This is a genomic window from Nocardia acidivorans NBRC 108247 (assembly GCF_001625085.1).
In the GTDB taxonomy this organism is placed as follows: Bacteria; Actinomycetota; Actinomycetes; order Mycobacteriales; family Mycobacteriaceae; genus Nocardia; species Nocardia acidivorans.
In genome coordinates this window covers 115,344-171,945 of record NZ_BDAW01000011.1, presented here as the reverse complement: position 1 = coordinate 171,945, position 56,602 = coordinate 115,344, and the positions used below count along the sequence as shown (strand labels likewise).

The following is a 56,602-nucleotide window of genomic DNA, read 5'->3' as shown; positions in this document are numbered from 1 at the left end:
GAGCACGGTCGCCACCGCCACGGCCACCAGCACCGTCACCATGGCGGGCAGCAACCGCCGCAGGGTCCGGCGCAGCACCGCCACCACCCCCACCGCACCGGCGGAGTCATTGCGCCGCAACAGCAATCCGGTGAAGAAGAACCCCGACAGCACCAGGAAGACGTCGACCCCGCCGGACACTCGCCGGAACCAGATGTGGAACACCACCACCAGCGCGATGGCCAGACCGCGCAGCCCGTCCAGGTCGTGCCGATAGTGCGGGGAGGAAGCGGCGGAGATGATGGCCCATATCTTTCTGCTCATGCGATCCGGGGTGCACCGATCGGTTGCCCCGGCATAACCTGCGCTAAAGATGCCGGAAGGAAACCGCCCGGAGCAAGTCGGAGACCGGTCGACCGAACAGGTACCGTCGCACGAAAAGGAGAAATCATGATCGCAGTCATCGCCGAGATCACCGTCAAGCCCGGCACCGGATCCGACTTCGAGGCCGTAGTCGCCGACCTGGTCACCGAGATCAAGGCCAACGAACCCGGCAACCTCACCTACCAGCTGGTCCGCTCCCAAACCGACCCCGACCACTACCGCTTCTTCGAACTCTATGCCGACCAGGCCGCCCTCGAGGCCCACGGCAAATCCGACCACTTCCGCGCCGCCGGCAAACTGATGGCCCCCCTCCTCGCCGCCGCCCCGAAGATCGAATACTTCACCGCCGTCTGACGCCGCACCGGACACCCGGTTGACCTCACCCCTCGTATCGTCAGTCCTCCTGTCCTGATCCTGTCGAGAACCGCCGTGGACCGCAGTTCGCGGCGGTCATCGGGATGCTGATTGAACCGCACCAGGCACGGCAGCAGTGCTGGGTCGATACCGGCCGTGCGCTTCCCCACGCTTCGGGCCAGGGAAGTTCGGGGATTTCGATATCACTCGGTGATCTGAACACCACGGTTCCTTTCGGCACCGATGCCTGATTCGTCATGCTCGGACCGAAGTGGGCGGCACACAGGGTCACCCGATGGCACTGCTGGCCTGATCTCGTCGGTGGTCACGCGAAATCCGCTGTCGGCAAAGGAGATAAGGCTGTCACGCAGCATCTAGGATCGAACCGGCATCAGGGGAAGTCCAGCGCGAGATGACAGACGGGGGTCTGCTGTGCGAAAGCGGATGGATGTCGATTCGGTGGCGGTAGCGGAGGCTGATCAGTGGATGGCTTACGCGCGCGGTGCTGCGCGAGCGTATCTGATGGGACATCCGCCGCCGCTGATCGCGGTGCACGGGCTGATCCTGGACTCCGACGAAGCTGCTTTAGTGCAGGCGGTCTCGTTCTATTCGCGGTGGCTTCCCGGCGACGGCCGATACGTCCAGCGGTCGACGTTTGCGGTCGGTGGACCGCTGTTCGTGGCTGGTTCGCTGGCGGCGACGGCGATCGGCAACAGTCGCCGCGCCCAAGCCGCGAGGTACGAGGCCGCACCTCGCTGGCGTCAACACCAATCCTCCCCAATTCTGCTGACCAACAAGAGAGTTCGCTGTTGCGCCGCACTGTCGGGGTGGTTGTCCTTCGACTACGGCGCGGTGACCGAGTTCTATCCAGACCTCGATCGATGGGCGGTGGTATTCAGCTTCGGTGACCGCTGCGCACCGCTACGGCTGGAGGGTCCGGCAGTGCCGGCGATCGTGCTGTGGACGGCGATCGGAATCCTGGGACCGCGGTGGCGCAACGACCCCCGGTTGGCCCCGATATTGCCGCCACCGGCTTCGGGCGGTGCGTGATCGATCACCATCGCGGTGAATTCCCCTCCGCGCCAATCAGATTGATGCGCACGGACCCTACACCATTACCGGTCCCGACCCTCGCAGTGGCGCCGCCGCACGACCATTGATGACCGGAACCGATCTCACCGCTCGCGACCTCGCCGACCAGCTTCGCCACCCTGACGAACTACTCGGCACCACACCGATCCCCGCCGATCCCAGCGCCCACTCCTGGCTCGACGAATTGCGCTACGACGCCTACCGCGACACCCTGATCGAACACGACAACCCGTGGGCCGTAGGCCGCCGATTCGAACACTATCTGCGAGCCGACGACCTCTACACCGGCATCATCGACTACGGAGACCGAATCGGAGCCCCGCACTCCGAGCAACAACTCGACGCCATCCGCGACGAGGTACGACGGCAGGAAACTCAATGGCGGACCGAGCCCCGCCCCAGCACCTGGCTCGACGCCGCCGTCCAGGTTGCTCATCGACGCCTCGACGACCTCCAGAACGAGGGGATTGCGCTCATCTACGCAACCCCCGGAACGCCGAATCGACTGGCCGAAGCCGGATTCCGCGACAAAACCCGGTACATCCAGCACGCGCACACCGGCGAGGATGGCCGCACGACCGTGTACGACACCCCAGCCGAGCTCTACTCGTCCTACGACGAACTACTAAGCGCGGCGGCGGGAGCAGCGCCGATACTTTCTTCGGTACCGGAAGGAATTACGGAGCAGCTGCAAGCATTTGAACGCGACCACAGCATCCTCCATCGTGACCTCTCGACAATTACAGGTCTCAAGGAAGCGCTCCGCACCGGATCGCCGTACACGATTCGGTCACATCACCATCCGGGCGATAGCACCGCACACATCACGCGGGGATGGAATGCCCCAACCCGCGACGCGGACGGCATCACACTGACGCACACCCGTCAGCGAAGAACCCAGTCCAGCGGCACCTAAGAAGCCCGCACGAAGCAGGCGGGTCCAATCCCCGAAATCCACCGGCCGCCAAAATCGCCGACACCTCTGACCCTCTGAGAGGAGGACCGATGAGCAGCCCGAACCCGCAGCCGAACGCAAGCGAGACGATCCGCGTCATCCGGTCATTGGTCGAAGCCCAAGACCTCCGCGCCGCAAAGCCCTCGCAACGCCCGGACTGAGGCCACGAAGCGTTCGATTCGATGATCTTCGCGGTCTTTGGATTTCATGGGCTCACGAGTTCGACCAGCCCGTGAGCAGGGACGACATGGAAATGATGTGCACGTGCTCAATTCGGCTGCGGTCGAATATCCACCACGTCCGCCCAGCTATCTACCAATGCTCAGCCAAGGGTGCTCGAGTACAGCCTTCCATGCCTCCGACAACGGCAAGGGCTGCCCCGATCGCCCGGGCAAGACTTTCACGCCATACTCCGCGAGCCGTGTGAGGGCGTCTCGGATTGGGGGGAACGACAACTGAGCTTCGGTCGAGTAAGGCACTGCCACTACAGGTTTACGGTTGCCGATTGCTTCCACCAAGATTCCGAGCGGCAGCGTGTCCGAGATGCCCGCCGCCAACTTCGCGGCCGAGTTGCACGTCATCGGCGCAACGATGAGCGCGTCGGCTGGGGGTAAGAGGTCGGGCGTCCCGGGCTGCTTGTAGTTGGTCCGCACCGGCCAACCCGTCTTTGTCGCCAGAGCGGCGTCGTCGATGAATGCGCTCCCCGACGGGGAGGCGATCACGCACACGTCCCATCCATCCGCCTGCGCGATGTCGACCAGGTCCGTGATCTCCGATGCCCTGGATGAGCCGGTAACGATCGCGTACAAGACAGGCACACCCTGTTGATTCATGTGACTAGCATGAGTTATCGACCAGAAGGGGACACGCCGAGATGGCAATCTCGCCGATTCCTGGTACCGACGCCACCCGGTATATCGGGAGCCGGGTTGCCGCGATTCGCAGGCGGCGCGGGATGACTCAGCAGGTTCTGGCGGACCTGACGGGGATCTCGCGCAGCGTCCTGGCGAAGTACGAGACAGGTCGGCGCCCCGTAGATTCTCGGCAGGAATTGCACGCCCTGGCAAAGGCGCTACAGTGCGATGTCCGTGACCTCACCGAACATGAGCAGGACCGGTTCGATCCCCGAGCGTCCGAGTTCCACTCCGCAGTGCCGGAAATCGAGGTGGCTCTGTGGACATCAGGCAATACAACAGCTGTCGGGCCGACACGTAGCCTGGAGGAGCTCGCCGCCGCAGCTGATGTCGCGCGGGACCTTCGAATCAATTGCCAGTACGGTCGGGTTGCTCCGATGCTGGCGCCGCTGATCTCCGACTGCTACAAGCAAATCCGCGAAACCTCAGGTCATCAGCAAGAAATAGCGTGGGATATCTTGTCATCGGTGACCGACACGGTGGCGAAAGCGTTGCGCGCGTGGGGATATCCAGCACTGTCCTGGACGGCCGCGGATCAGTCCGAGGTCGCTGCGGCCCATGTCGGCGGAACTGCCGCAGCCGCTGCCGCCACGTTCGACCGCTCCCAGATTCTGCTGTCGCGGCCCGGGGCTCTGCCGACGGCGCTCGAGATCGCCGAAAAGGCGGCAGAAAAGTACGCACCAACGGCTCGGACAGTGGGCGAGATGGAAACGCTGGGGATGTTGCATCTGCAAGCGGGTCTCGTAACGGCAAGCTTGGGAGGCGATCCCGCCGCGCACCTGGATGAGGCGGACGAATTCGCCCGGCGTCTAGGCGGAGCGCAGACCGGTTGGTCGATCCTGAGGAATCCGACCTTCGGCGGTAATAACGTTGCGCTGTGGCGAATGTCGTCGGCGATGGAGAAGCGCGATTCCGGTGCTGTGATCGGGCTCGCCCCGCGGGTAAATCCGGAGCTGATCCCCGCGTTGGGCCGCAGGGCACAGTATTTCGTCGAGGTCGGTCGCGCGAACGCGATGGAAAAGCGCTGGGATGCATCGATCGTGGCCCTGCTGCGTGCTGAACACATTGCACCGCAGCATGTTCGGGGGATGAGCAACGTCCGCGAACTTGTCGGCCACATGATGCGCAGCGCGCGCCGAGACCTGGCGAAAGGCGATCTCGGCCGACTGGCGCAGCGCATAGGTGTTGTCCCCAATTAGTCCGCTTCAAACGCGGTGCGGCCCATGGCAATCCGGGTGACATTTGTCGGGATTGGCCGGTTTGACTGATGTCATGTCTCGGTGTGTTGTCTGGCCGGACCGGGGCGTGTTCCGCTGGGGAACAAAACAAGCGCGACATCGGCGACGCTCAATAGGCATCCGGCGTCGACCGTACGGAACCGACCTCACACCGTACGGATCAGGTGGTTTCCATTGCTCGGGTTACCTGATCCTGCGAGGCGGTCGACGCCGGGTGCTTCCACAAGGGAGGCCCGAAATGTCGTTGGTTCTCATCTCATTGGCCATTGCCGCCGTGCTTTCAGGCTGCGTCGCTCAGCTACTCCAGCCTGCTTGGGATCCGCAGGAGACTCGGCTCACCGTGGCCGATATCCAAGTGCGCTTGAAGCGGGAGCGCGCGACCTCGAGCGGTTGTCGATCGTGATTGGCGAGGCCGCGAAGCGGAGTCGCCTGCCTGCTGAGGACGCATCCGTTCGGCCGATCCTGCCGGACTGGCACGAGTTGTTCGCCGCGTTCTGCGGCGACCTCGGCGAGGAACCCGACGCACATCCGATCACCGCGTGCGCACGAGCGTTGGCCGAACTCCACCAAGTCAACCGCCACAACGCCAGCTGGCCGGGGTTCGCGACAGCCAACCGTGTACTGATCGATTCGGTCGATACGTGGGTGTGCCTGCACGCCTTGCGCCCGGCCAGTGAATCGCTGGGGGAGTTGATCGCGCGGATGGCGCTGGCTCAAGTCGCGGCGAATGAGCTTCTGCGCCACTGCGACAGCGTTGGGCATGAGGTGCATTCGGCATGGCAGGAGCTGGCTGTGATGGCCGGCCGATGGACCGACCTTGTGGCCGAGGTGGCCGACGGTCAGCCCCTGTTCCCGGAGGACAAACACCGATGACACGTCAGACGCGGCGTTCGGCGCCCAGCCTGTTCGGGCAGCGCGGATATCTGCCGCCGATTCAGTGGACAACCAGTCAGGCCGCGCGGGCGCTGGCGCATTACCTCAGCTCGGTACCCGCACCGAACCGAACCGCGGTGGTACGCAACCCTCATCTGAGCGAGGCGTGGGCGCAGGACTTGGTACAGGCCCCGACAGTGATCAATCGCGTCGCCCGTCTGATCGGACCCGAGGCAGGTGTCGATCAAACGTTCCTCGTGACCAAATGGCCCGGCGAGCTGACCGAAGTGCCGATGCATCAGGACGGTGTCAGCGTCGATATCGAACTCGACCCGGTTCGGTCGGTGTCGTGCTGGCTTTCTATCAGCGATGCACCCGAAGCCGCTGGCGCACTGCAGTTCTCGGTCGGATCACATCGTTGGGGTTATCTGCCACACGCCTTCGACGCCACCGGTGCGCTGGCAGCACACGATGATCCACGCCTGAACGACTGCGAATTCACCACGGTGCCAACCACAGCGGGCGAAGCCCTGCTGTTCGACACCCGGCTGCTGCACCGATCAGGCCCGAACTCAACACAGCGTCCACGCATCGGCTTGAACATCGTCTACGCCCGCCGCAGCGCATATCTGCGTGGCTCGGCTACCCGCCGCGAAGGCTGGCAGCCCCTCAGGCTTCCATAACCGTCAAAGAGGTTGCGGAAGAACCCTATTCGCCAATCTTGGTAGGGAGATACACCATGTCGGCACCAACCATTTCACCGACACTCGGCACAGTCATTCCCGCGAGCCCGGTCACCCTGGTGCGGGTATTGGAAGGAGAAGGCCCCGGCACACCGCGCCGCGGCAATAAGGTCCTGTTCGCCAAGTCCGAGTGCAGCTATTACTGCCGCACCGCCGAGATCGCCGCCGCGGTGATCGATGCCCTGCGCCAGTCCGATGACAAGTTGCGCAACCGCCCTGAAGAACTGATGTTGTGGGACTGGCAATCGACATGGTTCAAGGTCGACCCGGACTGTGGAACCGGCGGCGGCTGGGTACTACTCGGCGTCGCCTGGTACGACCCGGAGTTCTACGCCGACCGTGCCGGCGCTTATCTGTCGGTGATGCACCGGCGCATCTACGACATGCTCGGCCTGACGGTCGAGGATGTCGAGGTCGTGCACTACCTGGTCGATATCGCTCAGGCTGCTTGATCAGTTGAACTCGTGCGGGTGGTCGAGGATGCCTCGGTCACCCGCACGCTGCGTATGCGGGGAGCGCGTGCCACGGTCACCGAGATCGCCCAGGCCGTGACCGCGACAACGGCCAGTGATGTTCCGCCGAGGATGAATCCGCGTGCGGGTGCGGAGGCGATGAGTGCGGGGATGATCGCCATCCCCGCGGTGCCGGCGGTGCGCATCACGGTGTGGTTGATCGACATCAACCGCAACCGCGCCGGACGCGAATACGCGGCCAGTTGTGTGCCGAGCGTGATCGAAATGAATGGGGTCACGAACCCTGACAGACTCGCGAACATCAGCACCAGCGCGAAGTTGTTCGCTGCGCCGGTCGCCGCGAGCAGTACACCGGCGAGCGCCCACGCGGCGCAGAAGCGCGGCAGGAACGCCGCGGTCGGCCCGATCCTGGCCGCGGTGAGGTTCCCGAGCAGTCCCGCGGTCCCGGTGGAGGTGAGGACCCATCCGTATGCGGAGGGGCTGGCACCGAGCTGGTGGGCCAACAACAATGGCAGACCGATTCCGGGCAAGGCTGTCAGGAACAGCCCTGCGGCGTGGACAACGAATGCCGCACTGAGCGTTGGAGATTCGCGAAGCAACGCACGCGCACTCGCTCGCTTCGGCACGGGGGAGGGGAAGTCGGAGCCCGCCGGCGTTGCCACTGCTGAGGTGGTTGTTCTTGCCAGGAACATCAGTGCCAGTGCGGATACCGCGAATGTGCCTGCGTCTGCGGCGAACAAACTGGTGACGGGTAAGACCAGCAGCAGTGCACCGGCGAGTGCCGGGCCCGCGATGCGAGCGATGCGTCCGTTGATGTCCATGGCCGCGACCAGCGCGGGTCGCTCGGCTTCGGTGACCAGGTCCGGTACCAACGCGCCGAGGGATGGATCGAAGATCGCCGCCAAAGCACCCAGGACCATGGCGACCGTCAGCATTGCGGTGGTCCCGCCGATGTTCCATACCACGGGCACCGCAAGCACCAAAAGTGCACGCGCGCTGTCGATTCCGGCGAGGGTCCGGAAGTTCGCGCACCGGTGTAGCAGTGCGGCTCCGAAGGCTCCGATCAGGATGAAGGGCACGCTTTCGGCGATCGCGACCGCGCCCATGGCGACCGGTCCGGAGCGTTGCAATGCGACCCACATGATCGCCAAGGCGTAGCAGCGGTCACCGAGGATGCTCAGCAGCTGCGCGGTCCAGATCGCCGCGATCGGCGGTCGGCGAAGCAACGTCAGCAACGGCACAGCGCAGCACGGTATAGGACGCGGCGATCTCCGTCCGCGCGCCACTTGGTCAGCGCGTGTCCGGCAACGCGAGCCAAGAGCGCACCCAGCCTTCGTCGAGGGGATGCTGCCTAGCACTAGGATCGTCCGAACGTCATCTTGCGGAAGGGGTCGAGGTGAGTTCGCCGCAACCAGGATCGTGGGGGTATCACGCATCGCTGGCCACGAAGATGGACCGGCTGGCCGATGCGTTGAGTAACGAGCACACGGCATTGCGTTCGGACGGCGTGTATGTCGACGTCTACGCAAATGGACAGGTCAGGGCCGTAGTAATAGACGACGCGGTCGTCCTGAACAGTCGGGAACTCGGCACGCTGATCGCCGATTTGATCAACCGCGCTCGCGAGCAAGCACAGGAACAGGTCCAGAACCTGGTGTACGAGGTTCAGTCCGATTCGCGCATCTCCCAGGCCATCGAGAATATCGGTGACGCTCCCCAACGAGCACCCGTACGACCCGCGGTGGCCGAGGACGCGTGGGAGGAAGACGACGATCCCTACCAGCGCAAGTCACGCATCGCCGCCGAATGACACCCCGACATCGGCTGCAACCACGCCTCGTGGGCATCGATCTGTTCGTTTGCGCCGCGTCTGGTTCAGTGCAGGAAGCGCTGGTTTCCGGTCTATTACAGTGTCCGAGAGCTATCAAAGATCGCTGACTCGTCGAGGGGGATCCGCAATGAGCGATGATGACTTCCTATATGTCGATCATGAGCGTGTGGCGGCAATGGTCACCGCCATGAACGCCAGTGCTGACACTCTGGGCACGATCCGCGCCGACGACAAAGCCCAAGCCCTGGCTACCGCGGTCGCGGGGACGCAGGTGGGTGCGGCTGCGGTGTCCGGGGCCTCGTCAGCGGCTACCGCTATCGAGGCGATGGTGCAGCAGGTACGGACGATGGCCATGAAGACCGCGTCGGGTTCGGCGAGCATCGCGGCGACGGACCAGCACAACGCCAACCAGTTCCCGCAGGGAAACTGAGCGATGGGCGAGGCCGCGGTTCCGACCGTCTCCGAGGTGAACAGCTGGCAGCTCGATGCCCTCGATGCACAGAGCACCTCGTGGAAACAGCAGTCGGTCACTCTCAAGTCCGAACTCGACGGCATGTACACCACGGTCGGCGACTCGGCGGACTATCTGGTCGGCAAGTTCGGCAACGGGGTGCGCGACAAGGGTCTGACCGTGCGCGACGACGGCTACAAAACCGTCGGCGCGCTCGAAAGCGCCGGTTCGGCGATCGCGGTGGGCTCGCCCGGGATGCGATTCGCGCAGAAAACGGTGAAACAGACCCTCGCCACGCTTACCGGCGAGGGCTACCGGTGGGCGCAGGACGGCACTGTGAGCTTGTCGCTAGCGCAAACAGCGAATGCCTTGTCGGACAAGGACAAGAACAGCGCCACGATCAAACTCGCGGCATTGCAACGCCAAGCCGATCTGTACACGACAACGCTCAAGGGTGCGCTTCATGCCGCCGGAGTCGCCGCACAGGGCGTGGCCGATGGCATCACCAATGCGTTCAGCCAACTACCTCAGGCGGCACAAGGAGCCAAACCGGGCTCGCTGACCGATCCGGGGACAGCGAAACAGCAAGGCATCGACGACGGCAAGCTGGTCGCGGGTGGCAACGCCACCGACGCCGACCTGCAGCACATTGCCGCTCGACTATCCGCGGCGGGCATCACCCCCGCCGACGTGGAAGCGATCAACGCCGGTCAGCAGGTCAATCTTACTGAGGCGCAATGGAACTACCTCCACGAGTTCTATAACACCGCTGGCCTCAACGGCCTGACGTCGATGACCGACCGCCTCACCTCCATCAGCGACACCACCGCGGCGTCCACGGTCGCGAATCAATTGAACACCCTGGCCAACCCGAATGTGCATTCTCTCGGTTCGGATCCGTTGCTAGGCAACTTCTTTCACCCCCAGGGCGGCCTAAATCAGCTCCCTGCTGATCTGCGGAACGCGCTCACCGCCAGCTATGACAAAACCACTGTTGACAAGGGCTACAACAACATCCAGTACGCCCACCTGAACGCTTCCGACCTTTCGCGGGTGACCAAGATGATGGGGCTGGCAGACGCCAGATCCGCACCCGGCAGTCAGATCAACACCGAGCTGCTCCTGCAAGCTGCTGCCCTCGCGCCCAAACTGAACGGCCACGCGATCTACGTCGATCAGAATCTCGGCGGTCAACCCGCGGAGTCGCTGCTGCAGAATCTGGTCGATGTCGGCGGCCGGGACAAGATCGCTGTCCATGATGTCCTAGCCGGTGATACTCATCTTCCCAACGACATTGGCCAAGGTAAGGCGCTCGACGGGTTCCTGCACCACCACTGGGACGACGACGGCAAACAGGTCGGCAAAATGCTGTCGTGGGTGGAATCTGACGCCACCAGTACCGACTACGCGATCTCTGCCCGCGCCGGACAAACAGCCTCCAGCGTCGCGGACTACGTCGCCGAACACAAAAGCGACCTCCTTCACCTCGACGGCGGCTCGACGGCTTCGCTGGGCGCGATCAACCCGCTCGCTGTGCAAGGCCTCGGATCCGCGCTCAGCCCTTACGTCCCCGCCATGGCCGGGGTTTCGGACCAGTTCCTCAACACCCACGAGTTCAAGGGATTGCTCGCCGACCGCGACACCGCCGACCATGTCGCCGCTCGTGCGATCTTCTCGGTCATCGATACGGACAAAGACGCGGCCGTCGCATTCAACACCAAGGCATTGTCCGCGGCGCAACAGCTCCAAACCTCTTGGGTGCATACAGTTCTCGCGGATCCCGCCAACCCTCACAACGAGTTGGCGACCCAGTCGGGAATGATCCTGGGCCTCGTCGACCAGGGACTCACCACCGAACTCGATGCGCGCAAGGCGACCGAAATACGTGCCGCGATCCAGAACTTCGCCAACGATGGCGCGAACTGGGACACCGGCAAGGGGATCATGAGCACCGGCGCCAAGTACATTCCCGTGGTCAAGGACATCTTCGGACCGGTGGTGGACGCCACCAACGCCTACGCGAAAATGAACCTGATCGGATACGCCTACACGGCCCCGGACCCCTCTCGAGCGAATTTCAACAACTCCCATGATTTCGCCCCCGCCCGAGCGCTATACCAGGTCGCACAAGTTCTGCAGAACCAAGACGGATCGCTGGCGCACAACCCGCAATACAGCAACCTCTTCACCGACGACGGCAAACTGAAAAGCTATGAGGACGCAGCAAGATCTGCCGGTAACGCGACCACCTTGGACTCGAACCTGGGGAACATACTCGATTCATATCGAGGCGGAATTCTGAAAGACCAACTCGAGCACTTCAAAATTAACATGATGGAAGGCAGGACCGCGATCCGATGAGCAGCCGACTCCACCGCGCCGACCGCGCTCGTTCGGGATCCTTCGTTGCCTTTGCTCTCCTGGCCATCGCCACGTCTGCCACAGGGTGCTCGACCAGCGGGTCCGACACCAGCAAACCCGCGCACACGATGCAGGAGTTCTGTACGCCATTCCTGGACTACTTCCGCGCCGACTTCCCGATCGACAGCGTCAAACTTTCCTACGGGGGTAGTGCGGGCAAGGCAGAGCAATCGGTGAAAGACGGCAGCGGCTGTGTCTTCTCCTCGACCCAGATCACCAGCCCGCATCTGACCGCCAGCGTCGCGCTCAGGCCGACCCGAGCGGACGAATCCGATGGCGGATTGACCCCCTATCTGAAAGAAAACAAGTTCGTGCCACTCTCCGGGCACAGCAAAGAGATCTGGATCCGAGACGCTCGCATCAAAACAGGTCCGATCCAAACTAAGGGAGTTGTCGAACTGACAACTCGCATTGACCCATGGGTCAGCTCCATGGAGATCATCAACGAAACAGACACCCTGGCAATAAGCGACGAACAGATCAGCAAAGCCGCAGATGTCCTCATCAACACCACCGAAACGTTGAACAGATAGGCACGTGTCCCGGGAGTTTCGGATTAACGGTGGATCTGACCTCGGCGTGGGTTAGTTCTCGGTTGGGGTGATCCGGCCTTCGAAGGTGATGGCGAAGACGTTGAGGGCCGGTTTCCACCGCATCGCCTATCGTGCCCGAACCTTTCCCGGTCGGGTCCAGCGAACGGGTCGCCAGATACAAGCATTTGAGTGCTGCTTGTTCGGATGGGAAATGCCCACGGGCACGGATCGCGCGCCGGTAGCGGGCGTTCAAGGACTCGATTGCGTTGGTGGAACAGATGATTCGTCGGATCTCGACGTCAGGCCAGGAACGGCACGAACTCGGCCCAGGCGTTGTTCCAGAGCCTGACGATCGCGGGATAGCGGTCACCCCATTTCGCGGTGAACTCACCGAACCGTCCCGGGCCGCGGCCTCGGTCGCGGCGGTGTAAACCGGCTTGAGATCTTTGCTCATCTCCGCCCAGTGCTGCCGACCCGCGTAACGGAAACTGTTGCGCAGCAGATGAATTACACATGTCTGGACGATCGTGTGCTCCCAGACGGTGTTGATCGCCTCCGGCAGCCCCTCGAGCCCGTCGCAGACCGCGATGCAGACATCGGCGACACCACGGTTCTTGAGCTCGGTGAGCACCTGCAACCAGAATTTCGCTCCCCCACCGCCGTCGCCGGCCCAGAGTCCGAGGATGTCGCGTTCCCCGGCGCAGGTGACACCGATGACCACGTAGATCGGCCGGTTGGCCACCTGGCCATCGCGGATCTTCACATGGATGGCGTCGATGAACAGGACCTACCGCGCCTTTCGCCACGGCCGTCAGTGTCTCCGACATCAGTCGGTCCTTCCTGCCGAACCATCAGGTTCGGCCGATCGGACCGAGATCAAGATCCGCCGTTACCCCGACACTCCCGTCGATTACGCGGACGCCCAGTGAAAACGTTCGCAAAGCGTTCACACGGCGTCGGTGAATGACCGTGCTCCAGTGGTTCAGCTGGTAGATCCCCCAGCGGGCTCCAGCCGCAACGAGATCGAGTTGATGCAGTAGCGCTTGTCTGTCGGGGTGGGGTAGCCCTCGCCTTCGAAGACGTGGCCGAGGTGGCTGTGGCAGGTGGCGCACAGGACCTCTACGCGGGGCATGCCGAGGGAGTTGTCGGGGCGGAGGATGACGGCGTCGGAGGTGGCGGGGTCGAAGAAGGAGGGCCAGCCGCAGTGGGAGTGGAATTTCTCTCCGCTGCGGAACAATTCGGCTCCGCAGGCTCGGCAGGCGTAGACGCCCTCGGTTTCGGTGTCGGTGTATTCGCCGGTGAAGGCGCGTTCTGTGCCGGCTTCGCGCAGTACCTGGTATTCCTCCGGGCTCAGCTTGGCCCGCCATTGCTGCGGGGTCAGCTGGATGCGGGGGGCCGGTAGCGAGGTATCAGCGTCGGAACTCATGGGTTCCACGCTAATACTTCGCCAGGGGAGTTGACCGACTCAGCCGTTGACGGGCTCGGGGATCGCGGTGCGCGGCTTGCCGTTGCGGATCGGGTCGGCCTCGGATTCGGGATGCATCCAGGCCGGATCGAGGGTTTTGCCGGTGACCAGTCGGCCCTCGCGGCGCGCGGCCAGGTAGCGGTCGCCCAGCACGCAGAACACGACGATGAGCAGCAGACCCCAGCCGAAGGTGACGCGCAGGTAATCGAGGGAGCGGCCGATGCTCTGCCAGCGATCGGAGAGCCACTTGTCGTAGGACATGAAGCCGAACACCGCGACCCACGCGGGCCAGTTCCGCATGACCGAATTGCGTTGCACCACGGTCATGAGTATCGGGAACAGGAACATCGAGTAGTACATCTGGCCGAGCGAGCCGAGCACGAGCATGGCGGTGATCAGCAGGCCGGAGCTGGTGCAGATGAAGAAGACCTCATCGTCGCGGTAGTACCGATACAGCAGCCACAGCGAGATCGCGACCATCACACCGAGCACGACGCGGATCAGCAGCGTCAGCCAGCCCGCGACGCCGTAGTACCCGGCATTGCCGACGATCGCGCTGTTGAAGTAGTCGCGCGACTCGGCCAGGTAGGGCAACGTATGGGTCCAGAACTGCTTGTAATCCACGATCAACGGCCACGCGAGCAGATTCAGCGCGATGGGCACCCCGGCCGCCGTGATGAGCGTCTTCCACTGTCCGCGCGCGAGGGCGATCAGAATCAGCGGAGCCAGCAGCGGCCCCTTGACCGAGATCACCAGCCCCAAAACCACACCGGCCCAGAGGTCTTGACGCCGCAGCAGCAGATGGATGAATACCACCATCGCCAGGAACAGGCACCCGTTGATATTGGTGAACACCAGCGTGTTGGTCACCGTCTCGGAGCTGAACATGGCCAGCAGCAGCGCGGGCGCGGCCACCGACCCGAGCGTGTAGTCGAACAGCCGCAGCAGCAGATATCCGGCGAGCATGATCGCGATCGCGTTGATCAGGATGAATCCCCACCGGGACTTCTCCGGATCGATGATCGCCAACGGCGAGATCAGCAGCGTCCCACTGGGTGGATACAGGTAATGCGGATCGGTCGAGGAGAAGTTCGCGTTGTAGACCGCTTTATGGTTCAGAAACGCCAGCGACGCGTTGTACACCGGTCGGAAGTCATCGGTGATATACCCGTTGACGGCCTTGATGAAGACTCGGTTCAGCACGGTGAGTACCGCTAACGGCCACAGAGCGAAGTTCAGGACCTCAGCGGTGGTGCGAGCGGTGCGCGGCTCGAGCTGGCGAAGGAACACTCGGGCACGGTACACCGGAACGCTCCGTCACGGGCGCGCGGACCCGCCGCGCTGTGCCTAATTTGCCTCCGCTGCGCTACGGCGGTTCGCGACCCCCGAAGCCCCGTTTCTTCCCTCCCTCCGCTCCGGTCAGTCCGGGATCGGGGCGGCCCACGAACTTCAGGGTCGGTGTGTTCGGGGGAATAGGTGCAGGGTGAGCGGGTTTACGCCGGGCAGGCGGTCCCGTCCTGTGGCAGTTTGGCATCCTTCAGGTAGTCCGTCACGTTCTGCTGCGCGCAGCCGGAGTGGGCGAAGGTGGGATGACCCCAGCCCTGCCACACCACGGTGGCGGTGCGCGCCCCGGCCTTGCCGAGCGCGCCGGTGACCGAGGGCCGGCTGTCGACGCCCGCGACCGGATCGGCCTCGCCGCCGATCACCAGCACCGGCCGGTCGAGCTTGTCCGGCAGCGCGGCGCTCGTGGGCGTGGGCCACGCCGAGCAGTCCATCAGATCGACGGCCGCGACCTTGCCGAACACCTGATACTTCGCACTCCATTGATTGGCAAGCTCTTTCGCGCGCGCCGGGGTGGCGGGTTCGTGATTGTCGCTGCAACGGTTCACATATTCGCCGTCACTGGCGATCGCGGAGGTCTCGCGCAGCACGATCGGCGTGAGCGCGGCCTGATCCCCGCGCCCCAAACCCGAGAGCGCGTCGGCGAATTCGGTGATCTGCGGATTGCCGAGGTTGCGCGGATCACCCAGGAATCCGTTGAGCGTGGTCACCAGCGCCGCCGCGGACAAATCCCCGAATCCGCCGCTGCCCGCGCGATTCACCAGATCGGTGATGGTCGCCCGCGGATCCTTGCCGAGCGAGCAGTTCAGCGCCGCGCACTTCTGCGCGAACGCCGTCAGGGCCGCCTCGGCCCCCCGCACCCGTTGTTCGGCGCGCCCGATGGCATCGAGCCCCACCGCCTGCGGCGAATCCAGCACGAGCCGCCCCAGGTGATCGCCGTATTTGCGCGCGTAACTCATCGCGACGGTCGCCCCGGTCCCCGTGCCCATGAGCGCGATGTGGTCGACCTGCCACTGCTTGCGCAGCTGATCGATATCGTCCGCCGCGTGCGCGGCATTGAAGGTCCCCTGCGCGGGGGAGAGGAAATCCAGGCAGGCGATGGTCGCGTCCTGGCTGGCCTTGGCCACCGCGTCCACGGGATCGGCTGTGCCATGGGTGAATTGCGCCTGATCGGCCAGCGTGCGCCGCAGCTCGTTGGTCAAACAGCTCACCGGCTGCGAACTGCCGATACCCCGTCGGTCGATCGCCACGATCGGCCGCGCCGCGAGCAGCGATCCCGACGGTCCGGCCGCCAGCGACGCCAGCGTCGCGGTCGAGGCCCGATCCGATCCCGAGGTCAGCACCAGCGGTGCGACATCCTTGGGCGTGCGGTCGTATCGCGCCCGCATGGCCGCGGTCCGGAAATTCCCGCCTACGGCCCCGCTGATATCGACCTGCGTGCTGTATTCGGCGCATTCGAGAATCAGCCCCGGCGGCGGCGTCCCCAGCGACAGCAGGTTGAAGCTCGGCACCGTGCAGTCGTGCCAGGCCAGATCGGTCTTGGGCACCTCGGGTGCGGGCGGCGGCGTATCGGTCGGCGCGGTACTGGTTTCCACCATCCCGGCATGCGGTCGTTCGATGGCAACGGCGGGTCGATCCGAGGGCCCGGCGGCACAGCCGGTGGTCACCAGGATCGAAAGTGTCGACGCCAGCAGAGCGGCCCGAGTCCAGCGCATGCGGTACAGCCTGCCAGGTCTCGCGGCCGGTTTCAGCTACAGGGTGTGTGGACGCACCCAGCGGGTCAAGATCGTCCCGTCTCCGTCGAAGAGCAGATGGCGGCATGTCATGGGTGTGGCCATGGCATTGGGGGACACCGCGATTCGTCTCTCCGTCCCCGCGACCAGCATGGGAGACAGGGTCAGGCACAGTTCGTCGACGGCCTGGGCGACGATGAGATCGCCGAACAGCGCGGGTCCGCCCTCGCACAGCACGCGTCGCATACCGAGATCCTCGAGCGCGGCGCGCAGTCCGCCCGCGGTCACGCTGGTTTCGCCCGCCTCGATCACCAGACCGCCCGCCGCGGCGAGCGCGTCCTTGCGATCCCGCGGCGCGTCGGCGGTGGTGATGACGATCGGCCGCGCACCGGTATCGGTGAACAACCGTCCGCCCGGATCGAGCGTGGCGGTGGCGGTCACCACCGCGATGCGCGGCGGTGCGCCGGTCGGATCCCCGCCGAACCCGTGATGGTGCAGTCGCATCCGCAGTTGCGAATCCGTATGCGCCGCCCCGTAATTCTCCGCCCGCGCCGTCCCGGCCCCGACCACCACCACATCGGCGAGATCGCGCAGGATTCGGAAGACCTTCTTGTCCGCCGGCGTGCCGAGCCCGCCCGAGCGCCCGTCCACGCTCACCGCCCCGTCGATACTGCTGACGAAATTCACCCGGATCCACGGTTCCGCAGGTCCCGCCGGGTAGGCGTACAGCGCCAGCAGATCGTCATGGGTGAGTTCTGTGAGCTGGATCGCATTGGGCATACGCTGCATGAGAACCGATTCCACCACGTAACTAGGCTGGCGCGGTGCAACAACGCCTCGTCGATCGCCACCCGGAGGTTCCGGCCGACCAACTAGTGGCTCAGATGGTTCCCCCGCCGACCTTCGACGAGGTGAGCTTCGCCAGCTACATCCCCGATCCCAAGGAGCCGTCGCAGGCCGCCGCGGTGCGCAAGGCCGAGGAATTCGCCGATCGAGTCACCAAGCTGCACAGGGCCGCGTCGAAGAAGAGCCTGTTCGGTAGGAAGAAGCCGGTCACGGGTATCGGTTTGTACCTGGACGGCGGCTTCGGCGTGGGCAAGACCCACCTGCTGGCCTCGATCTTCCACAGCGTGCCCGGTCCCAAATCCTTCGGCACCTTCGGTGAGCTGACCAATCTGGTCGGCGCGCTGGGCTTCAACAATGCCGTCGAACGGCTCGCCGGCAACAGCGTGCTCTGCATCGACGAGTTCGAGCTCGACGATCCGGGCGACACCATGCTGGTGTCCCGGCTGCTGTCCGAGCTCACCGCGCGCGGTGTCTCGGTGGTCGCGACCTCCAACACCCTGCCGGGTCAGCTCGGTGAGGGTCGTTTCGCCGCACAGGATTTCATGCGCGAGATCAAGAAGCTGGGTTCGCTGTTCGAGCCCATCCGGGTGGACGGCCCGGACTACCGCCATCGTGATCTGCCGCCCGCCCCGGAGCCGACCGCGCCCGAGCTGCTGGCCGAAAAGGCTTCCCGCACACCGGTATCCACCCTCGACGACTTCGACGATCTGCTCGAGCATCTGAGCACGCTGCATCCTTCGAAGTACAACGCGCTGATCCAGGGCGTCTCGGCGGTGTACATCTCCGGTGTGCACACGGTCACCGATCAGGCGGTGGCGCTGCGCATCGTGGTGCTGGCGGACCGGCTCTACGACGCTGGCACACCGGTCACCGTGTCCGGGGCCAAGCTGGACCAGATCTTCTCGCAGGAAATGCTCGATGGCGGATACCGCAAGAAGTATCTGCGCGCCATCTCCCGCCTGCTGGCGCTGTCGCGATTCGAGACGCCCGCGACCGCCGCATAGTTTGCCGCCTGGCTGTCCCGCGCCGGGCACTCGAGAAAGGGAAGTTCGTCATGATCCGACCCCGCGTGCTCGGCGCTTCACTGGTGCTGGCCTCCGCGCTGTCCTTCGGCGCCACCCCGGCGCTGGCCTTCGCCGATCAGCCCGCCGCCGTGGCGGTGCAGCCGCCCGCCTCGACCGGCAATGTGGTGCTCGATACCGCGGCCCGCTCGCTGAACCTGCGGGACGTGGTGAACGCGCGGGACGCGGGCGGCTACAAGACGGTCGACGGTCACACCGTGCGCACCGGCCTGGTGTACCGCACCGGTGAGCTGACCAAGGCCACCGATGCGGATCTGGCCGAGCTGACCTCGCGCGATGTGAAGTCGGTGCACGATCTGCGCACCGGCATGGAGCAGCAGCTCATGGGCGTGGACAAGGTGCCCGCCGGGGCCACCGAATTCCACAACGACATCATCGGCCAGGCCCCGCCGCAGGTCATGATGTCCACCCTGATGGCGGGCACGGACCTGTACCGCGCCTTCATCACCGCCCCCGGCGCGAACGAGGGCTTCGCGGATGTGCTGCGCGATATCGCCGCCAACCCGGGCGCGGTGCTGTTCCACTGCACCGCGGGCAAGGACCGCACCGGCTGGACCTCGGCCGTGCTGCTGACGCTCCTGGGCGTCGACCGTGACACCGTCACCTATGACTACCTGCTCTCGAACTACTACCGTGGCGCCGCCGACGGCGACATGCTCAACGGCGTCAGCGCCGCCGCCCTGAACTCCGCCTTCGACCAGGCGAACCAGACCTATGGCAGCTTCGACAACTACGTCCGCGACGGCCTGAAACTGACCGACGCCGACATCGCCGCCCTGAAGACCAAACTCCTGGCCTGACAGGCTGATTGAGCGCGGTTACACGAAAAAGCCCGGCCGGGAACGTCTTCCGGTCGGGCTTTGTGTTCAGCTGGCTTCCGCGATCTGAGTTCTCTTGCCGCGCAGGCTGTATCGTTCCCGGGCTTGCGCGGGAGTGATCGTCTCCAGTGTGGCGGGCAGCTCCTTCGACAGGTGCTGCTTCAGGATCTGTCCCGCCATCGGCGCGATGAACGGCGCGGCCTTGATCAGGCCGAAGGATCCGAAAAGCGTGAACAGCCGGACGATCAGCTTGGCGGGCAGCTTCACCAGCGGGTCGACAATGCGAGGCACGTTGTACCGCCCCAGCTTTCGCATCCACATCGGGGTGAGCGCGGCGGTGGTGAGGGAGAGCGCGATGCTGCCGAGGGCGTACGAGATGCCCGCCCCATTACGCGGTGAGGTGCGCAGCAGCTGGTGCATTCCTTCCTCGGCGCGGACCGAGGTGCACAGGCGCGGTTTGACCTTCTCGAAGTAGGCGCGCACCTCCTCGCGCGAGCGCGGCACATCCTCGGGCCTGCAGGTCTGGAGTTCGGCGGCGATGACGCACTCCTGCCAGTACCGCGCTTCCTCTTCGGCACTGAGCTTCCCGGGGCCGTAGACCTCGTACGCCTTGAGCACCGAATGCCAGCCGGTGACATGGATCCACAGCTGGGTCTCCGGGCTGTTGGCCGCGTACCGCTGTCCGGTGATGGGTTCGATCCCGGTCATGGGAGCGTGCACCTGCATCAGATGCTCCGATGCCTGAATGGCGGTGCGTCCGTCGCCGATGGCCACCAGCAGGAAGTACGCGAAGGTGTGGTCGAGGCGGCTGCGCGGATCGGTGTAGATACCGCGCGCGTCGGCCACGGCGGCGGTGAGGAACGGGTCGAAGAACTCGAGCACGGTGGCGCGCTGGAATCCGATGACCGCGGTCGGCGCGGTCCAGATCTTCCAGCTGGGGGAGTCGGGCCCGAAGAACCCGTAGTCGTCCCTGCGAAGGGTGGTCGGATCGAAGCCCATCGGTTCACTCCCTTGTGCGCTGCCCGCCTCAGCGGTGAATACAACACCACCGTAGCAATTGCGCGTGCCGAATACAACGGTCGCGTAAGATTCTGCCGGGGAGGGTGCGATCCGCATTCCGACCGGCTGGCATCATGTGCTCGTGGAGGTGGACCAGGTGACGACGTCGCGGACGGCGGCCGAACGGCCGAGGCGTCGCTATGCCCCGCGCCTACCCCCGGAGCAGCGCCGAGCCCAGCTCTTGGACGCGGCCTTCGAGGTGCTGACCCGATCCGAACTGCACGAACTCAGCATGGAGGCGGTGGCCGCGCAGGCGGGCGTGGGCAAGCCGGTGCTCTACACCGTCTTCAAAACCCGCGCCGAACTCGTGGCGGCCCTGCTGGATCGCGAACTCGAGCGCGCCCTGGATCAGGTGGTCGCCACCCTGCCCACCGATCTGCTCGGCGGCGAACCGGTGCAGGTGGCCTCCCAGGCGGTCGAGGCATTCGTCGGCGTGGTCCTCGCGCAGCCGACCCGCTGGCGACTCATCCTGGCCAGCCCGGGCAGCGCGCCGCAGGAGTACCGGGCGGCGCTGCGCAGCGCCCGCACCGGTGTCTTCGATCAGGCCGAGGCGCTGGTCCGCATGGGCGCGGCCCTCGATCCCCGGTGGGCCGCAGTCGATTCCGGCCTGCTCACCAATTCACTGCTGACCATTGCCGAGATGCTCGGCGGTATGGCGGTCAATGATCCCGCCGAGTATCCGCGCGAACGCCTCGAGGGTTTCGTGCGCGCGATCGTGCTGTTGCTCAGTGGCGGCGGCAGGTGAAATAGGGGGTTGACGAAACCCGAACGATCTAGGTAACTTGCTAACCCTCATGCATTACTTCTTCTTCGTGTAATCGCTTCGCCGCGTAGAGCCCTAGCTCCGCCGCGAATCATCACCCGCACGTAACCGCCTGTAGGCGTGTGTCTTTCGCGCGGGTTCCGAGCGATCCGGCTTTCCTGCCGAGAACAGGGGATATTCATGCTTACCGCGCAACTCACCCTCCGAGAAGTCACCAAGCGATACGACGACCGCGTCGTCCTGGATCGCGTCAGCCTCGCCATCCGCCCCGGCGACAAGGTCGGCGTGGTCGGGGACAACGGCTCCGGAAAATCCACGCTGCTGCGCCTGATCGCCGGTCGGGAAACACCCGACAATGGTGAGGTCATCGTCCAATCACCGGGCGGTACAGGCTATTTGGCGCAAAGCCTGGACCTGCCCCCGACCGCCACGGTCGCCGACGCGATCGACCTGGCACTGACCGATCTCCGCGAACTCGAAACCCGCATGCGGCAGGCCGAACTGGCACTCGTCGCACCCGGCTCGCTCGGTGAGCGCCTGGCCGTCTACGACGACCTGGTGCGCCGGTTCGAGGCGCGCGGGGGATATACGGCCGAACAGCGGGTGGACGCCGCACTGCATGGTCTCGGCCTCCCCGGCCTGGACCGAAATCGCCTGCTGGGCACGCTGTCCGGTGGTGAGAGGCGACGTCTGGCCCTGGCCGGAACCCTCGCCTCCGCACCGGAACTGCTCCTGTTGGACGAGCCGACCAACGACCTCGACGACGCGGCCGTGGAGTGGCTCGAACGCCAACTCCGCGCCCACCGCGGCACGGTGGTGGCGGTGACCCACGACCGCGTCTTCCTCGAACGCATCACCTCGGTGGTCCTGGAAGTCGACGCGGGCCGGGTCTCCCGTCACGGCAACGGCTACGCGGGCTACCTCACCGCCAAAGCCGCTGCCCGCCAACGCCAACAGCAGGAATACGACACCTGGCGAGCCGAACTGGCCCGCGGTGAACGCCTGGCCGAGTCCAATGTGGCCCGCCTGGACGCCATTCCCCGAAAACTGCCCTTGGCGGTCTTCGCCGCGGGCCCCTTCCGCACCCGCAGCCGCGGCCACGGCGCCCAATCCCGTATCCGCAACGCCAAGGAAAGAGTAGCCAGACTGACCGCGAATCCTGTTGCCGCACCTGCGGACCCGCTCCAGTTCAGCGCCTTTACCCGTACATCCCCTCGCCATCTCGGCGACGCCAGCCCTCGCCATCTCGGCGACGCCAGCCCTCGCCATCTCGGCGACGCCACCCCTCCTCATCTCGGCGACGCCACCCCCCGTCATCCCGGCGGGTTTTCGGCCGGGATCCAGACCCCGCAGGAGAGTCCCGCAGTCATCGCGGACCTATCCGATATCGTTGTCCCCGAACGCCTCCAGTTGCACCACCTGCGCATTACCGCGGGCGAACGCCTCCTGGTAACCGGCCCGAACGGAGTAGGCAAAACCACCCTGCTGCGTGTACTGGCGGGCGAGCTGACCCCGGACACCGGTGAGGTAACCATCCGAGGCCGCGTAGGCCACCTACGTCAGGACGAATCCCCCTGGGCGGCAAACCGAACCGTCCTGGAAGCCTACGCCTCCGGCCGCATCGGCTACCCCGACGAGCACGCCGACGAACTCCTGTCCCTCGGCCTGTTCCGCCCCGCCGATCTGTCCCTGCGCGTAGCCGAACTCTCCTTCGGTCAACGCCGCCGCATCGAATTGGCAAGGCTGGTCAGCGATCCCGCCGATCTGCTGCTGCTGGACGAGCCGACCAACCACCTGTCCCCGGCCCTGGTCGAGGACCTGGAACAGGCCCTCACCGGCTTCCCCGGCGCGGTCGTCCTGGTCACCCACGACCGCCGCATGCGCGACCGCTTCCACGGCCGCATTCTCGAAATGCGCCCGACTCAGAACGCGTACTGCATGACGTAATCGCTGTGCGACTGCGTCCCGACCAGAAAGGTTTTGGTACCCGCGATGGCAAACCCGTGTTTGCGGTAGAACCGCTGCGCCCGCACGTTCTCCTGATTCACGCCCAGCCACACCGCCGCACTGCCGTCGGCCTTCGCGGTCTCGAGCACCGTGGTCATGAGTTCCCCGGACACCCCGTTGCCGTGGTGTCCGGGCAGCACGTACATCTTGGAGAGCTCGGTCACCGGCCGCAGCGTAATCACCGCCGCGACATCGGGATTGGCGGGTTCGGCGGTGTGCAGCAGGCTGTAGCCGACAATCCGATCGTCCGAGACCGCCTTCAGCACGATCCGATCCGGATCGGCGAGGTACTCCTCGAACCGCTCCGGTGACAGCCACTCGGCGATGAACGCCGCGATATCGGCGGGCGTCGACCCCGGCGGGCAGGCCAGCGGAAATGTCGCCGCGGCGACCTCGCTCATGTTCCGGCATCGCCGTGACCGGCGCGTCCAATGGTCACTGGAGAGTTGCTCACTCGTCCAGTGAAGCATGCTCCGTCGCGGCCCGCGCGGGCGCTCCGGTTCCGCCGGTGCGGGTGTGGAAGACCTGCGCGAACCCGATCAGCACGAGGGCGAAGAGCAGCGGCACCGCGAATCCGGCCCGCAGATTCGCTCCGGCTGAAATGGCCCCGACGACAACGCCGCCCACGAGCGTCCCCGCGTAGTTGAACAGGTTCAGCCGGGCGATCAACGCATCGAGCCCGCGTCCGCTGGTGAGTTGCCCGGTCTCGCTGAAGCACAGCGGTGCGATGAGCGGCAATCCGATTCCGGCAATGAGGAATCCGATGATCGCGACCACGGGCGCGGGCGCGGCGACCACCACCGCCAGCCCGATCGAACCCACCACCGACGCGCCGCGCACCACCGCGCGCGGCCCGTACTTGCGCACCCACATATCGCCGGTGAGCCGACCCAGCAGCGAGGCGCCCTGGTACGCCGCCAAGGCCAGCGCCGCCGCCCACGACGAGGACAGCAGCACATCGGTCAGATACAGCGCCGACCAGTTCCCGACCGCGAAGTCGATGGCGAACGCCAGCGCCAGCACCACCCCGAAGATCAGGAAGATCCGCGTCGGCACCGAGGTGATCGGCTCCTGTTCGGCGGGCCCGGCCTCGGCCGCATCGGTGCCGAGCAGTCGCGGTCCGGCCGCCACCGCGCCCGCGAGCACCACCGCCGAGGCGGTCAGAATGCTCACCCACAGCGGTACGTCCAGGCCCTCGAACGCCGAGACGAACAGCGCCCCGATAATCGATCCGCCACTCCACGCCGCGTAGAACGACGAGAGCACGAATCGCCCATAGCCATGCTGAATGAATACCGCCTGCATATTCGTGCCCGCGTCCACGATGCCCACGGCCACGCCGTACACCCCCAGCGCGATGAATAGCACGATCTTGTTCGGCGAGAACGCGACCCCGACACCGGAGGCGGCGATGAGCAGCAGCCCGATCCGCAGCGACGTGCGACTGGACGAATGCAGGGCGATCTTCTCCGCGGTGATACTGCCGCCGCCTGCGAGCACGGAGATCATCGCCACAGCGGCGACGATGAGGGTATCGGTGAGTCCGTACTTGTCGCGCTGCTGCGGCAGCTCGGTCAGGATGACGGCCAGGAAGAACCCTTGGAGGGCGAACGCCACCGAATTGGCGGCGCGCGCCGCACGGAGCAGCGGGTTCAGGGTCTCGAGCATCCCGAAAGAGTAGCGGCGGCAATCGACTCCGGCATCCCGGGCGTCGATAACAATCCGCTCGGCCGTTCATTACGCCGCGCTCGCGGTTGCGTAACGAATCTTGCCGCTTTCCTGTCTGGTTGGCCCCGGGCTGCGGCACTCTGGAGAGTACGGCGTGAGCCGGTGGTTTCCGGGTACATCGGAAGCGGCTCATGAGAAGTGGCTGGGGCGGTGATCGTGTGAGCACGAGGCGAGTGGAAGTTCCGCGCGGGCAATCGGTGGCCCTCGTCGATCCGGAACCGAATCAGTTATCGGCGGTGCCGGATTCGCGCGGGCATCGACCGGGTGAGCGGTGCCGGGAGCCGGGGTGTGTGAGCTGTCACTGGGACACCCAGCGGCTCAAGTTCTGGCTACGCGCGCGGCTGCTGGCGGCGGGCGCGGAGGACGCGCAAGTGGATGTGTCGATCGGCGATCTCACCCCGGATCTGTTGTGGCGCAAGGGGGATCGGGTCTGCGCCATCGAGGTGCGCAGTGCGGCACCGGAGTTGGGCCGGGCTCGGCAGTTGACGGCGGCATTGAAGTCCAACGGCTGCGGTGAGGTGCTGTGGATCACCCCGCCCGGTTTCTGGACCGCACAGCTACCGGCTTTGGGCATAGACGATTTCGCGCCCGCGGCCTGCGATTACCGGGTACTGGGCGGTATGTTCTCCGCCGGCCCGGCTGGCGTGGTTTCACCCAGTCAATCCGCCTGTGAGCTGCGGGACTCAATCACAGGATGGGTCGCGGAACAGGTCGCGTACGGCTTCCGCGACGAGCACACGGGAGGCTGGGCCACGGTGACCGATTGGGAACGTCACACTCGGACACAGGCCGCCGTCATCGCACGGCAGCGCCAGGAAATCATGAATCAGCGCACCGCGCTTGCGTTGGCACGCAAGGCGACTCGTGACAAGACCAAGCAGATGCTGCGCTTGACCCATCGACTGGAGCGCGCCGAGGCCGCCGCCCAGGAGCAGGCCGACGATCTGGCCCAGGCCCGCCGCCGCATCGCCGATCACAGCCGGGTGGACGCCACCCTGCGCATTACCGTCGCCGGTCAGAAGGCGGCGATCATGCACTGGCAGTTGATCTCCTGGTTCGCCCTGCTGATCATCGTCACCTTCATCGCGGCGGGCATTCTGATCCGCTAGTCCGAATCCAGCACGCTCGCCGGGACGCCGTAGGGCAGGAAGCGCACCCTGCGGCGTTCATCGGTGTTGTCCCGGTGCGCGCGCAGGGCTTCGAGTTCGTTCGGGAACACCTGATCCACGCGGGCGGTCCCGTCGTCATCGAGGGTGTAGATCGCCCACACCCCGCTCCCGGTCTCCCCGGTGGTCGGTTCCTCGGGCTTGGCCGAGCGCGCCGGGCCGCCCTGCACCAGCGGCCCGAGCAGCGAGACCAGCGAATTCAAGGTGGTGCGATCGAGATACTCCCCGGCTTTGCCGATCAGATCCCGGAATTCGATCCCGGCGTCCCGCAGGGCGCGTTCGAAGTCTTCCGGATCGATCCCGAAGGGCCCATTGGTTGCCATATCCGGTGCTCCTGGTGACGAGTGTGGGTGCTACCGCCCCCAGTCTCCTCGCGCGATCCCACCCGCGCCACGTGCGTTTCGGAATTGACGCGTCCTCGGATTCGTTGCCCGGGGCGTGACTGTGACCACGAGGTAGATGGCCCCGACCGTGTATCCGGTGGCCATCACCGGGGGCCATTCGACCAGTGCCACGACCCCGGCCGAACTGGTGGCCCCACCCGCCGTCGTCGGATGAGTCGGTGGTGCCACCGTCCTCCGCACCCAAACCTGCTCCGGGCTACGACTTCTCGATATTCTCGAAGTCGAAGAGTCCGGACCAGGTGACCTTGGCCTTGACCTTGTCCGAGCGCGCCGCGGCGGCGCTGTATTCGAGTACGGGCACATCGGCCATATCGGCCAGCAACAGGGTTTGCGCCTGGGCCAGCAGCCCGTACGCCTGATCGGGGGTGGAGGAGGCCAGGGCGGCATGGAGCAGGCGGTCGAATTCCGGGTTGGCGTAGTCGATGTCGTTGGTCTCGGACCCGCCCAGATACTGCGAGGTGAGGAATTCGAACATGGACGGGTAGTCGCCCTGCCAGGCGTACCGGAACGCCTTGTTGACGGTGCGGTGGGTGACCTCGTCGCGCAAGTTCTTGAAGGTCGGGTACGGGAATCCGCTGGCCTCGATGCCGAGGGTGTTCTTCACGCTGTTGGCGATGGCCTCGATGACGGCCTGGTGATCGCCGTCGGCGTTGTACGCGATCTGCAAGGCACCCGACCACGGCGAGAGGGCATCGGCCTGCGCCCACATCTTCTTGGCCTCGTCGGGGTTGTACTCGAGCCACTGCACACCGGGCAGATCACCGCGGAAGCCGGGCAGAGTGGAGGCGGTGAAGTCGAGCGCGGGCAACCGCGCCCCGTGGAAGATATTGGCGCAGATCTGACCCCGGTTGATCGCCATGGAGATCGCCTTGCGCCGCAGCACGCCTTCCGGCCCGCCGAAATGCGCCAGGTTCGGCTGGAACCCGATATGCAGATTCTGCGCGGTGGGATGGTCGATGGCCCGGTCGCCGAGATCCTTCTTGTAGGTCTCCAGCGCACTGGTGGGCACGGTGTCCAGCGCGTCGAGGTTTCCCGCGAGCAGATCGGCGTAGGCGGTGTCGAAGGACTGATACATCGCGAACTTCAGGCCCTTGTTCTTCGCGGGCCGCCCACCGTGATACCCCGCGTTGGGCTTGACGGTGATCTCGACATTGTGGTCCCAGTTGGTCAGCTCGTACGGGCCGTTGCCGACCGGATGTTCACCGAACGCCTTCATATCCTTGTACGCCGCCTCGGGCAGCGGATAGAACGGCGAGAATCCCAGCGACAGTTCGAAATCCATCGACGGCTCGGTGAGATCGACGGTGAAGGTGCGCGTGTCGACCACCTTCAGCCCGGACAGCGTCTGGGCCTTGGGCGGATCGGCGGTCACCTCGGCGTAGCCGGCAATGGGGGAGAACACCCAGCTGCTCAACTGGGCATTGGTGCCCAGCGCGCCGTAGTTCCAGGCGTCGACGAACGATTTCGCCGTGACCGGTGTCCCGTCGGTGAAGGTCCAATCCGGTTTCAGTGTGATCGTGTAGTGCTGGCGATCGGGTGAATCGATCGACTGCGCCATCTCATTGAACGATTTGCCGTCCACGTCGTAGTATTTGAGCCCCGCGAACAACCGGTCGACGACGCGCCCGCCCTGGTTCTCATTGGTATTGGACGGCACCAGCGGATTCTGCGGCTCACCGGCATTGACTATGACATATCCGTTATCACCGCCACCGCTCGAGGAACACCCCGTCAGGGCGGGACTGGCGACCAACGCGGCCGCGAAACACAAGGCGGCGATCGACATTCGCTTCAAGATTCTTCCCCTATCCAGCGTGTCCGGCACGGCCGCGGCGAAGCCCGAAGCACCCGCCCGGCTGCGGCTATCGTGGGAGGGTAGCGATCTTGTACGGCGCAACCACAGGTTTGAATCGTATTTGTTTCAGCATATTCGCGTCCCGGCAATACGAAATCCGGTGTCGGATCACCCGCGCGTGAGCCGGAATGGCCCCCGGTCCCAGCGCCATTGGTGCCGCAGCACCATGGCGGCCAGGTCCAGCAGCTCGATCCCGGTGTCGTCGCGGTACCGGCGTAGCTCGGTCCAATCCATCGGCCCGGCGGCCAGGCGATTGCGGAGCAGGTTCTCCCGGCGGGTGTCCACCTTGCGCGCCATGAGATCCGCGACCCCCTGCTCCGCGCCGGTCCAGACCAGCCAGCCCCAGCCGCGCGCGTGCGCGTACGCGCGGCCCGCGGCGGATTTCACGCGATTCACATGGAACGCGGTGTGCGCCAAGGGGATTACGTCGATCAGCACGACGCGGTCGTCGGTGAAACGTGCCACGGCGGTCGGATAGTGCGAACGCTCGCTGCCGTCGATGTCGTACACGATCTCGGCGGGATACTCCTGAAAGCTCTCGACCCGCTCGCTCCCGTCGAGTTGACGCAGCAGCCGCGCCTGCAATCCGGTGTCGAAAGTCGTTTCCCGCGAGAGCTTCTCGGAGTACATCGACCCGCGCCCGTCATCGACGAGGTCCAGGGTTCGCGCCGGTGCCGTGGGCAGTTCGTCCGGTGCCCTGTCCGCCCACTCCACGCGGTGCAGCCAGGGGTTCCAGATGCCCGCGGGAACCTCTTCCAGATGCTCGGGCGGCATGAGGTGCCACCGGCCCTTCTGCTGCCATCCCGCGATGCGCTGGAAGACGAAGCCCGCCAACCGCTTCGACTCCTGCAGATCGTGCCCGGCCAGGCGCAGCTTCAGATACGCGCGGTCCTGCGCGACGATATCGCTGTCGGTGGCATAGGTTTCGCCGAGCAGTGTGCGCACCAGCCGCTCATCGCTCCAGTCCAGCGGATACCGGGCGGCGAAGACGCTCAGATCGTGAGTACCGCTGAGCTGTGCGGCCCGCACCATATTGCCCACGGCGCGGGTGTAGAGCTGGCGCGCACGATCGCGGGAGACGCCGAAGCGCGCGCCGAGCAGGGTCAGGGTTTCGGGTGGTTCGCCGTCCAAACCGAGACGGCAGGTGATGAGCGCGCCCTCGCGCGGGCGTTCGGCCGCCTGTTCGCCGACCATGGCGGCCAGCACCTCGTCGATCTCCTCCAGGCCGAAGTCATCGCCGCCGAAGGTTGTCGCCGCACGCTCAGTACTCGTCACAGTGGCCCCTGCCGTTTCGCCAGTCTGTTCGACGAGCTTAGCGGCGGGGGCCGACAGGTTGCGGGAGGTCGGCTGGTCGATCAGCCGATGGCCGCGTTCATGATGGTTCCGGCACTGGTGGCGATAATGCCGCCGATCATCGCGCCCGCCACCATCTTCGGCGAGGCCAGGCCGCCGCCGGACCACTTCTCCCACGCGAAGCGACCACCCGCGTAGGTGATGCCCAGCACGCCGGAGAGCAGAACGAACCAGGTGAAGTACCGGACCAGCTTCAGCAGCTTGTCGGCCACCGGCGGAGTCTCGGGCGTGGGATTGCTGATCTGGGCGAGCACGGAGCTGTCGCTGAGATGAAGCACAGTGTCGTGGAAGGCGCTGAGCATGGGGGTCACCCCCATGACGTTACCTCGAAAACACCCCGACATGCCCGGGAATGTTTGGCTGAATCCCTTGCGCGCCAGGAGTTTACGTGGCGGTAGGGGGAGGGGGACATCGAGTCCGTTGAGCGGATGACGAGATTCGAACTCGCGACCCTCACCTTGGCAAGGTGATGCGCTACCAGCTGCGCTACATCCGCTTGCGCGTCTTCCGGGGCCTCGCGGCTCCGTCGGCGTGCGAGAGAAGACATTAGCCGACAATGCGCCGAACCGCCAAAACGGGGTGCCGCGCCCCGTCCTCAGCGCGGCGCGGTCTCGCCCTGCAACGGTACGATCGATGCGATCAGCGTCCTGTCTCCGCTGGTAGAGGTCATAACGAGCTGCGGCGGCCAGACCTTGCTCGAATTGTCCGGATGCGTTTCGCTGACCACCATGATGTGCTGTCCGCCGAAGGGCCCCGGCATGATCTGCACGCAGTATTTGGTCCCCACCGGAATGCTGTCGATGCCCGCCTGGATGTCCGCGACCGAGGGCGCGGTGGCATCGGGTGCGAACATCTCGTGCACGCGTTCGCCATTGCGCTCGACGTAGTACCGGTTCTGTAGGGCCAAGATCACATCCGGACCGGACTTGGTACTACCGGGTCCATTGCCGCGAATGCTGGTGCCGCTCATCTCATTCGGGCACAGCGCCGGATTCGCCGCGGCCACCGGCGCCGCCGAACTGGTGACGGCCGACGTCGGCGGGGGAGCGGCCACGGTCGGCATCGGCCCGCTCTTGTCATCGGGGGTCATCTTGGCCATCTGCACCGCCACCGCCGCGACGACCGCGACCACGGCCAGCACCCCCAATAGTGGTGCGGCCCAGGCGGGATACGGCCCGCGCCGGGGTTTCGAGCGCAGCGGCCCGGACCGCGGTCGCGTCGGTTCCGTGCGCCGATGCCGCGCGCCGACATGCGGCCGCAATTCGGGTTCGTAGTAGTCGTCGTCGTCGTACTCGTCGTCATAGTCGTACGCGGGTTCGGTGTGGCGCGCGGCGACCGGCTCGGGTTCCGGTGCGATCCAATCCGACCAGTCGCCGGTGTACTCGTCCTCGTCCTGACTGGGAGTCAGCGGCTCCCGCTCCTGTGTGGTCATCGCGTCGCCTGAGGTTGCGGGTTGGGGATCAGGGGAGCCCCGCTGGTGGTCGGTGCGACCGAGACGCCGGGTGCGATGGCGATCAGTGGCGCACTCCCGCTGGTGGTGGTCCCACCGGTGGTCCCGCCGCCGGAATCGCCGCCGCCGAGCGGGAATTGGCCGCCGGGAATACTGCTCGTGGTGACCGTGCTGCTGGGCGCGAAGTCGAATCCGTTGCCGGGCTTGTCACTTCCGCCGGCCGGCACCGCTCCCGGCTTGTTCACCGAGGACAGGTCGTGCGCCAGCGCCGCGAACCAGGTGCCGACGAATTGTGTTGGGCTGTCCCCGAACCCGCCGCCCTGCGCATGGGTGTAGTCATGCTTGGCGGCGGTGTTCCAGTACCGCACCCAGGTGGTGACGTCCAGCAGATCCTTGTTGTCGGTGACGTTCTGCACCAGCGCCGAGAACGCCTGCGTGGTGAGATTGCTGATGGTGGTGGGCGGCACCAGATCCGCCACCGCCCCGACCAGTTTGGTGCCCAGCAGGGCAAGTCCCGCAATGGGATTGGCCAGTCCGGCCGCCGCGATCTCGGCGATATTGGTGGCGGTGAGCACGTTCTTCACCACGGCCACCACGGAATTGAAGGCAATGGTGCCGACCTTGACCAGCGCCTGCATGGCCGCGGGCAGATTCAGCGAGGTATTGGGATCGGCCGCGTCGGCGATCCGCTGCGACAGCGACTTCTGCGGCTGGATCGACAGATCGGTGATCGACTTACCGGAGATGTCATTGTTCACCACATTGGTGAAGGTCTTGATCGAGGTGAAAGCCAGTGCCTCGGCAATGGATTTGAGCGAGGCGATCGGATCGCCGCCCGAAATCTCCACCTGCCCGGCGATATTGGCGACCGCCTTGAGCAGCGGCGCGTTGTCGGGCGCGTCACAGGCCAGATCCCCGTCGGCGCAGAAGCTGGCAACCCGCCCGCTCAGACTCCCGAAGTTGACCCCGCCGCTGGTCGTCGTCCCGCCGGTGAGGGTGGAGGAGATATTCGAGACATTGCCGATATTGGCCGCGGTCCCCATACCGGATCCGGTCGGCGGCCGATCCGATTGCGGTGGCGGCGGCAGCTTCGCGACTTCGGTGCCGCTGGTGCCGGGCGCGGCATCGGGCTCCTTCTGCCCCGGCTTGCCCGGGAACATGGCCGCTCCCGCGGTGCGCGTGGGATCGCCGAACAGCGCGACCGCCGCGACCTTGTCGGCCGGGACGACGCCCTTGCCCGCCGCGACCTCCTGCGCGAAGAGCGAGGCCACATGTGCCCCCTGCGAATATCCAGCTACCGCGATCCGGGTGTTCGAACAGCGATCGGCGACCTGTTTCGCCATGGACCGCAAGCGATCCAGCCCATTGGTCACCGATTGCGAGTAGGTGGTCTTGTCACTGATGACCGCCCCGCCGAACGACGACTCGTACGGCACGTACGCGCGATCCACCAGTCCGGCGTCCGACGCCTCGGACATCATCGGCCGGAAGACCGTGGACAGCATCCCCGTATCGGTGGTCACCGCGGCATCGGGCGAGGATTCCCCGGTCCCCTGCACCCCGAGCGCGAACAGCGCCGGGCAGCTGTCCAGCGCCAGATTCGTATTGGGCGGACCGGCTCCGGCCCCGCCGATGGTCACCGCGGTGAAGAGCCCCGCGGTGGTAATGATGAGCAGCAGTTTCCGGACCACGCCGCACCTCGTTCAGCTCATGGACTCGCGGTCTTCGCGCCTGGTTGCGCGCCTGCGGTGATCCGCGCCCCGGCCGCGCGGGCCGTGGTGAGGATCTGCTCGGCGAGATGCCGAACCGGTTGTGGCGGTGTGCGCGTGGGATCGCCCTCATCCACCGGTGAGACGGTGACGGTCGGATTCCACGCGGCCATTTCATGAGGTTCGAGCGCCCGCCACTGCTCCAGCCAGCCCAGTCGCCAGACCTGCGCGCCGAGCTCGCGCGCGAGGTCCTCGGCGTCGTCGCGGCGTTCGATGACCGGATTGGGCAGTGGGCGTGCGGAATCGGCGACGGTGATGATCCCGACGACTTCGCTCCCGGCGGGCGTGGCGTGCTGTTCATGCGAGATCAGCGCGCGGTGCAGCGTGTTCATCCCGCGCATATGCGTGCGCGCCACCAGCACCACCAGCGGTGAGTCCATATCCGCGCCGATGCCGATGCGCGCGGGCCAGCGCTGTCCGGCGTCCCCGGCCCAGCTCATACTGGCGGCCAGACTGCTCACCCCCGCACCGCCGTGCACGCCGACCAGCCACAGCAGCGGCGGGCGGGCGGGCCGATTCGGTACGGCGCGTTGCCACATGGGCACCGGGGGCAGGCTGACCATGGTCATCGCACCGCCCCCAGCAGCGCCAGGTACGCATCGCGCGTTTCGGCGGCCAGTCGATGCCAGGAGATGAGTCCGCCGCTGGCGAGGTGAATATCGAAGGGCACCAACTGCACCGCGCGCACCCATTCGCCGAGGTGCGCCCGCACATGCGCGAGGATGGCCGTGCCCGAGCCCGGCGTCTGCTCGGTCAGCACGATCACCGCGTCGCCGACGACGAATTCGCTGTAGTTCTCGTCCAGCCATTCGAGCGCGGGTTGCAGCCGGTTGATGGCATCGGGTCGCGCGGCCACGGTGATCACCAACCCGACCCGCGGATCGGCGAGCAGGGGAGCGGCCAGCCGGGAGGTCACCGGTGCGCCCGCGTCGAATATGGCCAGCAGCCCGGCGGTTTCGAGATGCCGCGCCACCGAGACCAGCGTTTCCCGTCGCGGCAGCGCCTCCGGGCCGCGGGACAGCACCCGCACGCCCGTACTGGCCTGCCCCGCGCACGCGCCGACGCTGGACGGCAGTTCGGGATGCGCCGACACCAGCCAGGTTTGAATGGTGCTCACCGGCTGCGCGGTATCGCAGCCGCGTCGCGCCAGATCCCCGCCGCCGAGGGTGGCGTCGACCGCGACCGGCCATACCTCGCCCTCACTGTCGATGGCGGCGGCCGCGGCCAATCCCAATGCGGTGGTCGATGATCCGGACGACCCGGATCCGCCCAGCACCAGCACCGAGGGCACCGCGGCACGCACCAGCCGCCCCTGTCCGCCGCGCAGCGGCACCGGATCGGTGGGCTTACCGATCGGGGTGCGCGGCGCGGGTTCGGCCTCGGGTTCGGTGGCGCGGCGGATCAGGTCATGGACATCGACCATCGCTCACCTGCCGCCGGCGATGATCGAACTGATCAACACCTGGTTGTCGCGCGTGACGGTGGTGAAAATCTGCTGCCAGGACGATTGCGAGCCGTCCGGGCGGAGTTCATTGACGGTGACATCCCAGTGATCGGTGGTGAGCCGGGTGATGCTCACACAGTGCTGGGTTCCGGCCATCACCGCCGAAATGGCGTCGCGGGTGGCCTGTTCCGGGGCGGCCTGCGCGTCCGGGGTGAGCAGACTCCGGACCACCGAGGCATCGCGCAGCACGTACCAGGCGTACTCCAGGCGCAGGATGACACCCGGGCCGGAGCTGGTATCGCCCGCGCTGGCGCCGCTCACGTGATCGGCGGTGCTGGTGGTCTGGCACCAGGAGGGCTGGACCGGCTGCGCGGGCGGATTCGTCGCCGGGACAAGCGATGCCGTGGCCGGGGTCGCGCTGGTATCTGAGGTCGGGGTGAGGATCGCCAGCATTGCCACCGCGATGACGGCGAGCGAGGCGACGGCCGCCGCGACCACGGTCATCCGGGTGCGTACCCGACGTCGCCGCCGGGTCTGCTCCGCGCGTTCCCGGGCGGCGGCCATGAGGTGGGCCATGGGGTCTTCGGGAATATCGTCCGGGCCCTTGGCGAGTGAGACGCGCGCCTGCGCGCTCACCTCCTCGGGTACGGTCGCGGCATCATCGAGCCACTGCGCCCAGGCCGGACCGCCCTGGGCGGCGGAACGAGGTTTCGGAGCGGTCGGCGGTAACGCGGGTAATGGTGGTCGCGGCGCCGTGCGGTGGTCGTCCTGTTCGATCACGGCGTCTCCCAATGCTTTCTCGTCAGGCACCTGGCGCGGGCGCTAGCGCGGCCAGGAAGGTTTCGGGCGTCAGAGGCGGCATCTGGGCGACGGCGGAGCGCAGGGAGTCGACGGTGGTTTCGACGGTCTGCACCGCCTGATCGACGGTCTGCGTGACCTGGGTGGTGACCTGCTCCACGACCGGGGCTACCTGCTGGGCCACGGGGGCTACGGCGTCGTAGACGGGTTGGGCCGCTGGGACGGGAGCCACGGCGGGGACGATGGGGGAGACCGGGGCGGGGGCTGAAACCGGTGCCGCCACAGGCTGATCGATCGTCGCCGGATCGGCTGGCGGTGGTTTGGTGGCGTCACCGCCACTGAGCGCACCGGCACCTAGAGCTCCCAGCGTGGCACCGATAGCCCACGCAGGGGCGCTGACAGCCGCGCCGACCGCAAGGCCGACTAGACACCCAGTACCGCCACCGATAATTGCGCCTGCCGGGGCACCAACACCCGCAGTCGGTAGTCCGCCGATTACACCACCAGCAATAGCGCCAACCACTGCTCCAGTGATGCAGCCAGAAGGTAGAAGGACCGCAGGCGCAACCGTTCCTACACCACCACCGACCAACGCACCTACCGTGCTTGACGCGGCCCGGCGGTCGGATTCTTCGCGCGAGTAGCCCATGCCGTCGTACGCAGCAGCGATCTGCCACTCCGCCATGTCCAGGTATGCCTGGGCCTTGTCGCGGGACTTCGTATCGATGAAGTCGGGCAGCTGAACCGAACTGGTGCCCACCCGCAACTTGTGCGGGTCACTCGGCATCACTTCCTGATTCGGATTCTGCGGCTGTACCGCTTCCGGTTCCGGCTCGGTCGTATCCGGCTGCACGGTCTGCGGTTTCGGCTGGACCAGCGTATTCGTATCCGGCTTGGTCTGCTGTTGCGGGCGCGGCCGGCTGGGCGGGGCGATGGGCGGGTCCGGAATCCAGTCCGCCGGGCTGGGTGCGGTATTCGCGGGCGGCTGCTGGGGCGAGGTGCTCAACCCCGGTTGACCCTCCCCGGGAACCGCGAGCCCCGGCTGGCCGGGCGCGGCTCCGGCGATGCCCTGACCGGCGACGAGCATTATCGGCAAAACCGATAATGCGAGTGAAGTTCGTTTGGAATTCATTACCCATTCCCCTTACCAGAACGGTCGAGCGCGGGCTGACCCGCCCGAAACCCCCTGCCGACCAGCGCTATTCGCGCCTGGTGTCGAATCCACCGCAGCTGACCCATGACTGAACCCCACCACCGTGCGATGATCATGTTTCCGGATCGATCCTACCCGGAACCGCGCTCCTCACAACTGGATACGGGTTAGTCGGAACGAATTCTTCTGCGTACGCGATTCCGCATCGTACGATCGCATCCGCTCACCGCAAGAACCGTGCGCCGCAGTATTTCTCACCCGCCCGCCGGTTCCCGGAAGGAATTCCCATGCGTGCTCGGCCAGCATCCTTCGCGCTAACCCTGGCGCTCTCACTCACCGCCACCCTGACTCTCACCGCCTGCGCCGATATCGGCGGCACCGGCGTCACCACCACCAGCCTCGCCCCGCCCGATCCCGCGCACGCCCCCGCCGACGTGCACTGGGAACCTTTCCAGGGCGTCCAATTACCCATCGGCGCGCACGACGGCCCCACCAAGATCGGCACCACCGCCTCGGGCTACTCGCACACTCCCCAGGGCGCGGCCCTGGCCGCCATCAACCACACGGTCCGCCTCTCCCTGGCCCCCGACAGCGCCTGGCCCGACGTGGCCTCCCAATCCCTCATGCCCGGCCCCGCCAAGGACTCCTGGGTGCTGTCCCGAGCCCAGATCTCGGTCACCGCCCCCGCCGACCCCGCGGTAGCCCCCCGCATCTCCGGCTACAGAATGGCCACCTACGACCCCATCCGCACCGACATAACCATCTACACCACCTATCCCGACGCCAGCATCGCCGCCACCCTCCAAACGGTCGAATGGTCCGCCGAGGACTGGCGTCTGCGCCTCCCCGACCCGAACTCCAAAACGGTTACCGTGCAGTCGATCCCGGCTATTCCGGAAGGGGCGGTCAAACTGGAGCCGCCCAATTAGGCGACTCCAGTTGGCTGCTCAGCGCTCCCAGACCCCGCTGGCGAGGAACGAATCCCATTGATCGGCGGAGAAGACCAGCGCCGGACCGCTCGGATCCTTCGAATCACGGACGCCGACAAAGCTGTCGACGAATGCGATCTCGACGCATTCGGAGGCATTCGGTGATTTGCTGGACTTGAACCATTTCGCCTGGGACAGATCGTTATTCACTCCGCGTGCTCCTTCGCGATACTCCACACCAGATCTCTGGTGGCATCCTCACTCAACGCTACCTGTTCGAGGTCGGCAATCGCCCGGCGGTGCCGATCGATGACATCGCTCTGCTCCAGATAGAGCGCGCCCTCGTAGCCATCGACATAAACCACCGGTGGTTCGACCAATCGACTTGCCAGCGGCGGGAATTCGAGCAGCGCGAACGAGCGCGCCACCAGTCCGAGCGGCGCTGGCGCGGTGAACGGCACGACTCGGATCGTGAGATTGTCGCGCTCGGTGGCTTCGATGAGGTGCCGCAACTGTTCGGCCAACACCACCGGGCCACCGGGTTGATGTCGCAGAACCGCCTCCGACAGTAGAGCTTTCATTCGAAATCCGTCCTTGTCGAGCACCGTTCGCCTGCGCGCGGCCAGTTCGAGTCGGCGCTCGACATCGACGGCGGAGAGTTCCGGATCGGCGGCGACCGTCAGGGATCGGCGATATGCGGACGTCTGCAACAGGCCCGGTACCAGCGAAAGCTGGTGTGTCGTAAGTTGATCGGCCGCCGACTCCAGATCCAGATAGTGATCGAAGTGTGCGGCGAACTGATCGCTGTAAGACCGCCACCACCCCTTGGTCGTTCCCTGTGTTTTGGCCGCTTGGTCCTGCTGCTTGACCTCCTCCCACAGCGCGAGAATCTCATCTCGCTCTTCGCTCGGGTGGGTGATCCCGTAGAAATCCAAGAGGTCCCGAATTTGAGACGTCGATATTTTAATCTTCCGCCCATCTTCCATACGGCCAACGCTCTGCGGTGAGATCTCGATGTGGAGCCCGGCCACCAATTGGCCTTTGCCTGAACGGATTCGGTGCTCGCGAAGCGTGCGCCCCAGCGCCCTGCGGGGAAGTGATGTTCCGGCCATTTCTTTAGCCTCACTATCCGGGTTGCCCCGTATTGGAATACCCCTCAACGGATTGCCACCAGGTTATCTGGAATTGCCTCGGTAGTAGTGCCACTTGAATCAATCTGAGTCCACGAACGATTCACCCACTCATCTCCCACCGGAGGCTGAAATGTCCTGGGACGCATGGGCTCTACTCGCAATCCTCGCCCTCTGCGCGGCGGTGATCATCTGGTCCTGCTGGGGCTTCTACCGCGAACGCGATTCCCAGGAGCCCCACCTACTCCGACTCACCCTCACCACCGGGGGATACCTCACCATCCCCCGCCCCCTCGACCACCCCGTAGCCCGGCACCGCCCCCGCCCGCGAAATGAAAGGCCATACCTTCTGAATAACCTTATATCACAATGACTTTCGCCTTTCGCGGCGTGGTTTACGCGGGTAAAATTGAGGCATGATTCCAAAGGGGGAAACCGGTATCGTGAACGGCGCGCACGCGCTGCTCACATCGGTGCGCACCCTCATCGAGGAATCCTTCTACCCCCTCACCGATCCCGAGTTCGTCGGGGTGATGGGCGAGGTGGAAACCGCACTGCGCCAGTTGGAAACGGTCAAGCATCGCCTGATCGCCGAAACCGAACGCCGCTCGCTGGCCGATCGCAATGGTTTCCGCAAAACCTCCGTCTATCTGGAACGCACCCTGCATTTGAGTCACGCCGACGCCCTGGCCCGAGTCCGCGCGGCGGAAAAGCTGAGCCCACAGCTCACCCCGCAGGGTCAGGACGTGGGCCCCGCACTGCCGTATGTGGCTCTCGCACAAGAGGAAGGCGCGATCTCGGTCGACCACGCCCGCCGCATCGCATGGATCATCAACCGCCTCCCCGACATCACCACCGACCCCGAGCGCGAGAACGCCGAACAGATCCTCACCGACTACGCCCGCGAAGGTTCACCCGACGCCCTGCCCGGCCTCGGCGAGGAAATCATGGCCCGCATCGACCCAGACGGCACCCTCACCCGCGACCGGGACCGCCAGCGCCGCCGCGGCCTGACCCTGGGCAAACAACGCGTCGACGGCATGTCCCAACTGACCGGCGAGATCACCCCGGAACTGCGCGCCCTGCTGGACCCATTGCTGGCCAAGTTCGCCCGCCCCGGCATGTGCAACCCCGAAGATCCAAACAGCCCATGCCCCGGCATAGTCGCTGCGACCAACACCTCCGCCACCCCCGCTCCCACCGCGACTGTTCCCACCCCCGCTCCCACCGCGACTGTTCCCACCGCCGCGACTACCGCGACTGCTCCCACCGCCGCGACTGCCGTGATTGTTCCCGCCGCCGCGACCGCCGCGATTGTTCCCACCGCCGCGATTGTTCCCACCGCCGCGATTGTTCTCACCGCCGCGACTACCGCGACTGTTCCCACCGCCGCGACTACCGCGACTGTTCCCACCGCCGCGACTGCCGTGATTGTTCCCACCGCCGCGACTGCCGCGACTGCCGCGACTGCCGTGATTGTTCCCACCGCCGCGACTGCCGCGACTGCCGCTACCGCCGCGACTGCTCCCACCGCTGCGACTGCCGCCACCGTCGCGACCGCTGCGACCGCTGCGACCGCTGCTACCGTCGCGACCGCTGCTACCGCTGCCGCCGTCGCGACTGCTGCGACGTCCACCAGCGCCGCGACGGTCGGCGCTGCCGCCACTGTCGCGGGTGTCGCCGCCGTCAGTCCGGGTTCCGCGGATGGGGTGAACGGTGTGGACGATATCGAGCTGCTCCGAGCTGCCGCCGCGCGTGATACGCGCACGGCCGCGCAACGCAATCACGATGCGCTGCTGAGCATCCTGCGCCTGGGTATCGACACCACCGCCCTCGGCACCCACCGCGGCCTCCCGGTCGCGGCGATCATCACCATGACCCTGGCCGAGGTCGAGCAGGCCGCCGGCGTGGCGACCACCGCCACCGGCGGCACCGTCTCAATCCCCGACGCATTGAAACTCGCCCAGGGTTCGCGCCCATGGCTGGCGATCTTCGACGGCGCGAGCATGCCCCTGCGTCTGGGCCGGGGCCGCCGCTTGGCCAGTCCCGCACAGCGTTTGGCATTGATCGCCGCCGAAAAAGGCTGCACCCGCCCCGAATGCAATGCGCCCGCCTCGATCGCGGCCGTGCACCATGTCACCGACTACGCCAAGAACGGCCGCACCGATATCGAGAACCTCACTCTGACGTGCGATTCCTGCCACGCCCTGATTCACGACGGTCCCGGTGGCTGGAAAACAGTGAAACTGCCCTCGGACCACAAGTTCCCAGGTCGCACCGGCTGGATCGCGCCGCCGACGGTGGACCCGTCGGGGGTGCCGAAGGTGAATCGACGTCATGATCTGCGTGGGCAGCTGCTGAGCGGGTTGGCGAAGATCCATGCGCGTAATGATGTTGCCGCGCAACGGCACCGCTCGCGGTTGGGTCCGTTGGCGGTCTCGGTTTCCTCTGCGGGGGAGTAGGTTGGCGGCCCGGGGCCTTCGTAGCGGATTTCCGAGAAGACCTTGCGTTCCAGCGGGGTTCGGAAGAATGCCACGATTTTCCGGAGTGGGAACCTCCCCTGCCGTACCCGGCTCGAGCCACCCGTTGGGAGCCGCATTCGCACGACCCAGCCTGGCTGGCTGTGGGAACCTTCAGAACCACAACCCCAAAGACGCCCAGAGGAGAAGAACAACACCCTCGACGGGCTGGACAGGTAATCAGGGGGTACTCGGACAGGGAAACGGGCAAATCATGACACCAGTACCCCTTAACGTGCGTCCCGATCGTTGGAGGCTCTGAAGGTGCTGTGGTGGAGGGGTTCTGGGCCCGCGGGGCCCTTGTGTTCTTCTCGTCCTGGCGTCCTTTGTTTTGGTTCTGAAGGTTCCCACGGCCACCCAGCCAGGCTGGGTCGTGAGAGCGCGTCTCCCCATGGGGGAGCGAAAGCCGGGTACGGCAGACGAGGTAACCAGCATTGCCAGTTCTGCTTCGCAGCCCGGTTGAGCAAACGCAAAACCGCCCGCAACCAAACCGACATGGGTCGGCCACAGAACTCCCACGCCCCCATCTCTACTCACGAGAGACAGAAAACTCCGCCATATCCACCTGCCGCCGAACATTGGAAACCCCCGTGGCAACACACGTCCCCAACACCCCGCTCCGGTCATACATCACAGCGGTCCCCACCATCACCCCGTCCGAAGCAACCCGATCCACCGCGACCAACCCCACCTCATGCCCCTCCGGAACCCGCGAAAGCGTCACCGTCACATCGCTATTGATATACCCCACCCCCTCCGTCCCCCAATTGCACGCCAGATTCGTCGTATCCCCGATGAACGCCGCCCGCTGAAACGCCGAAATCCGCTCCCCCTCCACCAAAGCGGGCAAATTCTGCCAAATAGCCTTCCGCTCCCCGGTCTGCCCCGACGCGAAGTCCGAACTCCACTCGAACTCCCCGCTCTTGAACAACGGCGCATCACCCCCCGGCGTATTCAACTCCCGCTCCGGCATCGGCAACTCCCGCTCCGCCTGCCACACCCGCCCCGAAGGCTCCTGCCCCACAGCCAAATACATCACGCTGCCCCGCGCCCGCACCTCACCCTGCTGCACGATCGAGGCATCGATCACCCGCACCCGCTTCCCATCCCGCACGATCTCACCGCGCACCACGATCGGCTCATTGAGCACCGGCCGGAACAGATCCGCCGTGAACCGAGCGGGCACGAACCCCACCCCCGGCGACAGCGTCTCCATCTCCCGCGCGAGCAACCCGCACACCCCCGTCCCCGCCACCTGCTTCGAACTCCAGGCGCTCACCGCCATCGGCGTAGCCGTGAACCGGCCGTCTTCCATCGTGAAGAACGCGACCATATTCCCCTCCTGATTTCAAGATCTCTCAGCATTAGAGCATGTCCTGATCTGCCGTATTCACGGCCCGTAGCGAGGGGCGCGAACCGGGACCGCCGATCGAGACTGGATGGCGTACAGCGCAATCGACCTCCATCGCAGCGAGGGAAAAGGAATCTCATGTCCTCGCCGACAACCGTCGTTCTCGTGCACGGAGCCTTCGCCGACGCCGCCAGCTGGGCCCGGTCACCGAGCGCCTGCTCGCCCAGGGGAATCGTGTGCTGGCTCCACCGGTGTTCAACCGCAGCCTCTCCGAGGACGCGGCCTACATCAAATCGTTCGCGGAGCAGATCGACGGGCCGGTGCTGCTGGCCGGATGTTCCTTCGGTGGCGCGGTCATCGCCGTCGCGGGTGTCACCGACAATGTGACCGGGCTCGTCTACGTGTCCGGATATGCCCTCGACGAGGGTGAATTCTGGGTGAACCGCAAGGCGGTTTCCCCGATTCCGAACTGGCCACCTCGTCTAGGCCAAGTATCCGGCGGCGGATGGTGAGCCCGGCACCGATGTCTCGGTCGACATCCTGCGCGCCCGCGAAAAAGATCTCAGCTCTCGATCACCGCGGCCAACTTCGGCATGAGATTGCGCCACCCGCGTTCCATCGCATTGCGCGCCATCTTGCCGCGCTTGTCCTCGATATCGAACCCGGTCTGCGTCAACAGCAGTCGGGTGCCGCGTCCCTGCGGCTGCACGGTCCAATCCACCACCCACCGCACCTTGCTCTCGGGGCGCATATAGATCCAGCTGTATGTCAACTGCTCCCCGGGCCGCGCCACCAGCACCTCGGCCGCGACCTCGGACGGTGGCTCGGTGGGGAAGACCAGAATGAATCGCGTCCCCACCTCGGCCTCGAATCCCACCGTCCGGGCGAACCACCGCTCCATCACCTCGGGGCGAGTCAGCGCCTCCCACACCACCTCCGGCGGCCGTGCGAAGAACCGCCCGATCTCCACCGCCGCCGGATTCAACGCCGCATCGTCCATGCCCGCTACCCCTTGCCGTCTTCACCACCATGCCATGCCTGACGATCCGGTCCAACGTACCAATCGGGCATCGAAACGTTATGCAAGGCAGCGACATTCTGGGCCGCGGCGATGGCCTATTTCGGCCACGTGAAAAAGCCATCTGAATCAGGAATGTTTCATATGCTCTGACGCGGCAGCGCGGGACTGCACCGTTTCTGCCTGGGCAACCTGACAAGGGGACAATTTCATGAAGCGAACCATTCTCGTCGGCGTAGCCGCCTGCGCCCTCCTCGGTGGCGTGGCCGGAACCGCTGCGGCAGAGGGTCTTCCGCTCACCGCCTCGGAGGTCGACATCACCCCCGGCTCGGCGGCGGATCTGGGCAATGTCATCGGCGCGGGTTCGGTGAACGCGGGCAGTTCGGCGGCCACGCTCGGCAGCGCGTTCGGCGGCGGCTACTGGGACGGGGTGCTCAGCAGCCTCTCCGCCCACTGAGCGCTCAATCCCGAGGCAGGCCATGGTCATATTTCATGGCCTGCCCGGTCAGCGGTCGAACTCGACGTCGTCGGTAGGGCGACTCGGTCGCGACCACCCGCGAAAGGTGTGAATACCCGCTGACGGGGAACTCCATAGTCAGCCAAGGAAATTCGAGTCACGCTGTTCCGTCGAGCATGGAGGGCAGTGCATTGATATCGGAATTTGCTGGGAGTTCGACCTCGGATCTGTGGTTGTCGCAGTATCGGGACTGCGCGTGTGAACCACTCTGTCTCACCGTGGAAAAGGCGCGATTCGTCATAGCCGTGCACGCGGGGCATGGACCCGCGTGCCGGGAGTATCTGGGTGCGTCCGCCTTCATGGCGGAGTTCGAGGCCGCCTATTAATCGATGAGCGTCCAATCCTGAGGCAGGCCATGAACTTTCATGGCCTCGCCTTCGGCTTCGATACTCAGGGTGTGCTGGCCCAGCCGCAGATCGGTGAGCATCAGGCGGCCCCAGCGTTGCGGGAGTTTCGGTGACAGTTCGAGCCGCCCGCGCGGCACGTCGACATCCAGGCCCAGCATCGAGCGCACCAGCAGCAGGGGAGCGGCGCTCGCCCACGCCTGCGGTGAACACGAGGTGGGATACGGTACGGGAGAATGGAACTGGTCGCGGTCGAAGCCGCAGAACAATTCCGGTGGACGGCCGTCGAAGGCCAGGGCCGCATCCATCAGCCCCTCGGAGAGCCGCTCGGCCAACGCGATCGCACCCGGGATACGCCGGTAGCGCATCAAACCCGCCACCGCGATGGCGGTATCGTGCGGCCACACCGAACCATTGTGGTAGCTCATGGGATTGAACGCGCCCATGCTCGCGGACAGCGTGCGCAGACCGAATCCGCAGTCCATATCGGGGTCGGCCAGTCGCCGGACTATCTCGGCCGCGTGCTCGTCATCCACGATGCCGGTCCACAGCAGATGCGCGATATTGCTGGTGAGCGCATCCATCTGCCGCTTATCGCGGTCCAGGGCGACGGCGAACCAGCCGCGCTCGGGCATCCAGAACGCCTCGGTGAAGAGGCGTTTGCCTTCCGCCGCTTGCTGTCTCAACCGCTCGGCCAGCATCGTCTCGCCGTCCGCCTCGGCGATCTCGGCGCGTGCCATCCGGGCGGCGTACACGTACCCCTGCACCTCGCACAGCGCGATCGGGGCCTGTGCCACCTGCCCTTCGGCGTCGTTGATGCCGTCGAAACTGTCCTTCCAGCCCTGATTCGCCAAGCCGCGGTCGGTCTTTCGGTGGTATTCGACCAGCCCGTCGTGATCAGCGTCGCCGAAGTGATCGATCCACGACAGCGCCGCATCGGCGGCGGGCAGCAGCTCGCGCACCACCTGTTCCTCCGCGCCCCAGCGGCGGCATTCGCCGAGCAGCATGACGAACAGGGGAGTGGCATCGACCGAGCCGTAATACACATTCCCGCCGAGGATTTGATGCCCGGCGGGCCCGCGCCGCATCTCGTGCATGATGCGGCCCGGCTCCTCCTCGGTGAGCGGATCCACCGTCGTACCTTGCAGTTTCGCCAATTGCCGCAGCGTGCCCACGGCGAGATCGCGATCCAGCAGTAGCGACATCCACGAGGTGAGCAGACTGTCGCGGCCGAACAGCGTCATGAACCAGGGCGCACCGGCCGCGACATACGCCGACAGCCCGTCCCCGCCGTCCTCGATTCGCAGTGCGCCCAAATCACTTTCGGTATGGCGCAGGATGTGCGCGAGCCCGGGATCGGTGGAACTCAGATCCGTGGCGGTCTCGCGCCAGGCCCGCATCCGGTGACCCGGACTGCCCTCGTCGCAGGCCAGCGGCACCCGCCGGTGCGCGATCACCGGCTCGGCGAGCACCCGCGTCTGCCATTGACCGCGCGCGGGTACCACCGCACGCCAATTCAACGCTCCCGGAGCGACAATCGGCTCCCCGGTACCGCTCACGATCAACCCGCGTCCAGGATCGGTGTGATCGGCGATATGCAGTTCATGCCCGGAAACCGACGTCTCCGCACCGCCGGGATGGCCGCGACCGTCCTTGACCGCGAACAGATCCGCGAAATCGGCATCCACGTGCAGGCTCAACGACACCGCGGTGTCCTCGCGCCCCAGATTGTGAATGCTGATCATCTCCTTCATACCCTCGCCGATCATCCGGCGGCGCACGATCAACAGCGTGCTGTCCGCCAGCCCCGGCCGCGGCGGCATCCGCAGCACGAACCGCGCCGCGAATGCCTCCGGGGTGAGCACGGTCAGCTGCTCCGCCCGCTGACCGTCCACCCGCAACTCCCATCGCGACAACACCCGCGCATCGCGGAAGAAGAGGCCCTGCGCGGTGCCCGGATGAATATCGCCCAGCTGGTCGGAGAGGCAGAAGGTGCTGGCCTCCACCAGTGTCACCGTGGGATGCGACCCGCCGACTCCGATCGGCGGACCCGCATTGAAGACCTGTGGCGTGCTCACACGGGATTCGTTTCATCCGTGCCGAGGAACGCCATGGCCCGCGCCATCGCAGGCACCGCCGGATCACGGCCGGGCACAACGAGTTTCGGCTGTTTCGCGAGCACCGAGCGATAGGCGGCCTCATAGCCCTCACCGAGTCGGCGGATGGAGAAGAACTCCTCCACCCGGCGACGGCAGTCGGCCGGATCGATATCCCTGGCCCGCTCCATGGCCTCGGGCAGCTCATCGGGATGGTCGCAGATGATGCCGGTGACCCCGTCCTGGACCACCTCCGACACCGCGCCGCCGCGCAGGGCGACCACCGGTGTCCCGCAGGCCATCGCCTCGATCATCACCATGCCGAACGGCTCCTCCCACTGAATCGGGAAGAGTAGACACCGTGCGGCGGAGAGCAATTGCCGCTTGGCCGTCGCATCGGCCTCGCCGAACACGTGATCGCGATCGGTGAGCAGCGGCCGCACCTGCTGTTCGAAGAACGCCTTCTCCGGCTCCTCATTGCATTTGGCGGCCAGGACGAGGGGGATACCGGCCCGATGCGCCGCCGTCAGCGCGGTATGCGGGCCCTTGTAGTCGACGTAGCGGCCGAGGAACAGCGCGAAATCCTGCTTCTCCGTTTGAAACGGCCACTCCGAAGGCCGAATCGCGTTGTGCACCCGGCTGATCCAATTGAGGTCGGGTGCCAGTGCCCGCTGCCGATCGCTGATCGCCACCAAATGCGTTGTGTCCCGCATGGTCCGGTAGTATTCGACTTCCTCACCGTCCACCGGCCCGTGCACGGTGACCACGGTGGGAATTCCCAACGCGCGGAACGCCGGAGCGTTCAACGGCCCGGCGAACGTGTGATCGTGCACCACATCGATCCGCTCCACCGCCGCGATCCGCTCCACCGCCCGCCGAACCTTCAACGCGTGCAACACCTCCGGATATGGATTCCCCAGCAACTCGGGAATGATCCGATCCCAGATGGGCACGAAGTCCGCCTTGGTCCCATTGCGTCCCGCCCCCAACAGCGTCACCCGATGCCCCCGTTCCACCAGAGCGTCGGCCAATTGCGCCACCACAGCCTCCACACCCCCGTAGCCCGTGGGCGGCACCTCGAAATAGGGCGGCGCGACCAGCACGATATGCAGTCGCCGGGAAGAAGCCACAGAAACCCGAACGGTTGGTTCGGCAACGAACGCGGTACTGCTCACGGCAATCACTCCTCAGCTGTAGTGGCTAAGAATCACCTGCGAGAGACACACTCGAAGCGGCCACAGGGCCGCCCATCTTACAATTGCCCAGCATCCCACCAGTTAACCCATAATTGGAAATTTGACTTTCCGACCTTGGGATATAGGCGGAGTAAGGGAGGTAGGCGCTCCGACCGAATCTGCGACAACGGCAAACAGCGGGCGTGTGGGCGCGCATTATCGGGGTACGCAGTGGGGGAGAGGCGGCGGGCCTGCCGCGAAAGGGATATGTCGGGGAGGTGCGAGATGAGTTCGACCGATCAGATGGTGCGGAGCCGACCACATCGGCGGGAAATCAGCGTGCCCGGGGAAGCGAGCCAGATCGGCGTCGTCCGCCGGATAGTGCGGAATTGGTTGGAGCGCTGCGAAATTGATCCCACCCAAGCCTACGACGTGGTGCTGGCCGTCAACGAGGCCATGACCAATGCGATCGAACACGGCTATCGGTTCAGGCCCGGCATTGTCAGGGTCGCGGGCGAGCTCACCGAGGAAGACCTGCGGGTGACCGTCACCGACGAGGGCAGCTGGAAACCGATCGATATTCCGGAGAATCCGCATCGGGGACGCGGGTTGGAGCTGATGCGGGTGCTCATGACCGAGGTGACCGTCCGCATCGAGGATGGCGGCACCACGGTCGACATGCGTACCAAGCCGATCTATCGGCGACCGCACTCACCCCGTCCACTCGCTACGGCAAGCCAGCGAGGTCGAGCAATCGCCGGGCGGGCGGGCTCGCGGCCTGAATGATCACCTCGTGTCCGGTGGGCGAGAGTCGTGCGGTGAGCGCCACCAGGAGTCGCAGTGCCACGCATCCCAGCAAGGTGACCTCGGACAGGTCGACCACGACATCGCCCGGTTCGAGCTGTGTGAGTTCGCGGTAGGCCAGGTCGAGCTGCGGCAGCGTGGTCAGGTCGATATCACCGCGCATGACCACCCGCACGGGTCGTTCCGTCGGAAAGCACCGCACCTCACCCGGCTCGAACGTCGGATGCTCGAACGTCCGATACCGCCGGTGTTCAGGGGCGACCGCCTGGATGGTGCTGGATGAACCCATAACCGACCTCACCTTCGCCGGATCAGCTCGGTCCGATCCAGTCTTCAATTGTCGCACGACAACTATTGAACGACCAACCCGGACCAAGGTGATATTTCAGCCGTCCGATCGTGCATCGCTGGATCCGTGCCGCGTCGCAGTGTGCGGTGATCATCGAGATGGCAACCGGGGCAACAAAATTCGATGATCTACCGCGGGGTGTCCGCACGCCGAACCGGTCAGGCGCGATGCTCTTGCTGCGCGATACCGGGGCTCTGCTCGGCACTGGCGGCGAACTCGGTCAACCCCGCCAGCAGCGCCTCGCGGCCCGGGCCGCTCATGCCCTGCAGCACCTGGCTCAGCGCCCGGCGCCGGATACTGCTGACCTCGGTGAGCAGTCGCTGACCGTCCCTGGTCAGCGCGAGCATCACCTCTCGACGGTTGGACAGGCTCGCCGTGCGAGCGAGCAATCCCGCGGCCTGGAGCCGATCGCACAGCCGGCTCGCCGAGGACGGCATCGCGTCCAACTCGGCGGCCAGGCCATTGAGGTTGATCTGCCCGTGCCGGTGCACGATGGCGAGTGCCTGCAATTGTGAGGGCGACACCCGCGTCGCCACCGCCTGCTGGGCCTGCCCCCACAGCGTTACCAGCCGTTCCGCTGCCTCTTCCACGGTCGCGGCGACCTCGGTCCCGGTCTGGTCCCGCAGCGGCGAACTTCTCATGCGACTACTGTGACACGTCGCCCGGGTATCGCGGCACCCGAGCCGCGCGGTAATGTCGTCGGGTCCGTGTCGAGCGACAATTGTTGCGACCGACCGCAACCCCGCAACCCCGCAGCCCCCCGGGCTCGCCGACCCTGGGAGGCCATATGACCGGCGCCGGACACTCGTTCGCATACGCCGAGGCGGCCCTGCGCGCCAGCGCGCCCCACGCACTGCTCGATGTGTTGCGCGCCACGCTGCGGACCGACTTCGCGGCGACCGCGGTGGAGTTGCTGCTGGCCGACTACCGATTGTCGATGTTGCAGCCGGTCACCGAATTGCCTCACACCGCAACGCCGTTGGCGATCAGGACCACGACCGCGGGCAGGGCGTTCACTGCTCAGCGGGCACTCATGGAGCCGGGCCCCGGCGCGGAGGGAGTGGTGATCCATCTGCCGGTAGCCGTGCGCGGTGACCGGCTCGGCATCTTGCGGGCGCAGCTGCCCGCCGCGCCCACCGAGGACGAGCAGGCCGCCCTGGCCAGGTTGGCCACCATGCTCGGCCACGAGCTGATCGTCGCCGAGCGCGACACCGATCTCTACCTGCAGGCCCGCCGTCGTGAGCGGCTCAGCCTCGCCGCGGAGATGCAGTGGCAACTGCTGCCCGGGCGCGGCTGTGCCCGCGCGGAATACTCCCTGGGTGGGCAGCTCGAACCCGCCTACACCATCGGCGGCGACAACTTCGACTGGAGCACCTCGGCGGAATACCTGACCGTCACCGTGTCCAACGGTATGGGCCAGGGCATCGCCGCCGCACTGCTGACCAACCTGGCCATCAGCGCCCTGCGCAACGCCCGCCGGGCCGGCCTGGACATCGCCGACCAGGCAAGTCTGGCCGACCAGGCCGTCTACGCCCAATATGGGGGCGCTCAGCACGTATCGACACTGCTGCTGCGCTTCGAAGTCGCCACCGGTCGCGTCGGGGTGATCGACGCCGGCTCACCGCGGGTCCTGCGCTTGCGCGACGGCATCGTCGAACTGATCGAGTTCGAAGCCCAACTGCCACTGGGCATGTTCGACGGCACCAACTACCGCGAACAAGCCTTCCACGTCGAGCCCGGCGACCGGCTGGTGATCGTCAGCGACGGCGTGCACACCGCCCAGGCCCCCACCGGCGTCGAATACGGCACCACCAACCTCGACCTCGCAATTCAGGCCTCCAGCAACCTGCCCGCCTCCGAAGCCGCCCGAGCCATCATCACCGAATTGCTCGACTACCACGAGGGCACCGACCTCGTAGACGACGCCGTCGTCGTCTGCATCGACTGGAACCACCCAGCCGACGCCTGAACCCTCGAACGGCCCTGCCCCACCGGTCCCCGCACCAACAGTTGCTGTCCGACAATTATTTCCTAACCCATGCCGGCGAAGGGATCGGGATCGAGTCCACCGGCCGATGCCGGGTTATCGGGCTGCTACCGATCAGTGCACGCTTGTAAAAAATCACTCGACGGTGAGTGTGTCCCCGTACAACTTCGCGACCCGGAACCTGATCACCAGCCGCTTGCCCTGGACCATGTGCGCATCGGATGGGAGTGCCGCCCAGGGCGACCCGCAGTCCATCTTCCAACGCCATCAACTTCGACTCGTCCGCGTCGCCCACAAGATCACCATCCGGTGTCTCCGCCTGCCTGACTTGCGATGGGTGGTTTGCAATACCGCGGGCGCGGTATCGAGTCGTCCGTACGATGACGTCGGCCGGGGTTGCCCTCCGCCCGACGGCGTCTGGATGAGCTTCAAGGCGACCGCTCGTACGTCTACGACTTGGTCTACATCGACGCCGTGTTTCCCGACGTAGCTGTCCGGATGCGAGACACTGGAGCATGCGCTACGCAGGCCGGGTTCCCGGCCCACCGCTCGATCGGTTCATCGACGACATCTACTGCCTGTCCGGGGTGCCGCGTCATCGTCGCGTGCTCGTTCCCCCAATGCCTTCGGCGCATTTGTTCATCAATCTCGGTGCCCCGGTTCAGCTGACTGTGCCCGACCCCGCGGTGCCGTCCGCGACCCTGGTCGACGGGTGGTTCATGGGGTTGCGGACCGAGCGTTTTCTCTTGGAGTATCCGGCCCGCGTGCGGTTGGTAGGAGTGCATTTCAAGCCCTGGGGACTCTCGGCGTTCACCGACATTCCGGCGCTCGAACTGCGGGATCGCTATGTGCCCGTGGACGCGGTGTGGCAGCGCGCGCTGGAGCGAATCCGCGGTCGTCTCGGTGAGTTCGGCGCTGCCGCCGACGCACTCGACCTCGTCGAGCAGGAGTTGCGGTCGCGTCTCGTGGATACCCGGTCAGACACCCTCGATCTGGTCGCGCGGGTGGGGACACGGCTGGAGCGGTCCTACGGTTCGGTCTCGGTCGCGGCGCTCGCCGACGCCGCCGGGGTGAGTGGCAATCATCTGACCGCACAATTCAAATCTCACGTCGGCGTCACACCCAAACGCGTGGCCCGCATCTATCGTTTCGCCCGCCTGATTCTGTCCGTCGACGCGCGCGGCCCGGTCGATTGGACCGAATTCGCGCACTCCGCAGGGTATTTCGATCAGGCGCACGCCAGCAAGGAGTTCAAGGACTTCACCGGTCACACCCCCACCGACTACCTCGCGCTGCGGCGCAGATTTCCAGCCCAGGACCGGTTCCCGCCGGATGCCGGGCCGATGCCCGTCGAGTGATTTTTTACAAGCGTGCGTACCCGGCGATGCCACAGAATCGGAATCCACGCCCTATCGATCCGGAGGAGTTCCTGTGAGCACGGTGATTTTGCACAATGTGGTGTCGGTGGACGGCTTCATCGCCGACAAGAACGACGACGTCGGCCCCCTGCACGAGTGGTATTTCAGCGGTGACACCCCGATCACGGAGCCCGCCGGCGAGCAGAGCTTCGATCATTCCGGCACCGGAGCCGGATTCAAGGTCGCCCGTGCCTCGGCGGACTACGTCCGCGCCACGTGGGCGTCGATCGGGTCGATCGTCATGGGCCGCACCCTGTTCGACCTGGTGAACGGTTGGGAGGGGCAGCCACCCGTGGGTGAGCACGTGGTCGTCGTGTCGCATCGCCCCAAGCCGCACGGTTGGCACCCGGAGGCCTCCTACCACTTCGTCGACAACATCCACACCGCTGCCGCCACCGCACGCGAACTCGCCGGCGACCGCACCGTCGCCGTCAACGCCGGACAGGTCGGCGGCCAGTTCTTCGCGGCCGGTTTGATCGACGAGGTCGCGATGGACGTGGTCCCCGTGGTGTTCGGATCCGGAAAACGCTTCTTCGGCGACATCGACGGCCAGCACCTACTGGAGGACCCCCACGTGGTCATCCAAGGCGAGCGAGTACTGCACCTGAGGTTCGAAGTCAGGAAATGACGTTGCGCGACAGCGGGATTGAATAGTGGCCTGCTTGAACTGGCGACTGCACCGCGGAGGCTGCGCGGTCACCGGGCGGGAAGGCGGGTCCAACCGCCATCGGCCGCGGCGGCGGAGAGCGCCCCGAGGCCGAATGCCTCGACCGGACCCAGCGCCCCGGTATCGAGGAGGCCGCGCTCCAGCTCCGTCCGGCGAATCACCCTGTGCGGTCAGTGTTTCGGCGGTGAGTCGACCGGTGTACCCGGTCGCCCCGAACAACACGATCTTCCGCATGTCGGCACAGAGCGATGAGTTTTCGTCGCTGTGGGAGTCTTGGCATCATGGGCAAACTGACCTATGGCATGAATGTCTCGGTGGACGGCTACATCTGCGACGCGAACGGTGACATCGGGTGGAGCAACCCGGACCCGGAACTGCACCAGTATTGGAACGATCAGGTGCGGGGCACGGCGGTGTCACTGTATGGGCGGAAGCTGTACGAGCTGATGGCCTCCCACTGGCCGACCGCCGAGGAGGCCCCCGATATCTCGCCGGTGGAGGCCGAGTACGCGCGGCTGTGGCTGGCGATGCCGAAGATCGTTTTCTCCAAAACCCTCGATTCGGTCGACTGGAATTCGCGGCTGGAGCGCGGTGACGTCGTCGAGGTCGCCGCGAAGCTCAAGGCCGAGACCGATGGACGGATCGACGTCGCGGGCGCCACACTCGCCGCGCCGCTGATCCGGGCCGGTCTCGTGGACGAGTTCCAGGTGGTGGTCACCCCGACAGCTGTCGGAGGCGGCACGCCGTTCTTCCCGACGCTGAGCAAGTGGATCACCCTGGAGTTGGTGGAGAATCGCACATTCCCGACCGGCATCGTCCTGCTCCGCTACGCGGCGGTGTAGAACTGTTTGTGAGTGCGCGATACTGGGATTGAACCAGTGACCTCTTCCGTGTCAGGGAAGCGCTCTCCCGCTGAGCTAATCGCGCGGGAACAATCTTTGAGCGGATGACGAGATTCGAACTCGCGACCCTCACCTTGGCAAGGTGATGCGCTACCAGCTGCGCTACATCCGCTTGCTCGCCGGGGCCTCGGGGGCCGATCGGCTTGCGGGACAGAACTTTAGGGACAAAGCGGGGCCGAAAGCAAATCGGCTGGTGGCGGGGGTCAGCCGGGGGTGACGAAGCCCTGGTCGATGAGCCAGGTGCGGGCGACGGTGGCGGGTTCGCGGCCTTCGATATCGACCTTGCGGTTCAGTTCGGTGATGGATTCGTTGGTCAGCAGGCGGGAGATGGGCTCCATGACGGCGATGACTTGGGGATGGGCGTCGGCAAAGGATTTGCGCATGACAAGGGCGGCATTGTATTTCGGGAAGAAGGCGCGGTCGTCGGTGAGCAGTTTCAGGTTCAACGCGGGGATGCGACCGTCGGTGGCGGCCACCGAACCGAAGCGGCATTGGTTGCCGTCGGCGGTGGCCTGGAAGACCAGGGAATCCTGGACTATCTGTTTGCGCACCTTGCCGGTGTCGATATCGTATTTGCGGGCCATGCCCGGAAACCCGTCCTGGCGCACATTGAATTCGGTCCCCACACAGGTGGCGGCCGCGTCGGGATCGGTGTTGACCAGATTTGCGTAATCCGACAACGACGTGATCGATTTGTCGGCGGCCGTGCCGGGATTGGCCACCATGGCGTAGGTATTGTTCATGGGAGCCATTGCGGCCCAGACCATTCCGTGTGCGGTCAGATCGGCGTCACGGACCGCGGTGAACTGTTCGTCCGAGCCCGGCACCGGGTTCTCCCTACCGAGATAGTTGATCCAGCCGGTGCCGGTGTAGTCGTAGGCGATATCGATCTGCCCGTGCAGCTGGGCATCGCGCAGGCTGTTCGAGCCGACGATATCGGTCAGATCTCGCACCTCGGCCCCGGCCGCGGTCAACGCGAATTCGATGAGATACCCGAGGATGTTCTGTTCGGTGAAGTCCTTGGACCCCACCGTGATTCGCACGCCATCCAACGCCGGTATCGGCCGGATACTGCCCGGCCCCACCCGCAGCGGAACCGCGCTCCCGGACTCCAGTCCGCACGACGCCACCAGCAGCAACGCCAACACAGCCGCGAAAGCACTGCCGCAGAGGCGAATTCGCTGTCTCACCGCAGCCCCCGGGGTCCGAGATACCGTTCGGCGAGCGCCCCCAGCCAATCGATGAGCAGGGCCAGCGCGACCGCGAGCAGCGCCCCCACCCACAGCGTGACGTTATCGCGCAGTTTGTATCCGGTGTCGATGAGAATGCCCAACCCACCCGCACTCACCAGAAACGACAGCGTCGCCGTCCCGACGGCCAGCACCAGCGAGGTGCGCAATCCCGCGAGGATGTAGGGCACGGCGAGCGGAAACTCTATGCGCCGCAATACCGTCAGCGAGGACATTCCCTGCCCTCGCCCCGAATCCACCAGCATCGGATCAACCTGCTGATAGCCGAGAATGGTATTGCGCAAGACCGGCAGCAGTGACAACAGCACAATCGGCGCGACCCCGATCCAGAATCCGGTGGTCCGGGTGAGCAGATAGAACAACACGATCAATCCGATGGCGGGCGCTGCCGCACCGATATTGGCCAGCCCGACGAAAAGCGGTGCGAGACGGCGGAATCGGACCCGGGTCAACAGCGTGCCCAATGGCACCGCGATCAATACGACGATCGCCACCACCGTCACCGTGATCCGCACATGCTGCCAGACAACGCCGGTGATATTGCCCGCACTCAGACTCGCCTGCTGCGTGACCGTCAGATCGCGGTCGAACGCCCACACCAGCACTCCCGCCCCGAGTGCGACGGCGAGCACCGGCTGGGCGAGCAGTCGAATCCGCTCCGCCCGCCGCTCGGTATGCGCGGTCGGCCCGCTCATTGCCCGCCATCCCCGCCGGAATCACTGTGCGCGTGCGCACTTCGCATTCGAGACAGATGCGCGACGAGGGTATCGATGGTGATCAACCCCACGTACTCACCCCGCCGCCCGGTGACGACGGCATTGGCATTGCTCTCCGCGAGCAGTGTCTCCAGCGCGCCTTGCAGCGTCGAGTCCAGGGAAACCGTGCCGCCCACCGCGGTTCCCGCCGCCCGCAGCGAATCCGCCTGTGCGAGCTGGGCAAGCGTCACCCACCGCAATGGCCGCCCCTGATCGTCCAGCACGAGCCCCCATTCCCGGCCGCTGTCGCCGATCGCCTTCCGAAACGCCTCCACCGCTTCGGATTCCCGAGCCACCGCGCATTCCCCGCGCGGCACCTCCCGCACCCGCGTGAGCGTCAACTGTTTGAGCCCGGCGTCGGCCCCTACGAATCCCGCCACCGTCTCATCCGCGGGTTCGGCCAGCACCGCCGCCGGGGTGTCGTATTGCAGGATCCGAGACTGATTGCCCAGCACCGCGATTCGATCTCCGAGCTTCACCGCCTCGTTGAAATCATGGGTGACGAACACGATCGTCTTGCGCAGTTCGGCCTGCAACCGCAGCAACTCGTCCTGCAACAGCCCCCGGGTAATGGGATCGACCGCGCCGAAAGGCTCATCCATCAGCAGCACCGGCGGATCCGCGGCCAGCGCTCGCGCCACCCCCACCCGCTGCTGCTGCCCACCGGAAAGCTGGCGCGGGAACCGATTTCGGAAAGTATCCGGATCCAGCCCCACCAGCGCGAGCATCTCATCCACGCGCGCGGCGATCCGCGAACGATCCCATCCGATCAGCCCGGGCACGGTCGCCACATTCCTGGCCACCGTCATATGCGGAAACAGCCCGGCCTGCTGAATCGAGTATCCGATCCCGCGCCGCAACGTATCCGGATTCATATCCAGGATCTCGCGTCCGCCGATGCTGATCGCCCCCGAGG

At 65.7% G+C, this 56,602-nt stretch carries 57 protein-coding genes, 3 tRNA genes and 1 pseudogene (2 of these 61 only partly in view); 25 read left to right on the top strand and 36 right to left on the bottom strand.

Annotation, left to right across the window (positions count from 1 at the left end):
* Positions 1-303, bottom strand: partial view of an acyltransferase family protein gene (locus NA10_RS05980; RefSeq protein WP_067564445.1) — the 5' portion only. Its footprint begins 1,770 nt before the window's first position; the window shows 303 of its 2,073 coding nt (coding positions 1-303); the start codon lies at positions 301-303; its stop codon lies off the left edge, out of view.
* 126 nt (positions 304-429) lie between these two features.
* On the opposite strand from NA10_RS05980, the gene NA10_RS05975 reads away from it, so the two are divergent.
* From NA10_RS05975 to NA10_RS05965, 3 genes are all read left to right on the top strand, one after another.
* Entirely contained in the window at positions 430-717 is a 288-nt protein-coding gene (locus NA10_RS05975) for a putative quinol monooxygenase (RefSeq protein ID WP_067564443.1), read from the top strand.
* Positions 718-1,149: 432 nt separating this feature from the next.
* Positions 1,150-1,767 (top strand): hypothetical protein, encoded by a 618-nt coding sequence (locus NA10_RS05970; RefSeq protein WP_157556107.1) that lies wholly within the window; start codon positions 1,150-1,152, stop codon positions 1,765-1,767.
* A gap of 226 nt (positions 1,768-1,993) precedes the next feature.
* Positions 1,994-2,725: a hypothetical protein gene (locus NA10_RS05965; RefSeq protein WP_157556105.1), complete on the top strand. Its 732-nt coding sequence runs from the start codon at positions 1,994-1,996 to the stop codon at positions 2,723-2,725.
* A gap of 347 nt (positions 2,726-3,072) precedes the next feature.
* Here NA10_RS05965 and NA10_RS05960 read toward each other — a convergent pair whose 3' ends face one another.
* Complete coding sequence (locus NA10_RS05960; protein WP_067564437.1) at positions 3,073-3,597, bottom strand: flavoprotein; 525 nt, start codon at positions 3,595-3,597, stop codon at positions 3,073-3,075.
* Between the two features lie 41 nt (positions 3,598-3,638).
* Between NA10_RS05960 and NA10_RS05955 the strand changes: the two genes are divergently transcribed.
* From NA10_RS05955 to NA10_RS38090, 4 genes are all read left to right on the top strand, one after another.
* The gene (locus tag NA10_RS05955) at positions 3,639-4,877 is read left to right on the top strand and encodes a helix-turn-helix domain-containing protein (RefSeq protein WP_067564435.1); all 1,239 of its coding nucleotides are present in this window, start codon (positions 3,639-3,641) and stop codon (positions 4,875-4,877) included.
* A gap of 438 nt (positions 4,878-5,315) precedes the next feature.
* A complete protein-coding gene (locus NA10_RS05950) occupies positions 5,316-5,789 on the top strand; it encodes a hypothetical protein (protein ID WP_067564433.1) in 474 nt (157 codons plus the stop codon).
* The gene (locus NA10_RS05945; RefSeq protein ID WP_084514349.1) at positions 5,693-6,472 is read left to right on the top strand and encodes a phytanoyl-CoA dioxygenase family protein; all 780 of its coding nucleotides are present in this window, start codon (positions 5,693-5,695) and stop codon (positions 6,470-6,472) included. Before NA10_RS05950 ends, NA10_RS05945 begins: the two co-directional genes overlap by 97 nt.
* Before the next feature lie 56 nt (positions 6,473-6,528).
* Positions 6,529-6,984, top strand: coding sequence for a hypothetical protein (locus NA10_RS38090; RefSeq protein WP_218021458.1), 456 nt, complete (start codon positions 6,529-6,531; stop codon positions 6,982-6,984).
* Here the strand turns inward: NA10_RS38090 and NA10_RS05935 are convergent.
* Positions 6,972-8,441 carry an MFS transporter gene (locus NA10_RS05935; RefSeq protein WP_169812531.1) on the bottom strand — a complete coding sequence of 490 codons (1,470 nt, stop codon included), beginning with the start codon at positions 8,439-8,441 and terminating at the stop codon, positions 6,972-6,974. The two genes, NA10_RS38090 and NA10_RS05935, sit on opposite strands and share 13 nt — an antisense overlap.
* Positions 8,442-8,455: 14 nt before the next feature.
* Here NA10_RS05935 and NA10_RS05930 point away from each other — a divergent pair, with 14 nt between their 5' ends.
* The 4 genes from NA10_RS05930 (at position 8,456) to NA10_RS05915 (ending at position 12,241) form a co-directional block, all read left to right on the top strand.
* Complete coding sequence (locus tag NA10_RS05930; protein ID WP_067564428.1) at positions 8,456-8,815, top strand: YbaB/EbfC family nucleoid-associated protein; 360 nt, start codon at positions 8,456-8,458, stop codon at positions 8,813-8,815.
* Between the two features lie 148 nt (positions 8,816-8,963).
* Entirely contained in the window at positions 8,964-9,266 is a 303-nt protein-coding gene (locus NA10_RS05925; RefSeq protein WP_067564426.1) for a hypothetical protein, read from the top strand.
* A 3-nt stretch (positions 9,267-9,269) separates the two neighbouring features.
* Positions 9,270-11,648, top strand: coding sequence for a TPR repeat domain-containing protein (locus NA10_RS05920; protein ID WP_067564424.1), 2,379 nt, complete (start codon positions 9,270-9,272; stop codon positions 11,646-11,648).
* Positions 11,645-12,241, top strand: coding sequence for a hypothetical protein (locus NA10_RS05915; protein ID WP_157556101.1), 597 nt, complete (start codon positions 11,645-11,647; stop codon positions 12,239-12,241). Before NA10_RS05920 ends, NA10_RS05915 begins: the two co-directional genes overlap by 4 nt.
* On the opposite strand, the gene NA10_RS35315 is transcribed toward NA10_RS05915, so the two are convergent.
* From NA10_RS35315 to NA10_RS05895, 5 genes are all read right to left on the bottom strand, one after another.
* Entirely contained in the window at positions 12,213-13,004 is a 792-nt protein-coding gene (locus NA10_RS35315; RefSeq protein ID WP_169812530.1) for an IS256 family transposase, read from the bottom strand. The two genes, NA10_RS05915 and NA10_RS35315, sit on opposite strands and share 29 nt — an antisense overlap.
* A 219-nt stretch (positions 13,005-13,223) precedes the next feature.
* Positions 13,224-13,667 (bottom strand): peptide-methionine (R)-S-oxide reductase MsrB, encoded by a 444-nt coding sequence (msrB, locus tag NA10_RS05910; protein WP_067564421.1) that lies wholly within the window; start codon positions 13,665-13,667, stop codon positions 13,224-13,226.
* A gap of 39 nt (positions 13,668-13,706) precedes the next feature.
* Positions 13,707-14,996, bottom strand: a complete 1,290-nt coding sequence (locus tag NA10_RS05905; RefSeq protein ID WP_174562475.1) for a glycosyltransferase family 87 protein — start codon at positions 14,994-14,996, stop codon at positions 13,707-13,709.
* A 203-nt stretch (positions 14,997-15,199) separates the two neighbouring features.
* Entirely contained in the window at positions 15,200-16,762 is a 1,563-nt protein-coding gene (locus NA10_RS05900) for an alpha/beta hydrolase (RefSeq protein ID WP_067564417.1), read from the bottom strand.
* A 36-nt stretch (positions 16,763-16,798) separates the two neighbouring features.
* A complete protein-coding gene (locus tag NA10_RS05895) occupies positions 16,799-17,569 on the bottom strand; it encodes a pyrimidine reductase family protein (RefSeq protein ID WP_067564489.1) in 771 nt (256 codons plus the stop codon).
* A gap of 35 nt (positions 17,570-17,604) precedes the next feature.
* Between NA10_RS05895 and zapE the strand changes: the two genes are divergently transcribed.
* Entirely contained in the window at positions 17,605-18,630 is a 1,026-nt protein-coding gene (gene zapE, locus NA10_RS05890; RefSeq protein ID WP_067564416.1) for a cell division protein ZapE, read from the top strand.
* Between the two features lie 50 nt (positions 18,631-18,680).
* On the top strand, positions 18,681-19,508 hold the full coding sequence (locus NA10_RS05885; RefSeq protein WP_067564414.1) for a tyrosine-protein phosphatase: 828 nt from the start codon (positions 18,681-18,683) through the stop codon (positions 19,506-19,508).
* 66 nt (positions 19,509-19,574) lie between these two features.
* On the opposite strand, the gene NA10_RS05880 is transcribed toward NA10_RS05885, so the two are convergent.
* On the bottom strand, positions 19,575-20,525 hold the full coding sequence (locus tag NA10_RS05880) for an oxygenase MpaB family protein (RefSeq protein ID WP_067564412.1): 951 nt from the start codon (positions 20,523-20,525) through the stop codon (positions 19,575-19,577).
* 157 nt (positions 20,526-20,682) lie between these two features.
* Between NA10_RS05880 and NA10_RS05875 the strand changes: the two genes are divergently transcribed.
* Both NA10_RS05875 and NA10_RS38490 read left to right on the top strand, forming a co-directional pair.
* Positions 20,683-21,330 (top strand): TetR/AcrR family transcriptional regulator, encoded by a 648-nt coding sequence (locus tag NA10_RS05875; RefSeq protein ID WP_067564487.1) that lies wholly within the window; start codon positions 20,683-20,685, stop codon positions 21,328-21,330.
* 198 nt (positions 21,331-21,528) lie between these two features.
* Positions 21,529-23,295, top strand: coding sequence for an ABC-F family ATP-binding cassette domain-containing protein (locus tag NA10_RS38490; protein ID WP_067564410.1), 1,767 nt, complete (start codon positions 21,529-21,531; stop codon positions 23,293-23,295).
* On the opposite strand, the pseudogene NA10_RS05865 reads toward NA10_RS38490, so the two are convergent.
* Positions 23,271-23,809 (bottom strand): annotated as a pseudogene (locus NA10_RS05865) (GNAT family N-acetyltransferase). The gene NA10_RS38490 and the pseudogene NA10_RS05865 sit on opposite strands and share 25 nt — an antisense overlap.
* Positions 23,806-25,023, bottom strand: coding sequence for an MFS transporter (locus tag NA10_RS05860; protein ID WP_067564407.1), 1,218 nt, complete (start codon positions 25,021-25,023; stop codon positions 23,806-23,808). The pseudogene NA10_RS05865 and the gene NA10_RS05860 overlap by 4 nt, the downstream one beginning before the upstream one ends.
* Before the next feature lie 350 nt (positions 25,024-25,373).
* Here NA10_RS05860 and NA10_RS05855 point away from each other — a divergent pair, with 350 nt between their 5' ends.
* Positions 25,374-26,192: a hypothetical protein gene (locus NA10_RS05855; RefSeq protein ID WP_245677052.1), complete on the top strand. Its 819-nt coding sequence runs from the start codon at positions 25,374-25,376 to the stop codon at positions 26,190-26,192.
* Here NA10_RS05855 and NA10_RS05850 read toward each other — a convergent pair.
* The 11 genes from NA10_RS05850 to NA10_RS05800 all read right to left on the bottom strand — a co-directional run bounded on the left by NA10_RS05850 (position 26,189) and on the right by NA10_RS05800 (position 36,454).
* Complete coding sequence (locus NA10_RS05850) at positions 26,189-26,572, bottom strand: Rv0313 family protein (protein WP_067564405.1); 384 nt, start codon at positions 26,570-26,572, stop codon at positions 26,189-26,191. The two genes, NA10_RS05855 and NA10_RS05850, sit on opposite strands and share 4 nt — an antisense overlap.
* 277 nt (positions 26,573-26,849) lie before the next feature.
* On the bottom strand, positions 26,850-28,439 hold the full coding sequence (locus tag NA10_RS05845; RefSeq protein ID WP_067564403.1) for a peptide ABC transporter substrate-binding protein: 1,590 nt from the start codon (positions 28,437-28,439) through the stop codon (positions 26,850-26,852).
* 177 nt (positions 28,440-28,616) lie between these two features.
* Positions 28,617-29,783 carry a hypothetical protein gene (locus NA10_RS05840; protein WP_067564401.1) on the bottom strand — a complete coding sequence of 389 codons (1,167 nt, stop codon included), beginning with the start codon at positions 29,781-29,783 and terminating at the stop codon, positions 28,617-28,619.
* A gap of 80 nt (positions 29,784-29,863) precedes the next feature.
* Positions 29,864-30,178 (bottom strand): hypothetical protein, encoded by a 315-nt coding sequence (locus NA10_RS05835; RefSeq protein ID WP_084514345.1) that lies wholly within the window; start codon positions 30,176-30,178, stop codon positions 29,864-29,866.
* Positions 30,179-30,284: 106 nt separating this feature from the next.
* Positions 30,285-30,357 (bottom strand) — tRNA-Gly (locus NA10_RS05830).
* A 99-nt stretch (positions 30,358-30,456) separates the two neighbouring features.
* Complete coding sequence (locus tag NA10_RS05825) at positions 30,457-31,293, bottom strand: DUF8176 domain-containing protein (RefSeq protein WP_067564399.1); 837 nt, start codon at positions 31,291-31,293, stop codon at positions 30,457-30,459.
* Complete coding sequence (locus NA10_RS05820) at positions 31,290-33,002, bottom strand: cutinase family protein (protein ID WP_067564397.1); 1,713 nt, start codon at positions 33,000-33,002, stop codon at positions 31,290-31,292. The genes NA10_RS05825 and NA10_RS05820 overlap by 4 nt, the downstream gene beginning before the upstream one ends.
* A 17-nt stretch (positions 33,003-33,019) precedes the next feature.
* A complete protein-coding gene (locus NA10_RS05815) occupies positions 33,020-33,649 on the bottom strand; it encodes a hypothetical protein (RefSeq protein WP_157556099.1) in 630 nt (209 codons plus the stop codon).
* Entirely contained in the window at positions 33,646-34,503 is an 858-nt protein-coding gene (locus NA10_RS05810) for a MinD/ParA family ATP-binding protein (RefSeq protein WP_067564394.1), read from the bottom strand. Before NA10_RS05810 ends, NA10_RS05815 begins: the two co-directional genes overlap by 4 nt.
* 3 nt (positions 34,504-34,506) lie before the next feature.
* Positions 34,507-35,304 (bottom strand): DUF8176 domain-containing protein, encoded by a 798-nt coding sequence (locus NA10_RS05805; RefSeq protein ID WP_157556097.1) that lies wholly within the window; start codon positions 35,302-35,304, stop codon positions 34,507-34,509.
* Between the two features lie 22 nt (positions 35,305-35,326).
* Positions 35,327-36,454, bottom strand: coding sequence for a hypothetical protein (locus NA10_RS05800; protein ID WP_157556095.1), 1,128 nt, complete (start codon positions 36,452-36,454; stop codon positions 35,327-35,329).
* 308 nt (positions 36,455-36,762) lie between these two features.
* Here NA10_RS05800 and NA10_RS39090 point away from each other — a divergent pair, with 308 nt between their 5' ends.
* Positions 36,763-37,404: a DUF8175 domain-containg protein gene (locus NA10_RS39090; protein WP_084514344.1), complete on the top strand. Its 642-nt coding sequence runs from the start codon at positions 36,763-36,765 to the stop codon at positions 37,402-37,404.
* 18 nt (positions 37,405-37,422) lie between these two features.
* Here NA10_RS39090 and NA10_RS05790 read toward each other — a convergent pair whose 3' ends face one another.
* Together NA10_RS05790 and NA10_RS05785 are read right to left on the bottom strand one after the other, a co-directional pair.
* Positions 37,423-37,614, bottom strand: coding sequence for a DUF397 domain-containing protein (locus tag NA10_RS05790; RefSeq protein ID WP_067564389.1), 192 nt, complete (start codon positions 37,612-37,614; stop codon positions 37,423-37,425).
* Entirely contained in the window at positions 37,611-38,516 is a 906-nt protein-coding gene (locus NA10_RS05785) for a helix-turn-helix domain-containing protein (protein ID WP_084514343.1), read from the bottom strand. Before NA10_RS05785 ends, NA10_RS05790 begins: the two co-directional genes overlap by 4 nt.
* A gap of 434 nt (positions 38,517-38,950) precedes the next feature.
* Here NA10_RS05785 and NA10_RS38480 point away from each other — a divergent pair, with 434 nt between their 5' ends.
* Complete coding sequence (locus NA10_RS38480; RefSeq protein ID WP_067564385.1) at positions 38,951-40,996, top strand: HNH endonuclease signature motif containing protein; 2,046 nt, start codon at positions 38,951-38,953, stop codon at positions 40,994-40,996.
* A 586-nt stretch (positions 40,997-41,582) separates the two neighbouring features.
* Here the strand turns inward: NA10_RS38480 and NA10_RS05775 are convergent.
* Positions 41,583-42,386, bottom strand: coding sequence for an acyl-CoA thioesterase domain-containing protein (locus NA10_RS05775; RefSeq protein ID WP_067564384.1), 804 nt, complete (start codon positions 42,384-42,386; stop codon positions 41,583-41,585).
* A 269-nt stretch (positions 42,387-42,655) separates the two neighbouring features.
* On the opposite strand from NA10_RS05775, the gene NA10_RS05770 reads away from it, so the two are divergent.
* Entirely contained in the window at positions 42,656-42,916 is a 261-nt protein-coding gene (locus NA10_RS05770) for a hypothetical protein (protein ID WP_218021457.1), read from the top strand.
* Positions 42,917-42,966: 50 nt separating this feature from the next.
* On the opposite strand, the gene NA10_RS05765 is transcribed toward NA10_RS05770, so the two are convergent.
* The gene (locus NA10_RS05765; RefSeq protein ID WP_067564380.1) at positions 42,967-43,404 is read right to left on the bottom strand and encodes an SRPBCC family protein; all 438 of its coding nucleotides are present in this window, start codon (positions 43,402-43,404) and stop codon (positions 42,967-42,969) included.
* A 229-nt stretch (positions 43,405-43,633) separates the two neighbouring features.
* On the opposite strand from NA10_RS05765, the gene NA10_RS05760 reads away from it, so the two are divergent.
* Positions 43,634-43,879, top strand: coding sequence for a hypothetical protein (locus NA10_RS05760; protein WP_067564378.1), 246 nt, complete (start codon positions 43,634-43,636; stop codon positions 43,877-43,879).
* 382 nt (positions 43,880-44,261) lie between these two features.
* Here the strand turns inward: NA10_RS05760 and NA10_RS05750 are convergent, their stop codons facing one another.
* On the bottom strand, positions 44,262-46,361 hold the full coding sequence (locus tag NA10_RS05750; protein ID WP_067564374.1) for an amylo-alpha-1,6-glucosidase: 2,100 nt from the start codon (positions 46,359-46,361) through the stop codon (positions 44,262-44,264).
* On the bottom strand, positions 46,358-47,509 hold the full coding sequence (locus NA10_RS05745) for a glycosyltransferase family 4 protein (RefSeq protein ID WP_245677055.1): 1,152 nt from the start codon (positions 47,507-47,509) through the stop codon (positions 46,358-46,360). Before NA10_RS05745 ends, NA10_RS05750 begins: the two co-directional genes overlap by 4 nt.
* Positions 47,510-47,839: 330 nt before the next feature.
* Between NA10_RS05745 and NA10_RS37480 the strand changes: the two genes are divergently transcribed.
* Entirely contained in the window at positions 47,840-48,340 is a 501-nt protein-coding gene (locus NA10_RS37480; protein ID WP_067564373.1) for an ATP-binding protein, read from the top strand.
* Here NA10_RS37480 and NA10_RS05735 read toward each other — a convergent pair.
* Positions 48,282-48,647, bottom strand: a complete 366-nt coding sequence (locus NA10_RS05735; protein WP_067564371.1) for an STAS domain-containing protein — start codon at positions 48,645-48,647, stop codon at positions 48,282-48,284. The genes NA10_RS37480 and NA10_RS05735 overlap by 59 nt on opposite strands.
* A gap of 218 nt (positions 48,648-48,865) precedes the next feature.
* Positions 48,866-49,348: a MarR family winged helix-turn-helix transcriptional regulator gene (locus NA10_RS05730; RefSeq protein ID WP_067564369.1), complete on the bottom strand. Its 483-nt coding sequence runs from the start codon at positions 49,346-49,348 to the stop codon at positions 48,866-48,868.
* A 146-nt stretch (positions 49,349-49,494) separates the two neighbouring features.
* On the opposite strand from NA10_RS05730, the gene NA10_RS05725 reads away from it, so the two are divergent.
* The 3 genes from NA10_RS05725 (at position 49,495) to NA10_RS05715 (ending at position 52,740) form a co-directional block, all read left to right on the top strand.
* Positions 49,495-50,676 carry a PP2C family protein-serine/threonine phosphatase gene (locus NA10_RS05725; protein ID WP_067564367.1) on the top strand — a complete coding sequence of 394 codons (1,182 nt, stop codon included), beginning with the start codon at positions 49,495-49,497 and terminating at the stop codon, positions 50,674-50,676.
* A 533-nt stretch (positions 50,677-51,209) separates the two neighbouring features.
* Positions 51,210-52,052: a helix-turn-helix domain-containing protein gene (locus tag NA10_RS05720; RefSeq protein ID WP_067564366.1), complete on the top strand. Its 843-nt coding sequence runs from the start codon at positions 51,210-51,212 to the stop codon at positions 52,050-52,052.
* 73 nt (positions 52,053-52,125) lie between these two features.
* The gene (locus tag NA10_RS05715; RefSeq protein ID WP_067564364.1) at positions 52,126-52,740 is read left to right on the top strand and encodes a dihydrofolate reductase family protein; all 615 of its coding nucleotides are present in this window, start codon (positions 52,126-52,128) and stop codon (positions 52,738-52,740) included.
* A gap of 68 nt (positions 52,741-52,808) precedes the next feature.
* On the opposite strand, the gene NA10_RS39085 is transcribed toward NA10_RS05715, so the two are convergent.
* Positions 52,809-52,940 carry a hypothetical protein gene (locus NA10_RS39085; protein ID WP_281180151.1) on the bottom strand — a complete coding sequence of 44 codons (132 nt, stop codon included), beginning with the start codon at positions 52,938-52,940 and terminating at the stop codon, positions 52,809-52,811.
* A gap of 120 nt (positions 52,941-53,060) precedes the next feature.
* Between NA10_RS39085 and NA10_RS05710 the strand changes: the two genes are divergently transcribed.
* Positions 53,061-53,621 carry a dihydrofolate reductase family protein gene (locus NA10_RS05710; RefSeq protein ID WP_245677051.1) on the top strand — a complete coding sequence of 187 codons (561 nt, stop codon included), beginning with the start codon at positions 53,061-53,063 and terminating at the stop codon, positions 53,619-53,621.
* A gap of 13 nt (positions 53,622-53,634) precedes the next feature.
* Here the strand turns inward: NA10_RS05710 and NA10_RS05705 are convergent.
* The 5 genes from NA10_RS05705 to NA10_RS05685 all read right to left on the bottom strand — a co-directional run.
* Positions 53,635-53,706: transfer RNA gene (locus NA10_RS05705), tRNA-Val, on the bottom strand.
* Between the two features lie 14 nt (positions 53,707-53,720).
* Positions 53,721-53,793, bottom strand: a tRNA-Gly gene (locus NA10_RS05700).
* Positions 53,794-53,884: 91 nt separating this feature from the next.
* A complete protein-coding gene (locus NA10_RS05695; protein ID WP_373862338.1) occupies positions 53,885-54,829 on the bottom strand; it encodes a glycine betaine ABC transporter substrate-binding protein in 945 nt (314 codons plus the stop codon).
* A 38-nt stretch (positions 54,830-54,867) separates the two neighbouring features.
* A complete protein-coding gene (locus NA10_RS05690) occupies positions 54,868-55,626 on the bottom strand; it encodes an ABC transporter permease (protein WP_067564359.1) in 759 nt (252 codons plus the stop codon).
* On the bottom strand, positions 55,623-56,602 hold the 3' portion of the coding sequence (locus tag NA10_RS05685; protein WP_067564357.1) for an ABC transporter ATP-binding protein. The gene runs 205 nt beyond the window's last position; the window shows 980 of its 1,185 coding nt (coding positions 206-1,185); its start codon lies off the right edge, out of view — the gene reads right to left on this strand; the stop codon is at positions 55,623-55,625. Before NA10_RS05685 ends, NA10_RS05690 begins: the two co-directional genes overlap by 4 nt.

Excerpts from the sequence above, each read along its gene's own strand:
- NA10_RS05975 (WP_067564443.1), top strand. The coding sequence starts at position 430 with ATGATCGCAGTCATCGCCGAGATCACCGTCAAGCCCGGCACCGGATCC.
- NA10_RS05960 (WP_067564437.1), bottom strand. The coding sequence starts at position 3,597 with ATGAATCAACAGGGTGTGCCTGTCTTGTACGCGATCGTTACCGGCTCA.
- NA10_RS05955 (WP_067564435.1), top strand. The coding sequence starts at position 3,639 with ATGGCAATCTCGCCGATTCCTGGTACCGACGCCACCCGGTATATCGGG.
- NA10_RS05945 (WP_084514349.1), top strand. The coding sequence starts at position 5,693 with ATGGCAGGAGCTGGCTGTGATGGCCGGCCGATGGACCGACCTTGTGGC.
- NA10_RS38090 (WP_218021458.1), top strand. The coding sequence starts at position 6,529 with ATGTCGGCACCAACCATTTCACCGACACTCGGCACAGTCATTCCCGCG.
- NA10_RS05935 (WP_169812531.1), bottom strand. The coding sequence starts at position 8,441 with ATGCGTGATACCCCCACGATCCTGGTTGCGGCGAACTCACCTCGACCC.
- NA10_RS05930 (WP_067564428.1), top strand. The coding sequence starts at position 8,456 with ATGGACCGGCTGGCCGATGCGTTGAGTAACGAGCACACGGCATTGCGT.
- NA10_RS05925 (WP_067564426.1), top strand. The coding sequence starts at position 8,964 with ATGAGCGATGATGACTTCCTATATGTCGATCATGAGCGTGTGGCGGCA.
- NA10_RS05920 (WP_067564424.1), top strand. The coding sequence starts at position 9,270 with ATGGGCGAGGCCGCGGTTCCGACCGTCTCCGAGGTGAACAGCTGGCAG.
- NA10_RS05915 (WP_157556101.1), top strand. The coding sequence starts at position 11,645 with ATGAGCAGCCGACTCCACCGCGCCGACCGCGCTCGTTCGGGATCCTTC.
- msrB (WP_067564421.1), bottom strand. The coding sequence starts at position 13,667 with ATGAGTTCCGACGCTGATACCTCGCTACCGGCCCCCCGCATCCAGCTG.
- NA10_RS05900 (WP_067564417.1), bottom strand. The coding sequence starts at position 16,762 with ATGCGCTGGACTCGGGCCGCTCTGCTGGCGTCGACACTTTCGATCCTG.
- NA10_RS05895 (WP_067564489.1), bottom strand. The coding sequence starts at position 17,569 with ATGCAGCGTATGCCCAATGCGATCCAGCTCACAGAACTCACCCATGAC.
- NA10_RS05885 (WP_067564414.1), top strand. The coding sequence starts at position 18,681 with ATGATCCGACCCCGCGTGCTCGGCGCTTCACTGGTGCTGGCCTCCGCG.
- NA10_RS05880 (WP_067564412.1), bottom strand. The coding sequence starts at position 20,525 with ATGGGCTTCGATCCGACCACCCTTCGCAGGGACGACTACGGGTTCTTC.
- NA10_RS38490 (WP_067564410.1), top strand. The coding sequence starts at position 21,529 with ATGCTTACCGCGCAACTCACCCTCCGAGAAGTCACCAAGCGATACGAC.
- NA10_RS05860 (WP_067564407.1), bottom strand. The coding sequence starts at position 25,023 with ATGCTCGAGACCCTGAACCCGCTGCTCCGTGCGGCGCGCGCCGCCAAT.
- NA10_RS05850 (WP_067564405.1), bottom strand. The coding sequence starts at position 26,572 with ATGGCAACCAATGGGCCCTTCGGGATCGATCCGGAAGACTTCGAACGC.
- NA10_RS05845 (WP_067564403.1), bottom strand. The coding sequence starts at position 28,439 with ATGTCGATCGCCGCCTTGTGTTTCGCGGCCGCGTTGGTCGCCAGTCCC.
- NA10_RS05835 (WP_084514345.1), bottom strand. The coding sequence starts at position 30,178 with ATGGGGGTGACCCCCATGCTCAGCGCCTTCCACGACACTGTGCTTCAT.
- NA10_RS05825 (WP_067564399.1), bottom strand. The coding sequence starts at position 31,293 with ATGACCACACAGGAGCGGGAGCCGCTGACTCCCAGTCAGGACGAGGAC.
- NA10_RS05815 (WP_157556099.1), bottom strand. The coding sequence starts at position 33,649 with ATGACCATGGTCAGCCTGCCCCCGGTGCCCATGTGGCAACGCGCCGTA.
- NA10_RS05810 (WP_067564394.1), bottom strand. The coding sequence starts at position 34,503 with ATGGTCGATGTCCATGACCTGATCCGCCGCGCCACCGAACCCGAGGCC.
- NA10_RS05800 (WP_157556095.1), bottom strand. The coding sequence starts at position 36,454 with ATGAATTCCAAACGAACTTCACTCGCATTATCGGTTTTGCCGATAATG.
- NA10_RS39090 (WP_084514344.1), top strand. The coding sequence starts at position 36,763 with ATGCGTGCTCGGCCAGCATCCTTCGCGCTAACCCTGGCGCTCTCACTC.
- NA10_RS05785 (WP_084514343.1), bottom strand. The coding sequence starts at position 38,516 with ATGGCCGGAACATCACTTCCCCGCAGGGCGCTGGGGCGCACGCTTCGC.
- NA10_RS38480 (WP_067564385.1), top strand. The coding sequence starts at position 38,951 with ATGATTCCAAAGGGGGAAACCGGTATCGTGAACGGCGCGCACGCGCTG.
- NA10_RS05775 (WP_067564384.1), bottom strand. The coding sequence starts at position 42,386 with ATGGTCGCGTTCTTCACGATGGAAGACGGCCGGTTCACGGCTACGCCG.
- NA10_RS05765 (WP_067564380.1), bottom strand. The coding sequence starts at position 43,404 with ATGGACGATGCGGCGTTGAATCCGGCGGCGGTGGAGATCGGGCGGTTC.
- NA10_RS05760 (WP_067564378.1), top strand. The coding sequence starts at position 43,634 with ATGAAGCGAACCATTCTCGTCGGCGTAGCCGCCTGCGCCCTCCTCGGT.
- NA10_RS37480 (WP_067564373.1), top strand. The coding sequence starts at position 47,840 with ATGAGTTCGACCGATCAGATGGTGCGGAGCCGACCACATCGGCGGGAA.
- NA10_RS05735 (WP_067564371.1), bottom strand. The coding sequence starts at position 48,647 with ATGGGTTCATCCAGCACCATCCAGGCGGTCGCCCCTGAACACCGGCGG.
- NA10_RS05730 (WP_067564369.1), bottom strand. The coding sequence starts at position 49,348 with ATGAGAAGTTCGCCGCTGCGGGACCAGACCGGGACCGAGGTCGCCGCG.
- NA10_RS05725 (WP_067564367.1), top strand. The coding sequence starts at position 49,495 with ATGACCGGCGCCGGACACTCGTTCGCATACGCCGAGGCGGCCCTGCGC.
- NA10_RS05720 (WP_067564366.1), top strand. The coding sequence starts at position 51,210 with ATGCGCTACGCAGGCCGGGTTCCCGGCCCACCGCTCGATCGGTTCATC.
- NA10_RS05710 (WP_245677051.1), top strand. The coding sequence starts at position 53,061 with ATGGGCAAACTGACCTATGGCATGAATGTCTCGGTGGACGGCTACATC.
- NA10_RS05690 (WP_067564359.1), bottom strand. The coding sequence starts at position 55,626 with ATGAGCGGGCCGACCGCGCATACCGAGCGGCGGGCGGAGCGGATTCGA.